The sequence below is a fragment of the Streptomyces sp. NPDC037389 genome (assembly GCF_040636475.1).
GTDB classification, from domain to species: Bacteria; Actinomycetota; Actinomycetes; order Streptomycetales; family Streptomycetaceae; genus Streptomyces; species Streptomyces hesseae.
Genome location: NZ_JBEZUS010000004.1, coordinates 360,010 through 414,808 on the forward strand (window position 1 = coordinate 360,010; position 54,799 = coordinate 414,808).

Genomic DNA, 54,799 nt, shown 5'->3' on the forward strand with positions numbered 1-54,799 from the left:
GCCGACGACGGGGACCACCACGTCACCGGCGTGCGGCTGGGCGGCCTTGGTCTGGGGGCGGCGCTTCTTGGCCATGGTGTGGGTGTCTCCCGATCGGTGCGTCCGGCCCGTCCGTCCCGCGGGGAAGTGTGGCGCGGGCCCGGGGCCGGTCGATTTCTCGATTTCCGAGGCAGGCCGTTTACCTGCGGGCGCGAGCCTAGCGCCCGGCTGTGACGGCACGGCCGGGCGCGCGGGAGAGGTCGCGCGGGCGGGCGCGTACGCGGGGGTGGCCGTGCCGCGTCCGTCGCGCGGCGGGAGGGCGGGCCGGGGCGGGAGGCGACACGTGGGGACAGCCGCCACCGCCCGCCGGCCCCTGTCGGCACAGGTGTCCGCGCGATATGTGTCTACGCGCGTCGACACGCCAAGCGCACGGCCGGGTCGACCAGGTGCGGTCCTAGGCCAGATCGTCGAAGTCGGCGAGGCCGGGGAAGCTCAGGACGCTCATGTCGGGATCGACGCGCGTAGCGAAACCGGCGCGCGCGGAGAGCGCCGCCCAGACCGTCACCTCACCGGTGGCGTCACGGACGCCCCAGTCCTGGGAGAGCGCGTTGATGATGTTCAGGCCGCGGCCGCCGCGCGCGGTGACCGAGGGAGTGGCCGGAAAGGGACGGGTCGGCCCGCCGCCGTCGGTCACCTCGACCGTGAGCCTGCCGCGCCCGTCGACCCGCCAGGCGGCCCGGACGAGGCCGGGGTCGTCCGGGCCCCGGTCGCCGTTCTCACGGCTCAGCGGGCGCCCATGGCGGTACGCGTTGCTGAGCAGCTCGGAAAGGATCAGTACCGCGTCGTCGATGACCGAATCCGGTACCCCGCCGGAGCGCAATTCCTTGCGCATCCGGTGTCTTGCCTCGCCCACACCGGCTGGACCATGGGGTACGGCCATGATCGACGACGTGGGCACCTCCTGTGCCACCACCAACGCCACCCCCGAGACCTCCTTTGCCCCACGTCAGGGGATGGATGCCCCAATGGACTGGACCGGAAACCGGCCAACCTCCGCCCGGTGGGGCACTCGCGACGGCCGAATACGTACCGAACGCGCCGGTGCACTCCTTGTAATGCCGCCGGAGCCTCCGGATCAGCCGAACGGCCGATCAAGGTCCGGCCGGCCGGCGACTACTTCCGGCTACTTCCGGCCGAGCTGGGTCAGGACGGCCTTGGGCCGGTTGGTGATGATGGCGTCCACGCCGAGGCGGACGCACAGCTCGACGTCCTCCGGTTCGTTCACCGTCCAGACGTGCACGGCGTTGCCCGCGCGGCGCAGTCGCGCCACGTAGTCCGGGTTGTTGCGGAGGATGCGGATGCTGGGCCCGGCGATCCGTACGCCCTGGGGCAGCCGGCCGTCGCGGTAGCGGGGGTTGATGAACTGCATCAGATAGACGGTGGGCAGCGCGGGCGCCACCGCCCGGACCCGGTGCAGGGAGCGGGCCGAGAAGCTCATCACCCGTACGGGCGAGGGCTCGCCCGGCGGCGGCCGGTCCAGGCCGAAGCGCTCCAGCAGGGCCAGCAGCCGTTCCTCCACCTGGCCCGCCCAGCGGGTGGGGTGCTTGGTCTCGATGGCCAGCTCGACCCGGCGCCCGGAGTCGGCGACCAGCTCCAGTAGTCGCTCCAGGGTGAGCACGGAGGTGCTCTCGCGGTCGGCGTCGAGGCCTCTCACCCGCGCCGGATCGGGGTCGGTGTCGCGGTCCGGCGCCTCGGGCTCGCCCGCCGCGGCCTTCCACGAGCCGAAGTCCAGGGCCGCGAGGTCGGCCAGCTCCAGGGTGGACACGGCACCCCGCCCGTTGGACGTGCGGTTGACCCGGCGGTCGTGGACGCAGACGAGATGCCCGTCGGCGGTCAGCCGCACATCGCACTCCAGGGCGTCCGCGCCGTCCTCGATCGCCTTGCGGTAGGCGGCCAGGGTGTGTTCCGGAGCGTCCTCGGAGGCTCCGCGGTGGGCGACGACGTCGAGGAGGTGGTGCTCTTGAGTCACCGCGTTATGGTGCCACCGGCTGGCACAATCGCGCATGGCGGACGATTTGTCGGTAGTAAGGACCGGTAGTGAGGACCGGTAGTGAGGACCGGCGGCGGCAGAGGCCACAGGCTCCGCTTACGGTGGCCTGACGTGCCATGGGAAAGGCTGGACTCGGACCCTGGTGATCGTGGCCGGGCATGAAGCATTTCTTGCAGAGGAGACAACAGTGAGCACCGAGAACGAGGGCGCCTCCGTTCCGTCCGCGGCGGAGCCGCGGCCGGGGTCTCCGACGCCACCGCCGGCCGAGGTCCCCGCCCCGGCCGACGCGCCGGCCGGGGCGCCGGCCGAGGAGCGGACGGCGCAGCTGCCTGCTGTCGACTCCGGTGCTCCGGTCGCTCCTGCTGCTCCGTTCACTCCTGCTGCTCCTGCCGCCCCTGTTGCTCCTGCCGCTCCTGTCGTGTTGGAGAAGGAGGCGCCGGCCTCCTCCGGCTCTGCCGCGCCCGCTGCTGAGCCCGTCGGATCCGCCGCGCCCGTCGGCCCCGCCCCGGTGGATCCCGCCACCGCGTACGGGCAGACGCCCCCGCCCCCGCCCGAGGCCCAGACCGCGCAGTTCCCGGCCGGTCCGCCGCAGCCCGCGTACAACGCCACCGGCGTCCCCATGCCCGGTGCCCCCGACGCCGGCCAGTGGTACGGCGGCGCGGCGGCGCCCCCGCCGTACGGTGCGGCGGCCGCGCCCTGGGGCGCCCCGACCCCGCCGCCGCGGCGCGGCCGGTCGGGCGGCCTGGTGGCGGCCGTGCTCGCCGCGGCCCTCGTCGCGGGCGGCGTCGGCGGCGGCATCGGCTTCTGGGCGGCGAAGGGGAGCGACGACAGCTCCACCACCGTCTCCTCCTCCGGCGACCCGAAGGTCGAGAGCCGTACGCCGGGCTCGGTCGCGGACATCGCGAGCAAGGCGCTGCCCAGCGTCGTGACCATCGAGGCGCAGAGCAGCAACGGCGAGGGCGGTACGGGCACGGGCTTCGTCTACGACACCCAGGGCCACATCCTCACCAACAACCACGTGGTCGCCTCGGCCGCCGACAGCGGCAAGCTCTCGGTGACGTTCTCCGACGGCAAGAGCTACGACGCGGAGGTGCTGGGCCGCGCCCAGGGCTACGACGTCGCCGTCATCAAGCTGAAGAACCCTTCCGGCGCCAAGCTCAACCCGCTTCCGCTCGGCGACTCCGACAAGGCGGCGGTCGGCGACGCGACGGTCGCCATCGGCGCGCCCTTCGGGCTGTCCGGCACGGTCACCACCGGCATCGTCAGCGCCAAGAAGCGCCCGGTCGCCTCCAGCGACGGCGGCAGCGGCGGCCAGGCCTCGTACATGAGCGCCCTCCAGACGGACGCCTCGATCAACCCGGGCAACTCCGGCGGCCCGCTGCTCAACGCCCAGGGCGCGGTCATCGGCATCAACTCCGCCATCCAGTCCGCGGGCAACGGCGGCGGAGGATTCGGCGGCGGTCAGGGCCAGTCCGGCAGCATCGGCCTGGGCTTCGCCATCCCGATCAACCAGGCGAAGAACGTCGCCCAGCAGCTGATGAAGGACCACACGCCGATCTACCCGGTCATCTCGGCGACGGTCAACATGAAGGACAACGTCAGCGGTGCCCGGATCGCTTCGGGCAACGACGGCGGCAGTCCGTCCATCACCCCGGGCGGCCCGGCCGACAGGGCCGGCCTCAAGCCGGGCGATGTGATCACCAAGCTCGACGACACCACGATCGACAGCGGCCCCACGCTCATCAGCGAGATCTGGACCCACAAGCCGGGCGACAAGGTCAACGTCACCTACGTCCGCGACGGCAAGCAGGCGACGACGGAGATCACGCTGGGCGAGCGCCGCGGCGACAAGGCGAGCTGACGCCCACCGGCCTGCTATATCCCGCTTTCCTGACAAAAGTCGCATACTGGCCATGTAGCACTCATTCAGAGCTCTCCCCTGTTCCCGGGGAGGGCTCGCCGACCTCCACCAGGAGGTGTGCTCATGGCCAGTGGCGATTTCTACACACACGACAGGCCGGAGAATCCACGACTGCCGGAGGACCGGCCGCGCGGAGGCGGACCGGGAAACGCCGCGCTGGCGCATCACCCCATGCGGATCGGGGTCGTCGTCCTCATCGCCTTCCTCGTGGTGCTGGCCTTCGGGGTCATGCTGTTCCCCTAGGAGTGACCTGCCGCCGTCTTGGTCCGAGGAACCGGATCAGGGGGCGGCCGGTCGGCCGAGGCCGTGGAGCAGGGTGTCGACGACGCGCGTGGCGAGAGCGTCCACGGCGGCGTCGGTGTCCGGCGCCTCGGCCGCGGCCTCGTGGATGAGTGCGTAGTAGACGCGGCGCGCCCAGTCCAGATCCGTGTCGGGCCGGAGCAGGCCGGCGTCGCGGGCGCGCGTGAACAGCCGCTCGCACCGGTCCAGTACATCGGCGTGCGCACGCGCGACCTCGGGGGCATCGGTGGGGAGGGCGCCCATGGCGAAGCCCCATCCGATCTTCACGCGGAGCACGTTCGCGGTGACCTGGTAGAGCGCGACGGCGGGCGGGGCGGTGTCGGGCCGGGCGGCTTCGACGGCCTCGTGGAACCGCTGGGTCGCCCATGCGGCCAGCGCCGTGATCAGCGCCTCCCGTGAGGCGAACCGCCGGTGGACGGTGGTCCGCGCGACCCCGGCGGCTTCGGCGATCTGCTCCATCGTCGCCGCCGGATTCACCGACAGCACCCGCTCGGCGGCTTCGAGGATCGCGCGTACCGTCCGCTCGGCGTCGGCGCGCAGCGGTTTCGTGGAGGCGGGCAGCGCCATGGGGATGCGGGTTCCTTCCGGTTCTACGGGCGACCCCTTAAGGGTACGCCGGTGTGGCGACTCCTCAATGACTTGCAACATCGATGATGCATATTCTAGTTTCCATGCATCACAAGCGATGCAGTTATGTGTGGAGGTAACACCATGGACCTGCGCTTGACCGGCAAGACCGCCCTTGTCACGGGTGCCGGCCGCGGCATCGGGCTGGCCGTCGTCAGGGCCCTGGCCGCCGAGGGCGTTCGCGTCGTCGGGGCCGCCCGTACGCCCACCCGGGAGATGGAGGTGGCCGGTGCGATACCCGTGGCCGTGGACCTGTCCGATCCCGCCGGTGCCGAGCGCCTCGTCACCGAGGCCGTGGCGGCACTGGGCGGCATCGACATCCTGGTCAACAACGTCGGTGGCGGTGACGGCGGTTTGAGCGGCGGTTTCCTCGATCTGACCGACGCGCAGTGGGCGGGGACGATGGACCTGAACTTCTTCGCCACCGTCCGTGTCACGCGCGCAGCCCTCCCCGCGCTGCTGACCGCCCGGGGCGCGATCGTCAACGTGTCCTCCATGGGCGCCCGCGTCCCGCACGGCGGACCTGTCGCCTATACGACGGCCAAGGCCGCGATCACCGCGTTCGGCAAGGCCCTCGCGCACGAGTTCGGCCCTCGGGGCGTCCGGGTGAACACCGTCTCGCCCGGACCGGTCCGCACCGCCATGTGGGAGAGCCCGACCGGCTACGGCGCGGAACTGGCCGCGTCCATGGGTGTCCCGCACGCCGACCTCCTGGCCGGTCTGCCGGCGGCGATGGGCATGCTCATCGACCGGCTCGTCGAACCGGACGAGGTCGCGGCGCTCGTCGCCTACCTCGCCTCGCCGCTCGCCGCCGCGACCACGGGCGCCGACCATCTCGTCGACGGCGGGGCGGTCAAGACCGCCTAGGCCCCGTATGGGTTCCGGCTTCGGCTTCGGCCGGACCGAGCCCCTACGGCCAGGGCCGTGAGCACCGCGGTGCAGCCGCCGAGCGCCATCACCATGGACGGAGAGGTGCGGTCCAGGACGGCTCCGCCGAGGAGCGCGCCGATCGAGATCGTCGCCTGGAAGGAGGCGGTGAACAGCACGGACGCCGCTTCCGGGGCGTCCGGCGCCGCCTTGGAGAACCAGGTCTGCGAGGCGACCGGCACGGCGCCGTAGGCGATGCCCCAGACGATCAGCAGGGCCGGCGCGTCGGCCGGCCGGTGACCCAGTACCGGAAGCAGGAGCGTCGCCGCGGCGATCAGACCGGCCGCGAACCCGAGGACGGCCTGCGGCCACCGGGCCACCCAGGAGCCGCCGAGGAACGTGCCGAGGATGCCGGCACCGCCGTAGACCAGCAGAAACGCGGTGATCGCACCGTCGCCGACATGGGTGACCCGCTGGAGGAACGGCGTCACGTATGTGTACGCGCCGAAGTGCGCCAGCACGACCAGGAACGTCAGCAGCAGCGCGAAGCGGGTACCCGCGCCACGGATCAGGCCGCGCAGGACGCTCAGCCGGGTGACCTCGATCGGCGGAAGCGGCGGTACGAGCAGGAGCAGCATGACCAGTACGCCGACGGTCAGTGCTCCCATGACGAGGAATGCCGTGCGCCATCCGGCGAGGTCGCCGATGAGGGTGCCGGCCGGTACACCCAGGACGGACCCCAGCGGGACGGCGGAGAAGACGACGGCGGTCGCCCTGCCGACGGAGGCGGGCGGTACGAGCCGCTGCACCAGCCCCGTCGCGATCGGCCAGAAGCCGCCGATCGTGATCCCGACCAGGACGCGGGACGTCAGGACGAGCCAGTAGGAGGGGGCCGCGGCGGCGAGGAGGTTCGCCAGGGCCAGCAGGGCCGTGAAGACGCACAGCATCAGGCGGCGGTCGACGCGTGCCGTGGCGGCGGTGACCAGGGGAGCGGAGACCGCCGCCAGGAGGCCCGGCATCGTCATCGTCAGACCGGCCGTGCCGTCCGAGACGGTGAAGCCGGCTCCGATCGAGGTCAGCAGGCCGATGGGCAGGATCTCGGTCGTGACGATCACGAAGATCCCCAGCATGACCGTGACCACGGCCGGCCAGCCGGTCGCGGGGGAGCGTATGGGCAAGGGCGTGGTGGCGGTGGTGGTCACGGGCATGGGCTTCCGTCCTCGGGAAGGCGATGGGTTCCGCGATCACTCCAACAGGCCCAGGAGGGTGGTGGCTGGCGGAGTTACGACAACACCCGTGCCCGCGCGCGGTGATGTCGCGGAACCGCTACCCGTGACCGTCACCGTGTCGCGCCGACGTCGCGCCGACATCGCACCGACCCGGATCAGGAGCGGCCGGGTGGCCGGATCTGCGCCTCGATGCCGTCGCAGAGCAGCCGCACGCTCTGTATGAACTTCTCGTCCAGGTCGTGGACCGAGGTCGACGCCGCGGCCACCGTCATCGGAAAGCGGTCGTGGATGTCGGCGACGGCCTGGGGCGTGACGGGCACGGCGGGCGGATCGCCCTGCTCCTGGAGTACGAATCCGGTGATGTGGCTGAGCAGCGCGTCGGCGGCGACGCCGCGCCGCTCCTCGGGCACTCCGGCGTCCACCAGGGTCTGCAACAGCCGTTCCATCAACGACAGTGCTCCGGTACTGAGGACCTTCGGGCTGTCGGCGAACAGGGCGGCACCACCCGGGTGTTGCCGGACGCTGTGGCGCAGCGCGATGGCCTGGGCCTCCAACTGGTCCTTCCAGTCGGCCTGTTCGGGGAGGGCGGTCAGCGCGTCCGTGCCGGCCTCGTAGGCCTGGCGGGCCAGCCGGTCCGCCATCAGCTGGAGCAGGGCGCTCTTGCTGGGTACGTGGTAGTAGAGGCTCCCGGCGTGTGCGCCGAGTCGCTCTGCCACCTTTCGCATGGACAGTCCGTGATAGCCCGATTCAGCGAACACGATCATGCCCGCGTCGATGATCCGGTCCGGGGTCAGCTTCATGGGGCAAGTCTATCCACAGTTTTCAAACACTGTTTGAATCTGGCGCCCGCTGCCGCTAAGGTCACTGTCATCGCAGGTCAAACAGGGGGATGGAGGCGGCGATGGGCGCGATCGTGTTCAACGTGACCACGGCGGGGCTGATGGTGCTGATGTTCAAGGCCGGTATGGCCCTGATCGGGCCGGACACCGTGGGCCGGCGCCGCCTGCCCTGGGCCACGGTCGGGCTGGCCGTGATCGCGATCGGCGCGGTGGTGACCCAGCTCTGCTGGTCGGGGGCGATGGACGCCTTCGACGACGATCCGAGCAAATCCGGCTGGTGGCGCGTGGTGACCGCGGTCTTCATGCAGAACGGCGGCCTCTTCGGTGGGGCGTGGAACATCGCCACCCTTGTGGTCGTCGCCGCGCTCGCGGAGTGGTTCTGGGGCGCCCCCTTGATGGCGGGCCTGTTCGCCGCGGGCATCCTCCTGCCGCAGCACATCGACGCCCTCTTCGGGGAGTCCGACCGGGCCACCGCCGATGCCCGGAATTTCGCCGGGAGCTCGGGCGCCACCTACTTCCTCGCCGCGACCCTGGCCGCCGCCCTCCTGCTGCGCGCCGGTGCTCGTGACGGCGCCCCGAAGGAGCGGCTGCTCGCGCTCGCCGTGCCCGTCGCCGGCCTGATCCTGTGGTTCGCCCAGTCCAACGGGCACGGACTGGTGGCGGCGTACGGCTTCGTCCTCGGCGCTCTGGTCCGGGTCCTGGCCCGCCCGTTCATCCGCCCCGACCGTGACCTCCGGCGTCCCCCGCGGACGACCATGGCCTCGCTGACGGCCCTCGTCGGCCGGCGGCCCCGGCAGGCCGGTTAGAGCCGGTTGGAGCCGGTTGGAGAAGCACGGCACCGCCTGCTCCACCATTCGTACCGCCAATCGCCCGATCGCCCGATCGCCCAATCGCCGAAGAGGATGTCATGTCGAAGCATGCGTACGGAGAGTTCTCGAAGCGTGTGGACGAGGAGGTCGCCAAGCTCGTGGACCGCGCCAACCGGGAAGCGGCCCAGGCCGTGGACCGGGCGCTGGGCAGGACCGCCGAGCCGGCGACGTTCGACCACGACCACTGGCAGACCCGGCTCGACGAGCTGATCACCGAGCACCGCATCCCCGGCGCGGTGCTGGCCGTTCTCGCCGACGGCGGGATCCATGAGATGGCGAGCGGCATCCTGCACACCCGGACGGGCGTCGAGACGACCACGGACTCGGTGTTCCAGATCGGCTCGGTCAGCAAGGGCTACACGGCCGCGCTGGTGATGTGCCTCGCCGACGCCGGAAAGCTGGACCTGGACGCGCCGGTCGTGGACGTCCTCCCCGGCTTCGCCGTCGCCGACGCCGAGGCCACCCGGACCGTCACCCCGCGCCAGCTGCTCAACCACACCAGCGGGATCGAGGGCGACTACGTCAACGACACGGGCCGCGGCGACGACTGCCTGGCCCGCTACGTCGAAGCCGCCAGGAACGTCGGCCTCACCAACCCGCCCGGCGCCACCATGTCGTACTCCGGCACCGCCTACAACGTCCTCGGCCGGATCGTCGAGGTGATCACCGGCCGGACCTGGGACGAGGCGCTCAAGGAGCTGATCTGTGACCCGCTCGGGCTCGAGCAGACGATGACGCTGCCCGAGGAAGTGCTGCGCTTCCGTGCCGCGATGGGACACATGGGCGACCCCGGCGAGGACCCGGTCCCCACCCCGCTGTGGAACATGCTGCCCCGCTCGGCCGGACCGTACGGCGGCATCAGCGCCACCGCCGCCGACGTGGTCCGCTTCGCCCGGCTCTTCATCGACGGAGGCAAGGCGCCGGACGGCACCCGGGTGCTCTCGGCCGAGGCCGTGGAGGACATGCTCGCTCCCGAGGTGGAGATGCCCGACCAGTGGTTCCTCGGCGCCCACTGGGGCCTGGGCTGGGGCCTGTTCGACTGGGACGGCGTACGCGGCTTCGGCCACGACGGCAGCACCTTCGGCCAGCTCGCCTACCTGCGCGCCATCCCGGAGAAGGGCCTCGCCATCGCCCTGCTCACCAACGGCGGGGGCGCCGCCCCCAAGGTCTACGAGGCGCTCTGCCGCGAGCTGACCGCCGAGTTCGCCGGAGTCACCATGCCCCGGTTCGAGCCCGCCGAGAACCACCCGGCCGTCGACACCGAGCCGTTCATCGGCACGTACAAGCGTGAGGGCTTCCTCATGACCATCGCCGGTGCCACGACCGGCGAAGGCGTGCTCCAGCTGCGATACGAGGGAGCCGACGGACTCGCGGGCACCTTCGAACCGCTCGTCTGGCACCTCACCCCGGTCTCGGACACCCCGTCCAAGACGGTCTTCGCCGGCCGCCGCAACGACAAGGACGCCTGGATACCCGTCGTCTTCTACGCCCTCCCGGACGGCAGCCGCTACGTCCATTTCGGCGTACGGGCCACAGCCAAGTCGGGGTGACCGGAGGGGGCGGCCCGGCGCCCCCGGGCGGGGCCGGTGATCACCAGCCCGCCCCGCGCCCCCTGCGGTGGACCCACGGCCGGCCCTCTCAACCGTGAGCCACCACCCGGTAGGCTGTCCCCCGTGTCGGTGCGGGTCGTACCGACACGGGGAGACTTGCCCGAGCGGCCTAAGGGAACGGTCTTGAAAACCGTCGTGGCAGCGATGTCACCGTGGGTTCAAATCCCACAGTCTCCGCCAGGTCTGCGCCAGCGCAGGACGGAAGGGGCGCCCGGGGAAATCCGGGCGCCCCTTCGCGCTGAGCTCGTCGGGCCGGCTCACGCCGTGAGCGAGGTCCGCATGCGGTCCAGCCCGCGCAGCACCTCGTCGCGGTTCTTCGCCTGCTTGATCCAGGCGGGGAGGCGGCCGAAGAGCCCCATCTTGCGCCAGGGCTCGTACCAGGGGTCGTGTTCGCGCAGAGTCGCCTGCACGTACTGCCGCAACAGGTTGAGGTGTTCGGGGTTGTACGCCCACAGGTGACCGTGCCGCGTGTTCTTCTGGAGCCAGAGCGGTTCGTGAAAGTAGGGATCGAGCATGTCCTGGCCGCCGCCCCGGAAGAATGCGATCGGATCGTCCTTCTTCCGTTGCCGCGACAGTCCGCAGTGATGGCACACGAGTCGCCGCGGCATGTCCAGACCCGATGAATCGTCCCGAGCGTCGCGGACGGCCGTGACCACCTCCGCCTGCCGCTCGCACTTGGGACAGCGCACGAGTATCCGGTCGGAGACGGCGAAGTGGTGCTTCCCGTACCCGGGGTCCCGGAAACGGGCGGGGGAGGGCGTGAGCATCGGCCCAGTATGCGTGCGCGGTGTGCCTCGCCGTGCGGCGGCTCAGGTGGTGGAGCGCATTGTCGCCTTGGCCTGTTCGTAGGCCGGGATCATCACCTTGGAGTCGTCGCTCTCCGCGCCCTCCAGGTGCAGGACGGTCAGGCCCTTCGTGGTCTTCACCGCGAGGCCTCGGCGCGTCTGCGGTTCGTCCAGGAGGAGGTCCTGCTGCGTGTAGACGACCTCCGCGGCGGGCAGGTCGCCGAGCTTGGTCTCGGTGTAGTGGGGCTCGCTTACGCGCTTCTCCTCGGCGACGAAGTTCTCCAGCGCCTGGCGGGGCGACTTGTCGGGTCCGTCGGTGGTGAACACCCGGATGAAGCCGATCACGCCGGTGGGGCGCGCGGAGAGTTCGCAGGCGCCGTTCACGGACGCGTGGCCGGACAACTTGCGGAGGAAATCGCGGTCTTCGGCCGTGAACTCGGTGAGCTTCCAGTCCTTCGGTGCCTCGAACGACACGGGGAGCGCACAGGCGGTTCCGGCGTCGCCGATCCTGCCGTCCTTCAGCCCCGCGCCGGACTTGGGCTTGGCTGTCCTGCCCGTCGCGCCCGTCGTGGGTTCGGCCGGCTTGAGGCTCTCCTTCATCGCCCCTGCGGAGGTCTCGGCCCCGCTCTTGTCGTCCGTGGACGAGCAGCCGGTGAGTACACCGACGGTGAGCAGAGCGGACACCGCACCCGAAGCAATCCTGCGCATCAGACTTCCCCAAACGAATATGACAAGTCGGGCAAAGTTATATCCGTGCGAGTGATGCCGGTAAATCGGTGAGTCTGTTGTGATCATCGGATGTAGTGTGACGGGAGCTTTTTATCCGTTCCTTATGGCAAGTAGGTGCGTACATGAAGTTGGTTCGTGCGTCGGTTCTCGTCGCGGCCATGGCGATCGCCCCGGCCGTGCTGCTCTCCTCCCCGGCGGTGGCCGCCGGCGGTGGGCAGCCCGCCGCCGTGTCGGTGGCGGACAAGGCCGGTGACGCGAAGCCGGGCGGGGGCTCGAAGGGGGTCGCTGCCTCGGACGAGGAGAACCAGGTCGCTATCGCCAGGATTCTGGGCGACAAGAACTCCGGTCCCGGCGTCCGCGAGGCCGCGGGGAAGGCGCTCGACGGTACGCCCGAGGACCGGGTGCGGTTCCTCAACGTCGGCCAGCACGAGCAGCGGCTGATCGACGACGAGGTGCGGGTCTCCCGGATCATCGGCGAGGGCGGCCCCACGGTGAAGGAGTACGGCAAGGCCGCGTTGCAGGCCAACACCGCCGAGGCCATCAAGCGCTTCCTTGAGGAGGAGCTGCCCTTCGCCCGTCTGACGGACGACCGGATCAAGGTCTCCCGGATCAGTGACGGCGCCGGTCCGGCCGTCCGCAAGGCGGCCCGCGAGGCGATGCTGGCCGGTACCGACGAGGCGCTCAAGCACTTCCTCGAGGTCGGCCAGCACGAGGCCCGCGCCAAGGACAAGGCCGCCGAGGACGCGGCCAAGGGCAAGGACGGCAAGGACGGCAAGGACCAGGGCACCTCCGGCACCGGCCACCAGGGCGGCAAGGACGACAAGGGCGCCAAGCCGACCCCCTCCGCCGGCACCGGCCAGACGAAGCAGGGCGGCAGCGGCACCGAGGCCGGCGCCAAGCCGTCCGCCTCCGCCTCCACCTCCGCCTCCGCGTCGGCCCAGGGCTCCGGGGCGTCCGCCAAGAGCGGTGGCTCCGAACTCGCCTTCACCGGCGCCGGTTCCGCCACCCCGTGGATCATCGGCGGCACCGTCGTCGCCCTCGGCGCTGGTGCGGGCCTGGTCATCGCCGCGCGCCGACGTGGCGCCGCCCAGCGCTGACGCTCGTACGGCGGAGTAGGGACTGAGGGGCGCTCCCGGCCGGGGGCGCCCCTTTCGTTTATCTGTGTGGTTGCCGAGTAATGCCTGAGTAATGGCTGTGCAAAAAGTCACGGCTTAGGTATGGAACGCCTGGGGCCACGCTCGCATCCCACAGGGCACATCCATTCGCCATGTGCCCTGTGCTGCTCGTCGGGCAGCCGACCCCAGCGGAGCGACGCCATGACGCATTCACCTTCCGGTATCCACGCGCCCCCGAGCCCCGTGCCACCGCCGCCGCGGCGCCGCTCATCGCGGGGCAAGCGGTGGGCCGTCGTGGTGGCCTGCCTGGTCGTTCTCGGGCTGATCGCCTGGCCGGTGATGGTCCACTACGAGATACCCCCCTTCACGGACAAGGGCGCACCCGTCAGCTACGGCAAGATCGAACAGCCGGAGCAGGGGAAAGGCAAAAGCGGTGGCGCTCCCGCGCGGCCGGTGGACTCCAAGGTGCTGATGCCGACCGGCCCGGCCGCCGACTTCAAGAACGCGCGGACCCTGGACGACGGCACCCACGTCAGCCTCGTGACCCTGGAGGGCAAGAAGTCCGGCTTCAAGGGCAAGGTGTGGGTCTGGGCGCCCAAGGAGTACACGGACGACCCGAAGTACGCGAAGAGCGGCTTCCCCGTGATGATCGCCCTGCCCGGCGGCCCCGGCTATGGCACCAACTACTGGTGGGCGGGCTTCAACTTCCAGGAGAACATGGCCAAGTGGTACAAGGAGGGCAAGGTCAAGCCCTTCCTGCTGGCCATGCCGGTGCTGAACCCCGGCCCGGACGACAAGGGCATCTACTGGGACGGCAGTGACATCCCGGGGCAGCCGAAGATGGGCACCTGGCTGACCGAGGACGTCCCGGACCTGATGCGCGCCAACTTCCGTACGCTCAAGTCGCGGGACGGCTGGGCGTTCATGGGCTCCTCGACCGGCGGATTCGCCGGCCTGAAGGCCGTGCTGAAGCACCCGGACAAGTTCAAGGCCGTCATAGCCAACGGACCGGACGTCGTGCCCGACTCGCCGCTGTGGAACGGCCACGAGAAGGAGAAGGCCGACAACAACCCCGAGGTGCTCGCCAAACGCCTGATCGACACCAAGGGCCCGGACGTCTACCTCTCCTTCCAGGTCGGCACACGGGAGAGCAACAAGCACACGCTGCCCGACGTCCGGAAGTTCATCGAGACCTACGGCAAGGGCCCCGTCCACACCGACCTCAAGGTGATCGAGGGCGGCCGGCACGACGGGGCCACGTACGCCCCGAACCTCGGCGACGGCCCGCTCCAGTGGATCAGCCAGCAGATCGAGGGGCCGACGCCCTCGTCCTGAGGCCGGGGGAACGTGAGGGTATGTGGTGGTACGTGGGGGTACGCGGTTGGCGCGTACCCCCACGGTCGCGTCAGCGCGCGCCCGGGCCGAAGATGATCGTGTCGACGATCGCCTCCGCCATCGCCCGCTCGCCGTTCGCGTTCGGGTGGAAGGCCGTCGCGGGGCGGCTCGGGCGGGTGTAGAGGCCCTCGACGTAACGCTCCTCGAACGGCCGGCAGGCGTCGTGGTCGGCCGTCGTGGCGTTGGTGTTGACGTAGAGGTCGCCCCGGTCGGTGGCCTGCTTGCGGAGCATGGCGTTGAGGTGGCGCAGGGTGCCGCGCAGGTAGGCGATGTCGCCGTCGGCGATGCGCACCGACTTCCGGCAGCCCTCGATGTCGTCGCCGAGCAGCGCCGGGTAGCCGACGACGGCCACGCGCGCGTGCGGTGCGCGTTCGTGGACGGCCTTGAGGACGGCCTCGACCTTGGGGGCCGTCTCGTTGATGCGCTTCTCGAGCTCGTCGGTGCCGTTCTGTGTGAAGTAGCGCTGGCAGGGGTTGTCGCGCGGGATGCTGTCCACGGGGCCCAGCGGGTGGATGCAGCGGCCGATGATGTCGCCGAAGCCGATGTCGTTGCCGCCGATGCCGATGGTCACCAGGGAGGTGTCCGGGCTGACGGCGTTCAGCTGCGGGTCGTTGCCGGTGGCGCCCTGCCGGTTCCACATGTGGTCGGTCGTGGCGCCGCCGCAGCTGGCGTCGGTGAAGCTCGTACGGTCCGATATGCCCAGCTCCTCGCGGACGATCGAGGGGTAGTTGGCGTCGGAGCGGCCGCACCGGAGGTTCACCTGACGGGGGATGGCCGGGCCGGACGTGAAGGAGTCGCCGAGGGCGACGTAGCGCGGGACGCGCGGGCGCGGTTCCGCCGCCGTGGCGGGTGTCGCGGCGGTGCCTGCCGCGACCGCCGCCGCGGCGCCCAGCGCGGTCAGTGCCAGGCGGAGTCTGCTGCGGGCCATGGGAGCCTCCTACGGGCGTACGGGCCTGTGTGTACGGCTGGTGCGTACGGCTCGTGCGTACGCATGGTGTGTACGACGGGTGTGTACGACTGGGGGGGCGGCGCCAGCCTCGGGGGTGGGACACGGGGGCGTCAATGGACCGGCCGGTATGCCGGACACCTCTGACCGGATACCGGAGATCCGGCGTCCGGACCGGCGGGCTTGACGGACGGGTTCGACGGACGGGCTTGGCGAACGGGCTTGGCGAACGGGCTTGGCGAACGGGTTTGACGGACGTTCCGCTTTCGTCACAGAGATCACCGGGCCGTCGCGGTCGTGCGTCAGGGGCGTCCGACGGCCGCCGACGGCTTCTGGCATGCGCAGATCAGTGCCTAATCTCCGTTCAGAGATCACTTCCAACGGGGAGAAAGCACGTGTTCAAGAAGTACGCGGCGAAAGCCGGCCTCGTGGCGGGTACGGCCGCTCTGGTCGCCGGCGGGCTCGCCGGTACGGCCAACGCGGCCGAGGGCGCTCGCTACGTCGGTTCCGGCTACACCACCAGCGGCTCCGCCGTCTGGTGCGTGCAGCACCAGGTCAACAGCATCGCCGCCAAGGTCGGCCGGGCGCAGATCGCCGAGGACGGCAAGTGGGGCCCGCGGACCAAGGACCAGGTCGTCTGGTACCAGAACTGGGTGGGAGCGGACGCCGACGGGATCGTCGGGCCGACGACCGGCAACTACCTGCTGCGCTACGGCGACCAGTACTACGGGGGCCAGAGCGGCTACTGTACCGGCCTGATCCCGAGCGACTCGCGCCTCGGCGGGATGTACGTCTCCACCCACCTCGACTGACGCTCGACTGACAGCGGCGGGCGGCGAGACGTTCCGGGCGTCGTACGGCCGTTGGGGCGGTCGTCATGACGCCTTCCGCCGCACCGGCGTGAGCAGCGTCAGGTGCGTACCGGGCCGCTGGGGGCGGCCCGGACGGCGGGCGGAAGCGGTGCGGTGGACCACAGGGGCGGCTCCGGCGGACCGCCAGTGGTCGCCGCACCGCTTCGCCGTGTACATGGCCTCGTCGGCGGCGCGCAGCAGGTCCGACAGCCCGCCGCCGGGCCGGTGGGCGGGGCGGCACAGCCCGATGGAGGCGCGCGGCGCCAGCGTCACCCGGCCCGTGTCGAGCGGGGCCGAGAGCCGGGCGGAGAGACGGGTCATCTCCGCGTCCGCGTCGGCCTCCGGCGCGAGCCGCACCAGCGCGGTGAACTCGTCGCCGCCCAGCCGCGCGGCGAACCCGCCGCGCTCCCGGCACCAGACGGCGAGCCGCCGTCCGACGGCCGCGATGACCTGATCCCCGGCCTCGTGCCCGTGGGTGTCGTTGATCTGCTTGAAGCCGTTGAGGTCGAGCAGCAGCACGGTCGTGTGCGGATGCCGGAAGGCCCGGGTGGCGCGGGCGGTGAACTCCTCGCGGCGCATCAGGCCGGTGAGCCGGTCCGTACGGGCGCTGCGGAGCCGGCGGGAGAGGAAGAGCGCGTGGGCGGCCCACCCGACGGTCGGGGCGGCGACGGGCAGGGCCTGGAGTATGAGGTTCATCGTGCACCTTCCTGTGAGACGGGTTGACGTGCGCGACTCGCGTTTCTGCTGCGGTCGTTGAGGGATCTGTGAGTCCTGTGCTTCGCGGTGCTTGGAGCGACTCGGACGATTCATGTGGTTTCTGTGTCTCGTGCGTCTTGTGTGTGGTGCGTGCTCCATGAGTGCTTTGAGTTGTAAGGGAGTTCACGAGACGTACCGGCCGGAGCCGGATGGCTTCACCCGGTGAAGACGCCTGTCACTGTGTCGACTTATGGGCAATTCGGGGGAGATTCGCAGTGACTTGACGAAACGGTTCGCCACATGGGGCACATGGGACTTAAGGGGATCGAGATGGTGTGGATGCGATGCTTTTCGCAATGATGTGGGTTTAAGTCGGGCTCGTCATGCTTGCGAGGGAATGCGGACAGACTGGGGGTTCGGTGGAGATTCGGTGGGCAATTCTGGCGGTGCGACGTCGAACAAGCGCCGAGGTGGTCGGCCAACCTCCCGGCAACATCGAGTAGTTCTGTTCCTTCAGGAGGAATCGAAATGGCAAGCACCCGCACTGCCGCCCGCATCTTCGCCGCCCTCACGGCCCTGCCGATGGCGGCCCTCCTCTTCGCCGGCGTGGCCACGGCCGACGACGGCGGCCAGCTCGCCAACAGGGGCTCCAACGTCGCCGCCGCGGGCATCGTGGGGAGCGGCGTCGGGGGAAGCAACCACGGCAACAGCACCACGACCCTGTCGCAGGCCACCGGAAACGGAGCCACGAATCAGACCAACACCGCGAGCATCCTCAGTCCCGGACAGCACGGGCACAACTTCATCCAGCAGGAGAACGTGAGGATCACCTTCACGGAGCTGTGGCGCCACTGAGCGCGCGCCTCCCACCCGGGTGACACGGGTGATGTGGTGAGAAGTGGGCTGGGTCGGTACGACACCGCGCGGCGGCACTCCGGTGCCGCCGCGCGGCTTTTGTCATGTGTCTTGACACCGGCACGCAGCTGACGGACAGTCAGAAACTATGACCGTGGCCGACCTGTCCGCGCAGCTCACGGCGTACGAGGGGCGCCCCGCCGTCCTGGGCGGACGGGGCAGGGATCCCGTCGGCGCCGCGATGATCAGGCACTGGTGCGAGGCCATGGGAGTCCCGGCGCCGGGTGCCGAGGAGGGCGTCGAGGAGGGTGTCGAGGAGGTGGCGCCACCCGCCATGCTCCAGGTCTGGATCATGGGTGGGCTCTCCGGCGCCGTCGGTCGTACCGCGGCGTACGAGGAGCTCGTCGCCCTGCTCGACCGCGCCGGCTGCACCGCCGTCGTCGCGACCGACTGCGAGCAGGAGTACCTACGGCCGCTCCGGACCGGCGAAGAGATCACCTTCGACGCGGTGATCGAGTCGGTCTCCCCCCGCAAGACCACAGCGCTCGGCACCGGTCACTTCATCACCACCCGCACCGAGATCCGCGCCAACGGCGAGCTCGCGGGAATCCACCGTTTCCGCGTCCTGCGGTACGCGCCGGTTCGCCCCAGGGCCGCTCCCGCCGATCGCCCCCGCCCCGTGGTCAACCGCGACAACGCCGGCTTCTGGGAGGGCGTCGCCGGGCACCGGCTGCTCATCCAGCGCTGCACGGCCTGTGGAAGGCAGCGTTTTCCCTGGCTGCCGGGGTGTGGCGAGTGCGGATCCCCGCTGTGGGAAGCCGTCGAGGCATCGGGGGAAGGGGTCGTCTTCTCGTACGTCGTCATGCATCACCCACCCGTGCCGGGCTTCGACGCGCCGTACGCCGTCGGTCTGATCGAACTCGTCGAAGGCGTACGGATGATCAGCAATGTGGTGGGCGTCGAACCGGACCGGATCCGGATCGGGATGCCGGTGACGCTGGAGTTCGTCCGGGACCCGGAGGCGTCCGGGGGCCAGGAGCTGCCCGTCTTCCGGGCGTACGAGGAGGGCCTGTGAAGCCCGGCGACGAACTCCCCGTCCTCAGCGTCCCCGTCACCCGTACCCTGATCATCGCCGGGGCCCTCGCCACCAGGGACTTCAAGGATGTGCACCACGACCCCGAGGCGGCCCGGGCCAAGGGCGCGCCGGACATCTTTATGAACATCCTCACCACCCAGGGCCTCGTCAGCCGTTTCCTCGCCGAGCGGCTCGGCCCCGGCGCCCGGCTCAGGAAGCTGTCCATCCGGCTCGGGGTGCCCAACTACCCCGGCGACACCCTCCACTTGACCGGATCGATCACGTCCGTAAGTGAAGGCGAACACGCTGTCGAAGTCGCCATCACGGGCATCAACAGCCTCGGCCGTCACGTTACGGGCACGGCATTTGTGAACATCCCGTCCGTGCCCTCCGAACCGCCCAAGGAGGCCGGTCCATGACGGCCCTCGCCGCGATCGCCGGCATCGGCGCCACCCCCTTCACCAAGGACTCCGGACGCAGCGAACTCGCCCTGGCAGCCGAGGCCGTACGGGCCGCCCTCGCGGACGCGGGCCTCGCGCCCGGCGACGTCGACGGCATGGTCACCTTCACCATGGACACCAGCCCCGAGATCGCGGTCGCCCGGGCCACCGGCATCGGTGAGCTGGCCTTCTTCTCCCGGGTCCACTACGGCGGCGGCGCGGCCTGCGCCACCGTCCAGCAAGCTGCCCTCGCGGTGACGGCGGGGGTCGCCGACGTCGTCGTCTGCTACCGGGCCTTCAACGAGCGCTCCGGACGGCGCTTCGGCGCCGGGGTGCGGGGCCGGGAGCCCTCCGCCGAGGGCGTGGCGCTGGGCTGGGGCCTGCCCTTCGGACTGATCACGCCCGCCTCCTGGGCGGCCGTGCACGCCCGTCGCTATCTCCATATGTACGGTCTGACGACGGAGGTTTTCGGCCATGTCGCCGTCACCGACCGGCGTTACGCGGCCCGCAACCCCGCCGCGTACTTCCACGGCCGTCCCCTCACGCTCGCCGAGCACGCCGCCTCGCGCTGGATCGCCGAGCCGCTGCGGCTGCTGGACTGCTGCCAGGAGACCGACGGCGGCCAGGCGCTCGTCGTGACCTCCCTGGAGCGGGCGAGGGCGCTGCGGCGGCCGCCCGTCGTCATCGCCGCCGCCGCGCAGGGCGCGGCGCGCGGCCAGGAGCAGATGACGGGCTTCTACGAGGGCGATCTGGGCGGGCTGCCGGAGACGGGCGTCGTGGCGCGCCGGCTGTGGCGGGACAGCGGGCTGGGCCCCGCGGACATCGACGTGGCCGTCCTCTACGACCACTTCACGCCCTACGTCCTCATGCAGCTGGAGGAGTTCGGCTTCTGCGGGCGCGGTGAGGGGGGCGGGCTCGTGGCCTCCGGAACGTTGCCGATCAACACCCACGGAGGGCAGTTGGGCGAGGCGTACCTCCACGGGATGAACGGGATCGCCGAGGCCGTGCGCCAGGTGCGCGGCACGTCCGTGAACCAGGTGCCGGGGGCCGGACGGGTGCTCGTCACCGCCGGGAGCGGTGTTCCCACGTCGGGGCTCATTCTTGCGGCATCCGGATGAACCGAGGGCGTGTCAGCGCGGGGCCGTCGCGTCCGGGCCCCTTGACTCGCGGTTATGCCACGACCGAGAAAGATCATCGGATATCTCGTCGCCCTGATGGCGGCGCTGGCCCAGGTGGCCGCCCAGGCCGTGCCGGTCACGGCCGCCCCGGGCGCCCGGCCCTCCGTCTACCGGGGCCGGGGCTTCGACAGCTGTCAGGCACCGTCGCTGACCACCCTCGGCGCCTGGGGGGCGGGCACCTCGTACGGGGCCGTCGGTGTCTACTACGCCGGTCGCGGCCGGGCCTGCCCCCACCAGCGCTACCTCAGCCACCGCTGGCTCACCGGCGCCCGCGACCTGGGCTGGCGGGTGCTGCCCGTGTACGTCGGCTCGCAGTCGCCCTGTGTGCGCGCGGCCTCCAAGCGGGGCAACCCGATCGGCTACTACCCCTGGGACCAGGGCGAGGAGGAGGGCCTGGACGCCGTGCGCAGCGCCGATGACCTGGGCATCGCGGTCGGCAGCCCGCTCTACCTGGACATGGAGGCGTACGACTACGGCGACGAGGAGTGCGGCGGCACCACCCTCGACTTCATCCGCTCCTGGAGCGGCACGGTCTCCCGCCACGGCTACATCCCCGGCTTCTACAGCAGCGCCGAGTCCGGGGTGCGTCACATGGAGCTGGCCCGGCGGGACGGGCTGGGCGATCTGCCGGAGGTGGTGTGGTTCGCCCGCTGGAAGGTTCCCGCCTCGACGGACAGCGAGCGCGTGCTGTCGTCGGGCTCCTGGCAGCCGCACCGGCGGATCCACCAGTACGCCGGGAATGTCACGGAAACACATGGTGGCCGGAAACTGACCATCGACCGCAATGCCATCGACGCCCCCGTGGCGATCATCCGATGATCTCCGGAGATCTTCGGGCGATCATCCGGTACAGATCCTCCGGGGAGCGACGAAGGCATTCCGCCTCTCCCCCTCCAGGAGGTGGGGACAGCCCCACGCATACGACCTGAGGGGGATCGGGCTTCGGCACCTCCGGCCGATCCGCCGGTGGTGCCCCCGCTCCTAGCGTTGAAGGCATGACAGTGACCTCGACGTCTGTGTGCACCAGCGCTTCCACCGCCGCCGTGTACCCGTCGTTCTCTTCGTACGTACGGGCCCGCGGGCAGGTACTCCAGCGCACCGCCCGCTCGCTCACCTCGAACCCGTGCGACGCCGAGGATCTGCTGCAGACGGCCCTCGCCAAGACCTATCTGGCCTGGGACCGCATCGAGGACCACCGGGCCCTCGACGGCTACGTCCGCCGGGCGCTGGTGAACACCCGCACCTCCCAGTGGCGCAAGCGCAAGGTCGACGAGTTCCCCTGCGAGGAGCTCCCCGAGCGCGATTCGGCGCCCGTCGCCGACCCCGCCGAGCAGCAGGCCCTGCGCGACGCGATGTGGCGCGCGGTCCACCGGCTGCCCGACCGCCAGCGGGCCATGGTCGTCCTCAGGTATTACGAGGACATGACCGAGGTCCAGACCGCCGAGCTCCTCGGGGTGTCCGTCGGCACGGTCAAGAGCGCGGTCTCCCGCGCGCTCGGGAAGCTCCGCGAGGACCCGGACCTGTCGCACGCGGCGTAGGCGGGCCGGGCCCGGCGCCCGGTGCCCGGCGCACGCCGGGTGCGGAGCGTTTCTGCGCCGCTGCGCGGCTTGGCGCGGGGAGGGCGGAGGGCTGCGCCCTCGCAGCCCGCCCGCTGCGCGGCCGGAAGCGCGGACTCGGCAGGCGTCAGGCGCCCGGAAGCCGCGCCGGCAGCGATCCTCACCGCTGCGCGGCTCGTAGCCTCGGCGGATCCTGCTGCCTGGACGTAAGGCAGCGCGATCCTTCACGAGAAGGGCCCCAAGAGCCCCTCCGGAGCGAGACTTCCGCTGCCACGCGCACCCCTGTGACCTACGGGACGGAAGAGGTACTCCCAGGCACCGCCGATGCGCGATCCCGCTGCACCCACCTCCGCTTCGCTCCGGCAGCGGAAGCCTCCACGGCCCCGAGCCGCGCAGCGGTGAGGCTCACTTCGTGCGGGCTTTCCGGGCCCCGGCCCTTGCCGCGCTCGCGCTTCCGGCCGCGCAGCGGGCGGCCTCCGAGGGCGCAGCCCGCTGTCCTTCCTCGTCCCAAGCCGCGCAGCGGCGCAGAAACGCTTCGCATCCGCCGCCCCACCGGGCCCGGGCGTTCTAGACGGCGCGCCACCCACCCGACCGGACGCCGGTGATCAGCGCGCGGAATCGGTGCGGGGTGGTGGTGACGACCTCGCTCGGTGCGTCGCTTTCGCGGATCGCGATCGTGTGGGTCTGGGCGGCGGCTATCTCGACGCACTGCTCGCCGCCCTCGGAGTAAGAGGACTTCTGCCACGTGATGTCTGATCTCATGATCACAGTTCCTGTGCGATGTCGTGAATGAACTTGCGCGATGCCGACGGACCGAGCGACAACAGCGTCGCAAAAGCGAGGAGCGCCTGGTACCGCTCGAGATCCGCTGCCGCATCCAGGTAGCGCCCGTTCCACGACGTGTCGATATGCACGGTGTCGAGCTGTGGCACGACACCCCCTGCGTACAACACGGTCTGAGTGACTTGGATGAAGTCGTCGTGCGCGAAGGGAATGACCCGCAAGGTCACACGCGATCGTTCGGACAACTCGATGAGGTGTACGAGCTGTTCTCGTGCCACCTTCCTGCCGCCGACACGCATGCGCAAGGCGGCTTCGTGGATTAGCGCTTCGAACTGCGGTGGCTTCTCCCGGTCCAGGATGGCCCCGCGCTTCAGCCGGTGCTCCACACGGGCTTCCAGCTCGTCCTCCGGTAGCTCCGGGATGACACTGCCGAACATGGCTCGTGCGTAGTCCTCGGTCTGGAAGACGCCGGGAAAGGTCACAGGCTGGAGGCAGCGGATGAACGACGCGTGGTGCTCCAGCTCGGCGATGTCCAGGAATCCGGGCGCGAGGATGCCCCGGTACGCGTCCCACCACCCCTTGCCCCGGTGCTCGCGCGCGATGACGCAGAGCGCTTCGATCAGCGCCTCGTCATGGCAGGAGTAGAAGGCCGCCAATCGGCGAATGCGCTCGACGCCGATGCCGACACGACCGGATTCGATGTTGCTGACCTTGGCTTGATCGGTTCCGATCAAGCCGGCTGCTTCGCGGGCTGTCTTGCCCGCTCGTTCGCGCAGCTTGCGCAGTTCGGTCCCCAGACGCACCTGCCGGGCACTCGGGTTGTCCCTCGGTGGCATGTCACTCTCCCCTGCCGGTGCGCGGTGTCTCGCGCAACCGTTCCATCGGTCCACCCAATGGGGCCACCTTTTGGGAACAGCCTTGCCCCGGGTTATGCATGGCCCCTACGGTCCAGAACGTACCGCGTGGCACGCCGCGAAGACCCGAAGTGCAGTCATTCGCACGCCTATTGGGTGAAGCGGGTGACCGAGCCACGGATGGCGAGCGCAGCGCGGAAACCCGGAAACGAGCGCACAGGGAGACGACCATGACGTCGGCAACGCTCAGCAGTCAACTCCGCACCGCCACCTACCACCTGTCCGCCCCGGCGGACCCCACCACCCCCAGAATGGCCCGGGAGTTCGTCACGGGCGCCCTGGAGGCGACCCGCCACCCCACCCTTGTCGAGAACGCCCGCGTGTGCGTGTCCGACGTCGTGACGAACGTCGTCCAGCACGCCCGCGTCAACGGCCTGTCCGTGGAGGTGGTCGCCTACGCCCGGCATGTCGTCGTCGCCGTATGCGACACCGATACCGCGAGGCGGCCCTACTGGCGCCGGGCCGCCCACGCCGACGACGAGCACGGGCGGGGGCTCATGCTCGTACGGGCCCTTTCCCACGCGTCCGGCGTGAGCCTTGTCTGGGACGCCTTGGAGGTGATCGGCAAAAGCGTCTGGTTCGAGCTTCGCGAGACCGGGTGAGCCGGCTCAAGGCAACGCGGCACTGAGGGGCGGTCGCCCCGGCCCACCGGCCGGGGCGCGCCCGCCCGCCGCCCGCCGCATGGCGGGCCGCCTCAGCCGAGCGTCGTGACGATCAGCTCGCCGTCCGCGTACTGCTTGCGCAGCACCTTCTTGTCGAACTTCCCCACCGACGTCTTCGGCACCGACTGGAGCAGCGCCCAGCGTTCGGGCAGCTGCCAGCGGGCGACCCGCTCGCCGAGGAAGGCGCGCAGCCCCTCGTAGTCGACTGCCGCGCCGTCCCGCAGGACGACGGCGGCCAGCGGACGCTCGCCCCACTTCTCGTCGGGGACGGCCACGACGGCCGCCTCCGCGATCTCGGGGTGGGCCATCAGGTGGTTCTCCAGCTCGACCGAGGAGATCCACTCGCCACCGGACTTGATGACGTCCTTGGCCCGGTCGGTGAGGTTGAGGAAGCCGTCCGGGGTGATCGTGCCGACGTCGCCCGTGCGCAGCCAGCCGTCGGGGCTGAACTTGTCCTCGGGGCGGTACGGTTCGCCGTCCGCGCCGCCGTGGTAGGCGCCCGCGATCCACGGGCCGCGCACCTCCAGCTCACCGGCCGACTCGCCGTCCCACGGCAGCTCCTGCCCGCCGGGGCCGATCAGCCGTGCCTCGACCGACGCGGGCATCCGGCCCTGGGTGACGCGGTACGGCCAGGCCTCCTCGGCGTCCAGCCCGGCGGGCGGGAAGGCGACGGAGCCCAGCGGGGAGGTCTCCGTCATGCCCCACGCCTGCACGAGCGTCAGGCCGTGCCGCTCCTCGAACGCCTTCATCAGCGCGGGCGGACAGGCGCTGCCGCCGCTGATCACGGTGCGCAGGGAGGACATGTCGCGGGGGCGCGCGTCGAGTTCGCCCAGCAGGCCCTGCCAGATCGTCGGGACGCCGGCCGACACGGTCGGGCGCTCCTTCTCGATCATCTCGGCGAGCGGCGCGGGCTGGAGGAAACGGTCGGGCATCAGCAGCGAGGTGCCGGCCATGAACGCGGCGTGCGGCAGGCCCCAGGCGTTGACGTGGAACATCGGTACGACGGGGAGGCAGGTCTCGGCCGGGGTCAGCCCGAAGGAGGCCGCGGCGTTGACCTCCATGGCGTGGAGATAGACCGAACGGTGGCTGTACACCACGCCCTTGGGGTCGCCGGTGGTGCCGGAGGTGTAGCAGAGGGCGGCGGCCTGGCGCTCGTCGATCTCGGGCCAGGGGTAGTGGTCGCCGGGCTGCCCGGCGATGAGCTCCTCGTAGAGGTGGACGCGGGGCTTCACGCCCTCCAGGGCGGAGCGGTCGCCGGGGCCGGAGACGATCACGTGCTCGACGCTGTCGAGGTACGGGAGGAGGGGGGCGAGCAGCGGCAGCAGGGAGCCGTTGACGATCACGACGCGGTCGGCGGCGTGCCGCACGATCCAGGCGAGCTGCTCGGGAGGCAGTCGCAGATTGAGGGTGTGGAGCACGGCGCCCATGGAGGGGATCGCGAGGTACGCCTCGACGTGGTCGGCGTTGTTCCACATCAGCGTCGCGACGGGATCCCCCTCGGCGACGCCCAGGGCGCGCAGGGCGTGCGCGAGCCGGGTGGCACGGGTCCCGATCTCGGCGAAGGTGCGCCGCTCGGGCTCGCCTTCTCCCGTCCACGTCGTGACGCGGGCGCTGCCGTGGATCCGCGCCCCGTGGGCCAGGATCCGAGTAACGGTCAGCGGTACGTCCTGCATCGTGCTCTGCACCGGGAGCCTCCCCATTCTGCGCGCGCGTCGTTACGCGAGGGTCGTTCCCGGCGATTCTGCTGGCGTACCCGTCGGTAAGTCACTACCCGGAGGAAACGAGTCCGCCACACTCGGGGGGCCGGGCGTCCTTCCGCGTCCGCCGGGTGCGGCCTCCGTGGCGTCTGTAGCATCGGTGGCACCCCTGGGGCGCGGTGCGCGCCGCCGGTCGCGCCCCCAGGACACGAGGTGAGAGGAGCGCAGCGTGAGTGCCGCCGAAGACTCCGTCGAAGGGGAGCTCATCCCCCGGCCGGAACGTACCCCCGACGCTCTGCGCATGGCGCTCGCCCGCCTCGCTCCGCACCGCCTGGCCGATATGGAGAAGCAGAAGAGCGAGGCGTTCCAGATCGCCGCCGAGACCAACAATCTCGGGCCGATCCGCGGTTGGCTGACGATCTGGGCGGGCGAGGTCGAGGTGGAACGCCGTCCCGGTCTTCTGGCGCGTCGCCGTGCGGCGGAGCGGGCGGTGCAGTCGCTCGACCGTGACGACCCCGCGTGGCGCGCCGCGATGGACGAGATCCTGGCCGTACTCGACGAGGCCCGAGGGGCCGTGGGGTGAGCTGGGCCTGGGAGTACGCCCCGGACGAGCGGCATGTCGCCGGGGGCGCTCCTCCCGTCCTGGTCGCCCAAGGTGGAGGAGCGGGCGGCCGAGCTGGTGCGGGCGGCGGAGGCCCTGTATATCGAGGGCAGGTCCTACGACGGTTTCTCCCCGCAGGGCGGGAACGCCCTGGTGACCCATGGGATGTTCGTCTACCAGGTCGTTCCGCGCCAGGAGCGCGTCTACGTTCTTCAGGTCACCGCCTGGTAGTTCCGTCGGACTACGCCCGCCCCTCCCGCGCGACCAGCGGCCCGCCCAGCCAGCCCGCCACGACCCACGCCGTCGCGATCGCGCAGACGCCCGTCCAGCCCCAGTGGTCGTGGGCCGGGCCCGCGAGGGCGGAGGCGGAGGCGCCGCCGATGAACGCGGCGACGACGTAGGTGGTGTTGGCGGCGGCTGGCCTGTCCGTGGCGGCCAGGGCGCGGGTCTGGTTGGCGACCATGCCCGCCACGAGGCCCGCGTGGATGAGCGCCGCGCCCGCGCACAGCGCCCACAGGGCGTGCCCGCCGAGCAGGAAGAGCGGGACGGAGACGGCCGTGAGCACATAGGCGGCCGTGACGACGCGCGGGGCGCCGAAGCGGTCGATGAGGGCGCCGGAGAACGGGCCGATGACGGTGGAGACGAGACCGAAGAGGCCGAACAGCCCGGCCTCGCCCAGGGACAGGCCGTACGGGCCGTCCGCGTCGGTCAGCAGCAGCGTCAGCGTGGTCCACAGCGCGCTCCACGCGCCGAACAGGCCCGCCTGGCGCAGGCACGCCGCCCGCAGCCCGGCGGAGGAGGCGAGGAGGCCCGGCAGCCCGGCGATCGTCTTGAAGGGGTTGGCCGCCTTGCGCGGCCGGGCCTCGGCCGGCAGCAGGACGGCGGTCAGCAGGCCGACGGCCACGGTCAGGGCCGCCGCGCCGAAGAACACCGCGCGCCAGCCGAACGCCTGCCCGGCGAGCCCGCCGAGCACCCGCGCCGCGACGATGCCGGTGAACAGCCCCGCCCCTACCGCCGCCACGTGCCGCGCGCGCCGCTCGGCGGGCGCGCGCTCGGCGACGAGCGGGACGAGCAGCTGCGGTACGACCGTGGCGGCGCAGGCCACCAGGACGGCCGCGGCCAGCGCGGGCAGCCCCGGGGCCAGCCCGGCGGCGATCAGCGCGACACCGGTCACGGCCGCCAGGGTGCCGACGAGCCGGCGCCGGTCGGCCGTGTCGCCGAGCGGGGCGAAGAACAGCAGGCCGATCGCGTAGCCGAGCTGGGCTATGGAGGCGATCCAGCCGGCCCCGGAGGGGGAGGCGCCGAAGTCCTTGGCGATGAGGCCGAGGAGCGGGGCGGCGAGATAGATGTTCGCGGCGGTGACCGCCGTGCAGAGCGCGATGACGGCGAGCAGCGGGCCGCCGCCGGTTTCGCGGCGCTCGCGTATGGGGGGTGGGGTGTGGGTGTGGGTGTGGGTGATGGGTGACTGCGACTGGGTGGCGGTCATCGGTGTGGTTGCTCCCCCGGGGCCGGCTGGTAACCAACTGGTTGGTTGTCTTGCGGACGCACTGTCTCAAGTGACTACGGAGGCTGTCAACCAAATAGTTGGTTACTCTGTTCCCCATGGCAGGAGTCAGGGATCCCGAGGCCACCAAGGCCCGCATCTTCGAGGCGGCCACCGCCGAGTTCGCCGCGCACGGCATCGCCGGTGCCCGCATCGACCGCATCGCCCGCGAGGCGCGGGCGAACAAGCAGCTGATCTACGCCTACTTCGGCAACAAGGCCGAGCTCTTCTCCCAGGTGCTGGAGCGCCGGCTGATCGAGCTCGCCGCCGCCAACCCCGTCGACACCGACGACCTCGACGGCTGGATCGACCGGCAGATGGCGTACCACGCGGAACACCCCGAGCTGATCAGGCTCGTCTTCTGGGAGGGGCTGGAGTACGGCACCGGCGGCATCCCCCATGAGGAGGAGCGCGCCGACCATTACACCCGCAAGGCAGCCGCCTTCGCGGAGGCCCAGGCCCGGGGCGAGATCGACGCGACGATCCCCGCGCCCGACCTGTTCTTCATGCTGATCGCCCTCGTCTCGTGGCCGACCGTGCAGCCGCAGATGCGGCGGATCCTGATCGGCGACACGGACGAGGACCGGGAGCGGCTGCGCGCGTCCGTCCGCACGGCCGTGCGCCGCCTCATCGGCCGGGAGGCCCCGCCTGCCGGCTAGTTCGTCCCGATCTTCGCCAGCAGGTCCACGATGCGGCCCTGCACCTCCGCGCTCGTCGAGCGCTCGGCGAGGAAGAGGACCGTCTCGCCCGAGGCGAGGCGCGGCAGCTGGGCCGGGTCGATGTCCGCCGAGGTGTAGACGACCAACGGCGTGCGGTTGAGCGCGCCGTTGCCGCGCAGCCAGTCGACGATGCCGGCGCGGCGGCGCCGCACCTGCATCAGGTCCATCACGACCAGGTTCGGCCGGGTCTGCGCGGCGAGCGTCACCGCCTCCGAGTCCGTCGCCCCGCACACCACGTGCATGCCGCGCCGCTCCAGCGTCGCGGTCAGCGCGTTGGCGATGGGCTCGTGCTCCTCGATCAGCAGCACCCGCGGCGGGTGCATCTCGCTGTCGCGCGGCGCGAGCGCCTTGAGCAGCACGGCGGGGTCGGCCCCGTAGGCGGCCTCCCGCGTCGCGTGCCCCAGCCCCGCCGTCACCAGCACCGGCACCTCGGCCGCGACCGCCGCCTCGCGCAGCGACTGGAGCGCGGTACGGGTGATCGGGCCGGTCAGCGGGTCGACGAACAGCGCCGCCGGGTACGCGCTTATCTGCGCGTCCACCTCCTCGCGCGAGTGCACGATGACGGGGCGGTAGCCGCGCTCGGTCAGCGCCGCCTCCGTGGACTCGTCCGGGGCGGGCCACACCAGCAGCCGGCGCGGATTGTCCAGCGGCTCCGGCGGCAGCTCGTCGTCCATCGGCGGCCGCACGGCCTCCACGACCTGCACGACCTCGACCGCGCCATTGGGACCGTCGAGCGGCTCGGGGCCCTCGGCGCCGTCGTCCGGCGCCCCTATGGCGAACGCGCGGCCTTCGGGCAGCCCCAGCGACTGCGGGCGGGCGGCGCCCTTCGGTGCGGGTGCGGGTGCCTGTGCGGGTGTCTGCGCGGGTACGGGTGCGGGTGCTTGTGCCTGTGCGGCCTGCACCTGCGCCTCGCGCTCGCCCTCGGCCGGGTTCGCCAGCTTGCGGCGGCGCCCGGAGCCGACGGAGGGCGTCCCGGCGGCCGGGGTGTCTCCCGCGCCCGGGCCCTGCCCCAGCGTCCGCACGCTGATCGGCCGCGAGCCGGGCGCCCCGCCCGGCTCGCGCCCTGCCGCGCCGTGCTCCTCCGCGAGCGCGCGCCGCGCCCGGCGGCGCCCGGTGGGCGCCGGGGCCTCGCCACCCTGCTCGGCGTCGGGCGCCGCGTCGTGCGTTTCGCGCGGCGCGGGCGCGCCCGCGAGGGCGAAGGGGCCGGAACCCGGGCCGGCCGGTGCCGCCGGTCCGCCGGGCACGCCATCGCCGGGAGCCTGCCGGCCCTGTCCCGTGCCGGACGCGTCCTGCGCCCGCTCGCCCGCCGGACCGGTCCGGACCCCGTCCGGCTCGTCGGCCCCCGGGGCCCCGTGCCGGGCGCGGCCGCCGCCGGGCGCACCGCCCTGGCCGACGGGACCCGGGCCGTGCGGAGCGCGGTCGTCGCCCTGACCGTCGTACGGGCCGGGGGCACCGGGTGGTACGCCGTCGGTCACGCCGCCGCCGTCCTGCCGGGCACCGCCGGGCCCACCGGTCTGACCGGGCCGGGCGTCGTGACCGTACGGACCACTGCCGTGGCCGTCCTGGGGCGCGCCGTCCTGGCCGGAGCCGTGGCCGGGCCGCGCGCCCGGAGTCGGGTCGTTGCCGCCGCCGTACGGGCCGGGGGCCTCGGGGGCGGTGCGCCGTCCCCCGTCACCGGGTGCGGTCTGTCGGCCGGGGGTGCCGGGTGCGCTGTGGCGCGCGGCGTTGTCGGGCGTGCCGGGGACGCCGTGCTGCGCGTCGCCCTGGCGGGCGCCGTTCGGGCCGCTGCCCTGTCCGTCGGGGAACCCGGGTGCGGTCCGCGTGCCCGCCGTCCCGGGGCCGCTGTGACGTGCGGCCCCGTCGGGCGTGCCGCCCTGTCCGATGGGGAAGCCGGGTGCGGTCTGTCGGCCGGGGGCCCCCGGGCCGCTGTGGCGTGCGGGGCCGTCCGGTGCGCCTGCCTGCCCGGCGAGGAACCCGGCTACGGCCTGCGTGCCCGCCGCCCCCGGGCCGCCGGGGCGTGCGGTGCCCTGTCCGCCGGGGAACCCGGGGCCGTCGCGTCGGTCGCCGTCGACGGGCGGCGGTCCGTCCTCGCCGTACGGCTCGGCGCCCTGTCGGGCGAAGCCGGCGGGGGCGTCCGTCGGGTCGGGGCGGTCTTCGGGGGCCGGGGGCTTGCGGTCGGCGTCGGCTGGGGGGAGGGCGAAGGCCGTGCGGGGGACGGACGGCTCGGTGGTGGTCTGGACGGGGATCTGGCCCTCCGGCGTCGCCTCCGCCACGGCGCGGCGGGCGCGGCGGCCCGTGGGCGCGGCGGCGGGGGCGCGGTCGGCCTCCGCCGGCGGCAGCGCGAACGCCGCGCGCGGCGCCTCGCCCGGCTCCGCCGGCACGGCGGCCGCCTCGCGGCGCGCCCGGCGGCCGGTCGGCGTGCCCGTGGCCTGCGGCGGGACGAGCGCGGTGCCGGACCGTTCCGCCGACTCCTCCTCCGCGCGCGCCGGCCCCCGGCGGCGTCCCGTCGGAGCGGGCGCGGGCGCGGGAACGGGAACGGGAACCGGAACGGGCCCGGCGGCCGCGCCGCCATTGCCGGGCGCCCTCTTGGCCGTGGCCTCGGCGGTACCCGGACCGGTACCCGGACCGCCCTCGGCCGCCCCGGCCTCCGGCTCCGCCCCGCCCCGCCGCGCGCGCCTGCCGCTGCCGCCCTGTGGCCCAGCCTCATCGGCGGGCTCGGGCTCAGGCGGAGAAGACGGCGCCGCAGGGGCCTCGTCCGGGCTCGTGCCCCGGCCCCGCTGCGTCGGCATCGGCATGACCGTCGTCAGATTCTCCGTGTCCGGCCCGCGCCGCTCCGCGCCCGGCGGGACCGGGCCCGCGTCGGCCGCGACCGGCACCTCCAGGACGTACGCCTTGCCGCCCGACGAACCCGGCACGTCGTGCGTCTGGAGCACTCCGCCGTGGCGCCGGACGATGCCCCGCACCAGGGGGCCGTGGACCGGGTCGCCGCCCGGGAAGGGGCCGCGCACCTCGATGCGGACGACCTCCCCGCGCTGTGCCGCCGCGACGACGATCGTCGAGTCGCCGGAGCCCGTGCCGGAGGCCGTCGTGGCGCCCGTGGAGTCCACGCCCGCCACGTCCGCGATCAGATGGGCCAGCGCCTGTGCGAACCGTTCCGCGTCCACCTCGGCCTCGATGGCCGGCGCGTGCACGGCGAACTGCGCGCGGCCCGGGCCGATCAGCTCGATCGCGCCGTCGACGCCCGCCGTGACGACCTCGTCGAGCGCGACCTTCTCCCGGACGAGCCTGTCCGTGCCCGAGTCGAGCCGCTGGTAGGCGAGGACGTTGTCGACGAGGGTCCGCATCCGGGCGTATCCGGCGGCGAGATGGTGGAGGATCTGGTTGGCCTCGGGCCACAGCTGGCCCGCCGGGTCGTCGGCCAGGGTGCCGAGTTCGGCACGGAGCCGGTCGAGCGGGCCGCGCAGCGAGCCGTCGACCAGGTCGAGCAGCTGGGCGTGGCGCGCGGCCAGCGCGTCGTAGGGGCGGCGGTCGGTGAAGGTCATCACCGCGCCCACGAGTTGATCGCCGTCGCGCACCGGCGCGGTGGTGAGGTCGACGGGCACCGCGCGCCCGTCCTTCGCCCACAGCACCTGCCCGCGCACCCGGTGCTTGCGCCCGGAGCGCAGGGTGTCGGCGATCGGCGACTCCTCGTACGGGAAGGGGGTGCCGTCCGCGCGCGAGTGGTGGATCAGGGAGTGGAGCTCACGGCCGCCGAGGTCGCTCGCGCGGTAGCCGAGGATCTGCGCGGCGGAGGGATTGACGAGGACGACCTTGCCGGCGGTGTCGACGCCGACGACGCCCTCCGACGCCGCGCGCAGGATCATCTCGGTCTGGCGCTGCGAACGGGCCAGCTCGGCCTCGGTGTCCATGGTGCCGGTCAGGTCGCGGACGACCAGCATGAGGAGCTCGTCCTCATAGGAGGCGGAGGCGCTCGGCTCGGCGTACGGGGTGCGGCCGTCGAGGTTGGCGCTCGTCACCTCGACGGGGAACTGGGTGCCGTCGGTGCGCCGGGCGATCATGCGGGTGGGCCTGGTGCGGCCGCCGTCCGGTTCGTTCCGGGGGGCCCGCAGACCGCCGGGGATGCGCCGGGAGTCGAACTCCGGGAGAAGGTCGAGCAGACCGCGCCCGACGAGCCCGGTGCCGGGCACCTCGAAGGTCTCCAGCGCGATGTGGTTGGCGTTGACGACCGTGCCGTTGCAGTTGACGAGCAACAGCGCGTCGGGGAGGGCGTCGAGTATGGCTGCGAGGCGAGCAGCGCCTCGGGATGGCCTGCTGCTCACGACGACGCTTCCTCCCTGGTTACCGCACCTTGCCGACCGCTCCGGGCGGTTTTGCACCGCCTGGGGGGCCTGTCATCGAGGGGAAGTCTACGGGCTGCCGTGGTGGGCGCTACTGCGGATGACGGGTGTGCCGGGAGGTTCCGGTAAGCCTCTCCGGGGCGTCTCGGGCAGGCCGGACATGCCCCTCGTGTCCCCCTTCGTGGGGACGTTCCGGTCAGGCCGGAGAACTCCTCACGGGCGACTTCTTCGGCGAGCCCTTCGACTCCCCGAACACAGTGGAGAACCGGTTCCAGCGGGCCATCTCACAGCCGTTCGCCTTGCTGAAGTCCGCGTTCACCGGCCGTCCGGCCCACGTTCCGCTTACGTGCGCGCGGTCCGGTCCGCCGTAGACCATCGTGCAGTCCGAGCCCTTGGGCACGGGCGCGAAGAGGTCCTTCCCCCAGGTCGTCTGCCCGTCCAGCTGGTCGCAGGCCTCCTTGGCGCGCGGATGGGTGCCGCCGGCCGGGTGGCAGTAGAGCTCGTACCTGCCGTCGTGGCCGCCGGTGTCGGTCACGGTGACCGTGAGGTGGTCGGCGGACCGGTCCAGCCCGTCCAGCGGGATCGGGGCGGCCGAGGCGGCCGGCGCGAGCAGCGCGGGCGCCAGGGCGGCGGCGAGGGCGAGGCGGCGGAGCGGCATTCGGGGGACTCCCGGGGTGTGAGCGAACGCGGGGCCGGGCAGCCGGATCGCCCGGCCGGACCCCTCACCCGCACTAACGCTCCGGAGCGCCCCGCGTTGCGCGCCGCGAACGCCTTTGCTCCAGACACCTGTCGCCCGGTACCGTAGGGGTGCGATTGGTGACCGGCCGCAAGGTTGTGTCATCATCTGCAAGCACCCCTGGCGCACGCGCGAGGGGGGAGGAGGCGTCGCCTAGTCCGGTCTATGGCGCCGCACTGCTAATGCGGTTTGGGACTTCAATCCCATCGAGGGTTCAAATCCCTCCGCCTCCGCAGTAACCGTGAGCCCCGGTCGTCCCAGGACGGCCGGGGCTTTCGCGTATCCGCCGTGAATCGGCCGCGTATCCGCCGGTCGATCTTTCCGGGCCCTCGCCCGAGACCTTGAAAAACATCGTTTCCGCAGGTCAGAGGGGTCGCGGGCAATGGATTTCGTCTGACGGCGAGGTTCATGTAATGTTGTCCACGCAACGCCGACCGGCAAGAAAACGCCGGGAAGCCGAGCGCTCGTAGCTTAACGGATAGAGCACTTGACTACGGATCAAGAGGTTGCAGGTTCGAATCCTGCCGAGCGCACTGTCGGAAGATTCGTCTTCCGTCCGTCGCGGGGTGGAGCAGCTCGGTAGCTCGCTGGGCTCATAACCCAGAGGTCGCAGGTTCAAATCCTGTCCCCGCTACTAAGTCCGAAGGCCCGGTACGTTCTCGTACCGGGCCTTCGGCGTTTCCTCAGCCCTTCAGCGGCAGGGCCTCGGCCAGCGTGCGCCACTCCGCGAGCGCCAGGGTGTCGCGCCGGGGGTCCCGCTCCGCGTCGAGGACGACCTGGACGGCCAGGTGGTCCGCGCCCGACGCCAGGAACTCGTCGACCCGGGCCCTGATCGCCTCCGCGTCGCCGAGGGCGAAGAGCGCGTCGACGAGCCGGTCGCTGCCGCCTCCTCCGAAGTCCTCCTCCGTGAAGCCGAGCCGCAGCAGATTGTTGGCGTAGTTGGGCATCGGCAGATAGAAGGACAGATACGCGCGGGCGGTCTCCCGGGCCCGGGCCACGTCCGGATCGAGGACGACCTTCAGCTCGGGCGCCAGGACCGCGCCCTCGCCCAGCCGCTCCCGGGCCCGGGCGGTGTGCTCGGCGGTGACGAGATAGGGGATGGCGCCCGACGCGCGCTCCGCGGCCAGCGCCACCATCTTCGGGCCGAGCGCGGCCAGCAGCCGCTGCTCGGCGGGGACCGGCACGGGTGCGGTGTCGAGGGCGGTCAGATACTCCTTCATCGCGGAGTACGGGCGGGCGTAGGCATCGGACTTGTGGGCGTGGCTGGCGCCCAGGCCCAGCCGGAAGCGCTCGCGCCGGCCCGGCTCCAGCGCGGCGTACGCGGCGGCGACCTCGGTGGCGGTGTGGTCCCAGATGCTGAGGATGCTGGTGCCGACGGCGACGCGCTCGGTCGCGGCCAGCAGATGCCCGGCCTGGGCGACGGACGGGTTGCCGCCGATCCAGAGCGTGCCGTAGCCCAGTTCGTCCAATTCGGCCGCCGCCTCCTGGACTTCGCCGAGCCGGGCGGGATCGTCCACGCGAAGGCCGACGCTCCAGACGCCGATCGTGCCGAGCGACTCGGCCGCGCCATTGGTGCAATGATCATGAAGAGGTGCCATGGCGACGGCAACCGGAGGCGCCTTCCGGATATTCCCCGGCCAATTCTCAGACGATTCACAGGGTGCCGAAAGAGCGCTCTCACGCGCCCGTTCCACCATCGGCGGCATGACCATCGCCTCGCCCTACGGGCGTACTCAGCAGCGGCACGACGACGCGAGCGCCGTACGCGTCCTGGTCGTCGACGCCGAGTCCTCGCTCGCCGACCTCCTCTCCCTCGCGCTGCGCTACGAGGGCTGGGAGGTCCGGGCCGCCGCCGACGGCGCCGAAGCGGTCCGTCGCGCCCGGGAGTTCCGGCCGGACGCCGTGGTCCTGGACATGACGCTCCCCGACATGGACGCGCTGACGGCGCTGGGCCTGCTGCGGCGCGAACGGCCCGGTGTGCCGGTGCTGTTCCTCACCGGCAGGGACACCGCCGAGGACCGCGTCGCGGGGCTCACCGCCGGCGGTGACGACCATGTGGCCAAGCCGTTCGGCCTGGAGGACGCCGTCGCCCGGCTGCGCGGCCTGCTGCGCCGCTCGCGCGCCGCCGTGCCGCGCGGGGAGTCCGTGCTGATCGTGGGGGACCTGGTCCTCGACGAGGACAGCCGCGAGGTGTCCCGGGGCGGTACGGAGATCCACCTCACCGCCACCGAGTTCGAGCTGCTGCGCTTCCTGATGCGCAACCCCCGGCGGGTGCTCAGCAAGCCGCAGATCCTCGACCGCGTCTGGTCGTACGACTTCGGCGGGCGGGCCAACGTCGTCGAGCTCTACATCTCCTATCTGCGCCGCAAGATCGACGCCGGCCGGCCTCCGATGATCCACACCCGGCGGGGCGCGGGCTACCTCATCAAGCCGGCGGAGGCGGCGGCCGCGTAGGGCTCTCCGAGGACCCCCGAAAAAATCGCCTTGTACGGCGTATAGCGACTCCTGTACGGTGTACGACGCAAGCCAGTCGTACACCGTACAAGGGGGAGCCCATATGACCGCGACCGCGGCGGAAACGCCATCGTCCAGCACCGGAGCCGACGGGAAGCCGCAGCGCCATCCCACACGCTGGCTGGTGCTCGGCGTCATCTGTCTCGCCCAGCTCACCGTGCTCCTGGACAACACCGTCCTCACGGTCGCGATCCCCTCCCTCACCGAGGAGATGGGCGCCTCGACGGCCGACATCCAGTGGATGATCAACGCCTATTCGCTGGTCCAGGCGGGCCTGCTGCTCACCGCGGGCAGCGCCGCCGACCGCTACGGGCGCAAGAAGCTCCTCGCCGCCGGACTCGCCCTCTTCGGCCTCGGCTCGCTCGCCGCGTCGCTGTCCGAGACCACAGGCCAGTTGATCGCCGCCCGCGCGGGCATGGGCATAGGCGGCGCGCTGCTGATGACGACCACCCTGGCCGTCGTCGTGCAGGTCTTCGCCGAGGACGAGCGCCCCAAGGCCATCGGCCTGTGGGGAGCGGTGGGTTCGCTGGGCTTCGCCGGCGGGCCGATCGTCGGCGGTGCCCTGCTCAACCACTTCTGGTGGGGCTCGATCTTCCTGATCAACCTGCCGGTCGCCGCGCTCGGCCTGGTGGCCGTGCTCAAATGGGTGCCCGAGTCCAAGAACCCGTCGGGCGAACGGCCCGACCTGCTCGGCGCGCTGCTGTCCACGATCGGCATGACCGGCGTCGTCTTCGCCATCATCTCCGGTCCCGCCCACGGCTGGACCTCCGCCCGGGTGCTCGTCGCGGCCTTCGTCGGCCTGGTCACGCTGGCCTTCTTCGCCGTGTGGGAGCGCCGCTGCCCGTACCCGATGCTCGACATGCACTTCTTCCGCAACAGCCGCTTCGTCGGCGCGGTCTCGGGCGGCATCCTCGTCGCCTTCGGCATGGGCGGCTCGTTCTTCCTGCTCGGCCAGCACCTGCAACTGGTCCTCCACTACGACCCGCTGGAGACCGGTCTGCGGATGACGCCACTGGCCCTGGTCATCGTCGTCCTCAACTTCTCCGGCGTCGGCGCCCGGCTGCTGCCGAGGATCGGCACCCCGGCCGCCATCGGCGGCGGCATGGGCCTGCTGGCCGCCGGTCTGGCCTCCATCGCGATCCTGGGCGCGCACGGCTACGGCGGGATGCTGCTGGGCCTGATCCTCATGGGCATCGGCATCGCGGTCTCCATGCCCGCGATGGCCAACGCCATCATGTCCGCCATCCCGCCGGAGAAGGCGGGCATCGGCGCCGGCGTCAACGGCACGCTCCAGGAGACGGGCAACGGCCTCGGCGTCGCCGTGCTCGGCGCGGTCCTCAACTCCCGCTTCGCCGCACTCGTCCCGGCCGTGGCCGCCGGCGCGGGCTCCCTGCCCGAGGCGCTCGGCCACGCCCGTACGGCGGCGGACCGCACCGCCATCGAGGACGCCTTCGCCTCCGGTGTGCAGGCCAGCCAGCTCGTCGGCGCGGCCGCCGTGCTCGCGGGCGGCATCGTGGCGGCGGTCCTCCTCCGCCGGGCGGAGCGGCAGCAGGCGTAGCCGGAACCGGAACGACGTGGACGTAGCATGCGAGGTGTACTGACCAGTGGAAAGAGGGGGAGCCGGGATGGCTAGCGGAGGCCGCGCGAACGAATCCCGGCTCAGTGTGTGGCTGACCGACAAGCCCCGTCGCAAGGCCGACGGCCAGACCGGCGAGGGCACGCTCGACCTGGAGCGGATCGTCACCACGACCGTGCGGATGCTCGACACCGACGGGATGGCGAAGTTCTCGATGCGCCGCCTCGCCGCGGAGCTGGGCGTGACCGCCATGTCGGTCTACTGGTACGTCGACACCAAGGACGGACTGCTGGAGCTCGCCGTCGACCACGTCAGCGGCGAGCTGGACCTGCCCGACCTGTCCGACGGGACGGCCGACTGGCGCGACCAGCTCCGCGACCTGGCCGTCCAGTACCGGCGCGTCCTCGTCGCCCACCCCTGGATGCCGCGGCTCCTCGGCCAGTACCTCAACGTGGGGCCGCGCGCGCTGGCCTTCTCCGAGGCCACGCTGACCGTCATGCGCCGCAGCGGGGTGCCGCCCCACGCGATGACCGGCGCGATCTCGGCGCTCTTCCAGTTCGTCTACGGCTTCGCGGCCGTCGAGGGCATGTACAAGGAGCGCTGCCGCGAGCAGGGGCTCACCGAGGACGAGTACTACCGGCGGGTCGTCGAGGCGTTCGCGCGGCGTACGGACACCACGGAGCCGTACGAGGAGGTGACGGAGATCGTGGAGAAGCGGACGACCCAGCACGAGGGGAGTACCGCGGGGATGTGGGAGCAGGATTTCTCGTTCGCGCTCGACACGGTCATCGCCGGGATCGAGGTCATGCGGGACCGCTCGCGCGGGGCGACCCAGTCCTGAGGGGGTGCGCCCCCCGGCGGATTCGGCTGCCCGCCGGTGGGGGTTTTCCGCGCCTGACGGCGCGGGGTTTCGCCCACCCTCCCCCAGCTACCGCTGGGAGGTGCCCCCAGCCCGATTGCCCGGAAGCGCAGCCACGAGGTACTGACGTAAGGGCCCGTCCACCCCACCCCGCACCCGATCCGCTCACGAACGGATAGGGCCCCGCCAGGGCCGCGTGCTCAGGCCGTCCCCTGCCTGTGTGAGCACGCGCCCCCGCCGGGGCCGTGTGCCCGGGGACCGTTCATGCCGTTCCGGTCCGTCCGGGCGACCGGCCTCCGGGGGCGGCGCGCTCCGCTCATGGCGCGCGCCCCCGTCGGCCGGGGTTCGTCAGCCGGCCTTCCCGGCCGGCTCGGAGGCGGTGGTCGCCGCCCCCGGGGTGCCCTTCAGCGCGACCTCCTTGATGAAGAGCGTCACGATGAAGGCGATCAGCGCACACGGCGCCGCGTAGAGGAAGACATCCGCGATGCCGTGCCCGTACGCGCTCTCCATGACCGTGCGGAGCGGCGCCGGCAGGGACTTGAGGTCCGGGATGCCACCGCCGCCCGTACCGCCGTGGCCCATGGCCGCCGCGGCCTTCGGGCCGAGCGCGGTGAGGCCGTCCTTCACATAGTCCGGCACCCGGCTGGCGAGCACCGCGCCCAGCGCGGAGACACCGACCGCACCGCCCAGGGAGCGGAAGAAGGTGACGACGGAGCTGGCGGCGCCGAGGTCCTTCGGCTCGACCTGGTTCTGCGAGGCGAGCACGAGGTTCTGCATCATCATGCCGATGCCGAGGCCCATGAGCACCATGTAGATGGCGAGGTGCCAGTACGCGGTGTCGTAGCGCATCGTGCCGAGCAGACCCAGACCCGCGGTCAGCAGCACACCACCGGTGAGCAGCCAGGCCTTCCAGCGACCGGTCTTGGTGATGATCTGACCGGAAACCGTCGACGACACGAACAGGCCGCCGATCATCGGGATCGTCAGCACACCGGACATCGTCGGCGACTCGCCGCGCGCCAGCTGGAAGTACTGCGAGAAGAAGACCGTGCCGGCGAACATCGCCACACCCACGAAGAGGCTCGCGAGCGAGGACAGGGCGATGGTCTTGTTGCGGAAGAGCCGCAGCGGAATGATCGGTTCGGCGGCCTTCGACTCCGTCAGGAGGAAGAGCGCGGCGAGCACGATCGAGCCGCCGACCATCACGGCGGTCTGCCAGGAGATCCAGTCGTAGTCCTTGCCCTTGCCGGCCCGGGTGACCCAGATCAGCAGCAGGGTGACGGAGGCGGTGATGAAGAGGGCGCCCAGCCAGTCGACCTTGACGTCACGCTTGACGACCGGCAGCTTCAGCGTCTTCTGAAGGACGATCAGCGCGATGACCGCGAACGGTACGCCGACGTAGAAGCACCAGCGCCAGCCGAGCCAGCTGGTGTCGGTGATGACACCGCCGAGCAGCGGGCCGCCGACGGTCGCCACGGCGAAGGTCGCGCCGAGGTAGCCGCTGTAACGGCCGCGCTCACGCGGGGAGATCATCGCGGCCATGACGATCTGGGCCAGGGCGGACAGACCGCCCACGCCTATGCCCTGGACGACACGGCAGGCGATGAGCATGCCGGTGTTCTGCGACAGACCGGCCACGACCGAGCCGGCCACATAGACGACCAGCGCCAGCTGGACCAGCAGCTTCTTGCTGAAGAGGTCGGAGAGCTTGCCCCAGAGCGGGGTGGACGCGGTCATCGCCAGGAGCGAGGCCGTGACGACCCAGGTGTAGGAGGACTGGCTGCCGTGGAGGTCGTGGATGATCTCGGGCAGGGCGTTGGAGACGATCGTCGAGGAGAGGATCGCGACGAACATGCCGAGCAGCAGCCCGGAGAGCGCCTCCATGATCTGGCGGTGCGTCATGGGCGCCGCGTCGGTGGGGGCTCCGGCGGTCGCCGGGGCTCCAGAGGCGTCCCGCACACCTGCCGGTGAGGACTTGGCCATGGACTTCCTTTCTCGCTTGGTGGTCAGACGGGTGTACGGGTGGTGGATTCGGCGCCGGACGGGGCACCGGAGTGGTGGTACGGCCGCGACCGGCAGTCGCCGAAGCTGTCGCGGAGTCGCGTCATCAGGCCGATGAGGTGGCCGACGTCGTCGTCGGACCAGTCCTGGAGGGCGTGGGCGAGCGCGTCCGTGTACCGCGCGGAGACCTCGTCCAGCAGCTCCTGGCCGCTGGCGGTGAGGCTCAGCAGCCGGGACCGCTTGTCGAGCGGGTCCGGCTGCCGTTCGAGCCAGCCGCGCTCGGCGGCGTAGGCGACGTGCCGGCTGGTCACCGAGGCGTCGATGGACAGCAGCTCGCCGAGGCGGCTCATCCGCATCTCCCCGTGCTGCTTCAGCAGGGTGAGCATGATGGCCGTGGCCGGGGAGCAGTCCGGTGGCAGGGCGCGGCTCAGACCGCGCTTGACCGCGCCGATGGCGCTCAGCTGGCGCGCCAGCTCCTCGTACTGCTCCTGTGCGGCCATGGGCCTCGGCTCCCGGGTGCCACTCGCTCGACGGTTAGGTTGCTCTGGGCAACCATAGGGAAGATTGGTTGCTGAAGGCAAATGAAAAATGGGATTATCGGGTAAAAGGAGACCCAAGGGTTCTTCGGGTGGGCGCAAAGGGGCGGCCCGGCGGGCGCGGCGGCGCGGGCTTTCGCTAGGGTCCCGCCCATGGCCAACCCTCAGCAGAACCCCGGTGGCGAGTACGACCCCGCGGGTAGCACGCAGATGTTCCGAGCGTTTGTGGCCGAGGAGGGTGCCGACGTGGCGCCCGTAGCCGCCCCCGGCGGGGGGCGCGCGGCGGCGCGGCGGGCGAAGTCCTCATCAGGGCCGAGCGCCGGGCTGATCATTGGCGTGATCGTCGCGATCGTGCTGGTCGCCGGGGCCGCCTGGCTCGCGCTGGGCTGAGTTCTCGTTTCCGGGGGCTCCGCCCCCGGGCCCCCGCTCCTCGAACGCCGGAGGGGCTGATCACGTCCACGTCGCCCTGACCTCGCGGGTCTCGATCCGCATCCCCGGCGGGACCCGCCGTTCGTCGACGCACACCTTCCAGGTGTCCTCCGCCCTGCCGCCCGGGGCTATCGGGGACGGGAGGGCGTGGGTGGAGGGGATCGTCGCCCGGTCGGTGCCGGTTTTCCCCAGGATGTGGACGGTCAGGGTGACCGTGCCGGAGACGATCGCCGTGCCGCCGGTGTTGGCGAAGGCGAGGGTGACGCGCTCGCACCAGCGCTCGTCGGCCGGTTTGCGGCGCGGCTCGCTCATGATGAGTGCGGGCGTCGAAGGGGTGGTCGAGGGCTTACGGCTCGGGCTGCCGCTCGGGGCGGGGAGCGGGATGAGCTCGGGGAGCGGGATGAGCTCGGGGAGCGGGATGAGCTCCACGCCGCCCTTGGGCGGTACGGCGTGACCGGCCGCTCCTGTGGTGCCGGGTCCGGCGGCCCCCGTGGCGACACGGCCCTCGCGGTCGCCGCCGCCGCAGCCCGCCGTGGCGAGCGTGCCCACCGCAACCAGGCAGACGAGCGTCTTCCGTCGCATCGGCCCAGTTTCGCTGACGATTCGTCAGCCTGTATACGCCCGGGGCATCAGTCGGCGATGAGGCCTTCCCGTAGCTGGGCCAGCGTGCGGGTCAGCAGCCGGGAGACGTGCATCTGGGAGATGCCGACCTCCTCGCCGATCTGCGACTGCGTCATATTGGCGAAGAACCGCAGCATGATGATCTGCCGTTCGCGCTGGGGCAGCTTCGCCAGCAGGGGCTTGAGTGACTCGCGGTACTCCACGCCCTCAAGCGCCGTGTCCTCGTAGCCCAGCCGGTCGGCCAGGGAGCCCTCGCCGCCGTCGTCCTCGGGGGAGGGGGAGTCCAGCGAGCTCGCCGTGTAGGCGTTGCCCACGGCCAGGCCGTCGACGACGTCCTCCTCGGAGACGCCGAGGCACACCGCCAACTCCGGGACGGTGGGCGAGCGGTCGAGCTTCTGGGCGAGCTCGTCGCTGGCCTTGGTGAGGGCGAGGCGCAGCTCCTGGAGGCGGCGCGGGACGCGCACGGACCAGCTGGTGTCGCGGAAGAAGCGTTTGATCTCGCCGACGACCGTGGGCATCGCGAACGTCGGGAATTCGACACCCCGTTCGCAGTCGAAGCGGTCGATCGCCTTGATCAGCCCGATGGTGCCGACCTGGACGATGTCCTCCATGGGTTCGTTGCGGCTGCGGAAGCGGGCCGCGGCGTACCGCACGAGGGGGAGGTTGAGCTCGATGAGGGTGTCGCGGACGTAGGTGCGCTCGGCGCTGTCCCGGTCGAGCGCGGCCAGCCGCAGGAAGAGGGAGCGGGAGAGGGTGCGGGTGTCGATGGCTTCACAGTCGTCGAGCACGGCGTGCGGTGCGTCGTTGGCGAGCACCTTCGCGCTGCCCAGGTCTACGGACATGCCACCCCCTTGAGGTCGCGGACGGATCACAGCGGCACCCTCGCGCGAGGGGCCTTCAGCCTCCACCTGAATACCGGAGGCTGCGCTGTGGCAAACGCAGTTCCAGCAGAATGTCACATGTCGGCAACACGCTGTAGCGTCAAGTCGATATATCTTCCCCATGACATCGGGGGAGGGGTCACCCGCGAGGGTTAGGCGTCGATTCGATTTGCGGAACGCAGCCTGGCGAAGCTTCGTGAGAGTAGCCGGGACACATGCATCTGTGACACCCCCAGCTCCGCGCTGATCTGCGACTGCGTCAAATTGCTGTAGTAGCGCAGCAGGAGGATCCGCTGTTCCCGCTCAGGAAGCTGTACGAGCAGATGGCGTACGAGATCACGGTGTTCGACCCCGGCGAGGGCGGGGTCCTCGTAGCCGAGGCGATCCAGCAGGCCGGGCAGGCCGTCGCCCTCCTGGGCGGCCTCCAGGGACGTGGCGTGATACGAACGGCCGGCCTCGATACAGGCCAGCACCTCCTCCTCGGCGATCTTCAGCCGGTCGGCGATCTCGGCGGTGGTGGGCGACCGGCCGTGGAGCACCGTCAGGTCCTCGGTGGCGCCGTTGACCTGCACCCACAGCTCGTGGAGGCGGCGCGGGACGTGCACCGTGCGGACGTTGTCGCGGAAGTACCGCTTGATCTCGCCGACGACGGTCGGCATCGCGAAGGTGGGGAACTGGACACCGCGGTCGGGGTCGAAGCGGTCGATGGCGTTGATGAGACCGATGGTGCCGACCTGGACCACGTCCTCCATGGGCTCGTTGCGGCTGCGAAAACGCGCCGCGGCGTACCGCACGAGGGGGAGGTTGGCTTCGATCAGGGCGGCGCGCACGCGGGCGTGCTCGGGGGTGCCGGGTTCCAGGGTGACGAACTCCTTGAAGAGCACCTGGGTCAGGGCCCGGGCGTCGGCTCCCCGGCCCTCCCGGGTGCGGGGGCCGCGTACGGCGCCGGGCTCGCCGGGGCGGCCGTCCTCGTCGGCGTCGTGGTCCCCGGCGGGCTCCCCGGCCGGCTCCACGTCGTGGCCGACGGGCCCGAGGTCGCCGGGGAGGCTGTCGGGGATGTCGCGGACGTCGGTGACGGCGTCGGCGACGGCGTCCGCGACGGCGTCGGTGACGCGGTCGGTTTCGTCGGTGGACTTGTCGCGTCGGAGGGGGGCTTCGGGCGCTGTACGGGCCGGCATGGTCACCACCCCTTCGCGGTCAAAATCGATCAACTCATCCGGCAAAAGCGGTCATAGCATCACAAGACATGTCCGTAGTGTGCAAGCACCGCATAGCGCCGTGTTGGCGACAAAAAACACCCCTCGCCCGGGAGGCGAGGGGTGTCGGAGGGGGTGTCAGAACGAGTAGTCGGCGATCACCCAGGTCGCGAATTCGCGCCACTGGGCGACGCCCGCCTGGTGGGCGGGGTGCTCCAGATACCGCTGGAGCGCGTCCATGTCCTCGACCGAGCAGTTGATGGCGTAGTCGTAGGCGATCGGCCGGTCGGAGATGTTCCAGGCGCACTCCCAGGAGCGCAGCTCGGGAATGGCGCCGTCCAGCTCCTCGAACGCCTGCGCGCCGGCGGCGACGCGCGGGTCGTCGCGCTCGACGCCCTCGTTGAGCTTGAACAGGACGAGATGACGGATCACTGGTGCCTTCTTCGCCGGTCGGGTCGGTAGCGGGTCAGCTGACGAGCTGGGTCATGAACTCGCCGATGTTCATGGCGGCGTCCGAGATCCCCTGGAACCCTATCTGGACCAGCTCGGCCGACCGGGCGGGGGAATGGATGATCGTGTACGCCACGAAGATGCCGAGGCCCCAGAGCACGACCTTCTTTGTCTGCACGATGACGCCCTGCCTCCCCTGTGGTCCCGCCTTGATCGCGAGAGTCTATCCGCGCAAACGTGCGAGGGAATGAATGGCCGAAAAACATGGCGCGGTGTGGACCGTTTCACAGCCCTCACACGGACTTTAAGGACTTTGGACCCTGCAAGCCGGGCCCTTCGGCCGACTCCGGCGCCCGCACCGGGGCGGAGGATGGAGGGGCGGTTCACGGATCTGGCAGGAATCTCGTGGACCAGGGATACGGACCTCACTGCGGGGTCCGGGCCGTGCGAATCCCCCCGACCGCGGCCCGTACTTGGAGGCCGTGTCCTCGTCGGGGGAAGCGGCTGTCCCCCCGATGCCGCTTCCCCCGTCCCGCTTTGCCGGAAGCCCCGGCTCCGGACCATCGCGCACACAACGGTCCGGGGCCGGGGCTTCCGTGCTCTCGCCCTGGGAAACGCCGGATCACGGCTGGGCCTCAGAGGTGAAATCGGCCCACTGCCGGGGCACCAGAAAGGCACACGATGTGCCCGATGAGGGAGGGCGGTGAGGTTCGCCATGGGCGTGTACGAGCTCGCCTTCACCATGCGGGAACGCGTGGCGGGGGGAGCGGTCGTCATGGAACTGACCGGTGAGATCGACATCCTGGCCGAACAGACGCTGGGACAGCGGATGGAGGCCGTCTCGGCGCGCTGCCGCGGTGAGCTGGTCCTCGATCTGCGCGGGGTGACCTTTCTGGACGCCAGCGGGGTACGGCTGTTGTTGCGGGTCCGCGCTCGTGCGGCGCGGTGCGGGGCGGGGCTGCGGGTTGTGCGGGGCGGGGCGATGGTGTCGAAGGTGATCCGGATCGCCGGGGTCGAGCCGGCGTTCGTGTGGCTGGAGGAGTTCCCGCCGTCGGCGGTGGACAGCGTTCCCGCCTGACGGCTGGGTTCCGCCGGATTTCCGGGCCCGCCGCCGTGGGGGTTTCCCGCGCCTTCGGCGCGGGATTTCGCCCGCCCTCCCCCAGCTACCGCTGGGAGGTGCCCCCGGCCCGATTACCCGGAACCGCAGCCCACGAGGTACTGATGTGAGGGCCCGTCCGCCCCGCCCCGCCCCCGACTCACCCCCGCTGCCCCGGGAACTCCTCGTCCAGCAGCGAAGCGACCTCCGTCGCCTCCGCCGCGCCGCCCCGCGCCAGCACCTCGTACGCCTCCCGCAGCGCGCCCAGCGCGAGCCGGGGTTCGCCGAGCGCGAGCTGGGCCCGGCCGCGGGCGGCCAGGGCCAGGCCCCGGACGCGGTCGTCGCCGGGACCTGACTCCAGCGCCAGCGCGCGGTCCGCGGCCGCGATGGCCTCGCGGTGCCGGAGCTGCGCGAGCCGGCAGCGCGCCAGCCACGCCCACACCAGGGCCTCCCGGCGCGGTGCGGTCCCCTCCGGTTCGACGGCCAGGGCCTCCCGCAGCCGGTCGGCGGCCGCCGACGTCCGGTCGGCCCGCAGATGGGCGCGGCCCGTCTGGAGGAGCACCAGCGCGAGGGTCCGGCCGTGGCCGAGCTCCCGGGCGCGCCCGGCCGCCGCGTCGGCGGCGGCGAGGGACTCCTCGGACCGGCCCAGCGCGATGTACGCGCGCGCCGCGTGGGCCAGCGCCTCGGCGGCGGCACCCGTCGCGCCCTCCCGGCCGAGGCCCTCCTCGGCCCGTACGAGCAGGGGCAGCGCCTCGTCGGCGCGGTCCAGCTCCAGCAGGACGACGCCGAGTTCGTACCCGGCGAGGAGGGGCGTGAGCGGATCGTGGGCCCCCTCGGCCAGGCGCAGGGCCTCCCGCAGGTCGTGCACGGCGCGCGCATGGGCGTCCGGGCCGGGGCGGGGCGCGGCGAGCAGGCGCAGCGTACGGGCGGCGGCGGTGTCGTCGCCCTGTTCCCGGGCCCGGTCCAGGGCCTGCCGGGCGGGCGGCTCCAGGTCCTGGCGGCGGGCGGTGTCCGCGGTCAGGTCGGCCCAGACGGTCAGCAGGTCGACGGCGGGGCGCAGGGCGCCGGGGACGTCCTGCGCCAGGACCTGCCGCACGGTGGCGAGCACGTGCGGGTGGGCGTCGTGCGTCCAGGCGCGGGCGGTGCCGGCGTCGGCCGGGGGGTGGCCCGCGGTGGCGAGGTGGTGGAGGAGGTGGCGCGGCAGGGGGCTGTCGGGGGTCAGGCGCAGGAGTGCGGTGGCGGCGGTGGCCAGTTGGTGGTCGAGGAGGCGCAGCAGCGCCGCGTCGCGGACGGGCGGGCTGTCGGTGCGTTCGCTCTGCTGCCGGGCGAACCGCCGCACCAGGGCGTGGTGGCCGTACCGGCCCGGGGCGGGGGACTCCAGCAGCCCGGCGCCGGTGAGCCCGCCGGTGACGGCTTCGGCGCGCGCGGCCTCCGGGAGGTCGAGGACGGCGGCGGCCGAGTCGGCGTCGAGCGGCCCGGCGTCGGGAAGGGCCAGCAACCGGAAGGCGCGGGCCGCCTCGGGCTCCAGCGCGTCGTGCGCGACCCGGCAGACGGTCTCCAGGGCGAGGGCATGGGCGTCGGCGTCCGCGTGCAGCGCGTCGAGGCGTTGCCGTTCCTCGGCGAGCCGGGCGGCGAGGTCGGACGGGGGCCAGGCGGGAGGCGTGGCGAGGAGCGCGCCCGCGATCCGCAGGGCCAGCGGCAGCCGCGCGCAGGCGTCGGCGACGGAGCGGGCGGCGTCGCCCCCGGCGACGGCCGAGGCGGCGGCGCGGCCGCCGCCGACCGCCGTCAGCAGGGCCAGCGCCTCCTTCTCCTCCATCGCGTCCACCTCGACCGTCCGGACGCCCGGCATGCCGAGGCCGAGGCCGACGTCGCGGGAGCGGGTGGTGACGATCGCCGCGCAGCCGGGTGTGCCGGGCAGCAGGGGGAGCACCTGCGAGGGGTCGTGGGCGTCGTCGAGGACGACGAGCACGCGGCGGTCGGCGAGCAGGGAGCGGTAGAGCGCGGTCCGGCGCTCCACGCCGTCCGGTAGGGCGGCGTCGGTGACGCCGAGCGCGTACAGCAGGTCCACCAGGGCCGTGTCCGTGCCGCGCAGGCCCGCGTAGAGCAGGCCGTCGGGGTACGCGGCGCGGACGGCACGGGCGGTGTGCACGGCCAGTGCGGTCTTTCCGGTGCCACCGGGGCCGGTGAGGACGACGACGTCCCCGGCGGCGAGGGCCTCGCGCACCTCGGCGGTGAGGGTCTCGCGGCCGGTGAAGCCGGCGGGTTCCGGCGGCAGACGGTCCGATACGGCCTGCGGGCGCGCGGGTACGGGCGCGGCGGCAGAGGCACGCCGTACGTCGGCGGCCGGCGCCGCGCCGGGGGCCGCGAGGGCGGGGTCGCCCGCGAGGATCCGTTCGCGCAGCCGGACGAGTTCGGGGCCGGGCCCCTCGGGCAGCAGGCGCCCGGTCTCGCTGAACACCGCGAGGGCCTCGGACTGCCGCCCGGCGCGGTGGAGGGCCAGCATCAGCAGGGCGCGCGGCTTCTCGCGCAGGGGCTGTTCGGCGGTCAGGGCGCGCAGCCCGGCGACCGATTCGGAGTGCCGGCCCAGCGCGAGGGCGCAGTCGAAGTGGTCCTCGCGGGCGGTGGCGCGCAGTTCGGTGAGCCGCTCGCGCTCCCGCTCGGCGTACGGGCCGGTCAGCCCGGCCAGCGCGGTGCCCTCCCACAGGGCCAGGGCGGTGGACAGCCGCGCGTACGCCCCGGCGGGGTCGCCGCTCGCGCGGGCGGTGGCGGCGGCCGCGAGGTGCTCCTCGAACACGGTCGCGTCCAGGCTTCCGGGCGGCACCCGCACGGCGTAGCCGCCTCCGGTGGAGACGAGCACCTTCGCGCGGCCCCGGAAGGGCCGGGCGGGCTCCAGGACGGCGCGCAGCCGGGTGACGTAGGCGCGCAGGGTGTCCATGGCGCGGTGGGGCGGGTCGTCGCCCCAGAGGGCGTCGACGAGTTCGGAGGCGGTGAGGGAGCGGCCGTCGCGCAGCAGCAGGATCGCGAGGGCGGCGCGCTCCTGCGGGGAGCCGAGCGGCAGCGGCTGGCCGTCACGGTCGGCCCGTACGGGGCCGAGCACATGGAAGCGGAGGCGGTGCTGTTCCGGCTGGGGCTCCTCGTCACCGGGCACGGGCGGTCTGCTCCTCGCTGAGATCGGTCATCCCTGATCGAATCATATGAATTGGTGCGTAAAAGACAGTACTCTCGGGGGCTCAGCGGCGCAGGGCCGTCTCCCGCCCCATGCGCGACAGCTTCTCGGGGTTGCGCACGGCGTAGAACCCGGTGATGAGGCCGTCCTCGACGCGCACCGTCAGGACGGTGTCGAGCTCGCCGTCGAGCCGGATGAGCAGCGCCGGGTGGCCGTTGACGAGGGTCGGCCGCAGCGATCCCGTGGCGGCGATCCTGCCCAGCCCGGCGGCCAGCAGCCGGCCCACCTTGCCGGCTCCCACGATCGGCCGCAGGACGGCCTGCTTGACTCCGCCGCCGTCGCCCAGGAGCACGACGTCCGGCGCGAGGATGTCGAGGAGGCCCTGGATGTCGCCCGTCTCGGCCGCCCGCCGGAACGCGTCGAGCGCTTCCTGGGTCTCGGCCGGGGTGACGGCCCCGCGCGGGCGGCGCGCCGCGACGTGCGCCCGTGCCCGGTGCGCGATCTGGCGGACCGCGGCCGGGCTCTTGCCGACGGCTTCGGCGATCTCGTCGTACCCGAGGTCGAACACCTCGCGCAGCACGAACACCGCCCGCTCGGTCGGCGCGAGCGTCTCCAGCACCAGCAGCATCGCCGTCGAGACGCTGTCGGCCAGTTCGACGTCCTCGGCCACGTCCGGGGCGGTGAGCAGCGGCTCGGGCAGCCAGGTGCCGACGTAGGACTCCTTGCGGCGGCCGAGCGTCCGCAGTCGGCCCAGGGCCTGACGGGTGGTGATCCGGACCAGGTAGGCGCGCCGGTCCCGCACCACGCCGAGGTCGACGCCGGACCAGCGCAGCCAGGTCTCCTGGAGGACGTCCTCCGCGTCGGCGGCCGAGCCGAGCATCTCGTAGGCGACGGTGAACAGCAGGTTGCGATGGGCGACGAACGCCTCGGTGGCGGGATTCTCCGTATTCACGCGCACAAGACGCCGCCGACCACGGCTCTGTGACATCCGTGAGCGATGGCGCACGTCACACGGCCGCCCCGTCACAGGAGGCGGGGCGCCGGCATCTCGTGTTCGTCAAAGCCACACCACGAGTGAGGACGAAGCCATGAACGCCGCCCGGTTCAACATGCTCGAGAACGAGATCGCCCTGAAGTTCGCCAAGCGGTTCGCCAACGCCGGCATGGCGATCCACCAGTCGTCGCTGCCGCGGGCCACGCAGGAGCTGGTGGCGCTGCGCGTCAGCCAGATCAACGGCTGCGGCTGGTGCGTCGACATGCACGTCAAGGAGGCCGCGGCCGCCGGTGAGACCGCGGTGCGGCTCGCGCTGGTCGCCGTCTGGCGCGAGTCCACCGTGTTCACCGAGGCCGAGCGGGCGGCGCTGGCGCTCGCCGAGGAGGGCACCCGGCTCGCCGACGCCCATGAGGGCGTGTCCGACGGGACCTGGGAGCGGGTGCGCGAGCACTTCGACGACGACCGGACCGCCGCGCTGGTCTCCTTGGTCGCCCTCGTCAACGCGGCCAACAGGCTCGCCGTGATCGCGCACCAGCGGGGAGGCTCCTACGAGCCCGGCATGTTCGCCGCCGTGCTCGGCTGATCCCCGGGACGGCCCGGGCCCGTACCCCCCACGTCGAGCGGGGGTACGGGCCCGGGGCTGTCAGCCTCCGGTCGTCAGCCGCAGCAGGGACGCGACCAGCCGGTCGACGTCCTCCCGTGTGTTGTAGAGCGCCAGCGAGGCCCGCGCCGCGCTCTCCACGCCGTAGTGGCGCAGCGAGGGCTGGGCGCAGTGGTGCCCCGCGCGGACGGCGATGCCGTCCTGGTCGAGCGAGCGGGCGATGTCGACCGGGTCGTGCCCAGCCAGGGTGAACGTCAGCGTCGCGATCTTCTCGGGCGCCGAGCCGAGGATGGCGATCCCCGGTACCTGGGACATGGCCTGCTCGGCGTAGGCCAGCAGCCCGTGCTCGTAGGCGGCGACGGCCTCACGGTCGAAGCCGGTCAGCCAGTTGATCGCCGCCAGCAGCCCGGCGACCCCGGAGATGTGCCCGGTGCCGGCCTCGAAGCGGTGCGGCACCGGCGCGTAGGTGCTGCCCGTGAAGTCGACCTGGTCGATCATGTTGCCGCCGCCCTGCCAGGGCGGCATGGCGGCGAGCAGTTCCGGCTTGCCGTAGAGCGCGCCGATGCCCGTCGGGGCGAACAGCTTGTGCCCGGAGAAGACGTAGAAGTCCGCGTCCAGGTCCTGGACGTCGACGGGGAAGTGCGCCACCGCCTGGGCGCCGTCGACCAGCACCTTCGCCCCGTAGCGGTGCGCCAGCGCGGTCATCTCCTTCACCGGCGGCACGGTGCCCAGCACGTTCGACGCCTGGCTGACGGCGACGAGCTGGGTGCGGAAGGAGAGCAGGTCCGCGAAGGCGGCCTGGTCGATGCTGCCGTCCGGCAGGAGCGGGATCGGCACGAGCCGGGCCCGCTTCTCCTTGGCGAGCAACTGCCAGGGCACGATGTTGGAGTGGTGCTCCAGCGTGGCGACGAGGATCTCGTCGCCGGGGCCGATGTTCGCCCGTCCCCATGTCTGGGCCACGAGGTTGATGGCCTCGGTGGTGCCCCGGGTGAAGACGATGTCGTCCGGGGAACCGGCGCCCAGCAGATCGGCGACGGCGGTCCGGCCCGCCTCGTACGTCTCCGTGGCCTCGCGGGCCATGGTGTGCGCGCCGCGGTGGATGTTGGAGTTGGCGGCGCCGTAGTAGGCGGAGAGCGCCTCGATGACCTGGCGCGGCTTCTGGGTGGTCGCGCCGTTGTCCAGCCAGACGAGCGGATGGCCGTTGACGGTGCGGTGGAGGACGGGGACGTCCGCCCGGGCCACCATGGGGTCGAAGCCGCGCGCGGTGCGCGGCGGGGTGGACTGCGGGGCCGTCGAGGGCACCGGTGGAGCAGCGGCCGTCGCCGGCACCGGCGGAGCAGCGGCCGCCGTCGGCTGTTCGTACGGGAACGGCTGCCCGTACGTCCGAACGTCAGGAATAGTCATGGTACTTGGACACCTCGACGTTCTGGAGGACGGCGAGGGCGTCCTCCACGAGCACCGCGGCGTTGAAGTACGCCGACAGCAGGTACGAGGTGATGGCCTTCTGGTCCGTGCCCATGTTCCGCATCGACAGGCCCGGCTCGACCTCGTCCGGCACCCCGGCCGGGCGCAGACCGATGACGCCCTGCTCGGCCTCGCCCACCCGCATCAGCAGGATCTCGGTGGTCGCGGCGCCGCCGGCGCCCTGGAAGCGCACCTTGTCGGAGGGGAGCAGCGGCACCCCGCGCCAGGTGATCAGCGGGCTGCCGAAGCGGGTGTCGATCACCGGCGGGACGCCCCGGCGGGTGCACTCGCGGCCGAAGGCGGCGATGGCCTTGGGGTGGGCGAGGAAGAAGCTGGGCTGCTTCCACACCTTCGAGAGCAGCTCGTCGAGGTCGTCGGGGGTCGGCGCGCCGGTGCGCGGCTGGACGCGCTGGCCGGGGGCGACATTGTTGAACAGGCCGAACTCGGGGTGGTTGAGGATCATCGCCTCCTGGCGCTCGCGGAGCGCCTGGATGGTGAGGTCGGCCTGGACCCGGGTCTGGTCCATGGGCGCGTTGTAGAGGTCGGAGACGCGGGTGTGGACGCGCAGCACGGTCTGGGCGAGGGTCATGTGGTACTCGCGGGGCGTGTCCTCGTACTCCACGTACGTGCCCGGCAGTTCGGGCTCGCCGGTGTGGCCGGAGGCGAGGTCGACGGGCACCTCGGAGCCGGGCAGGGGGGCCTCGCCCGCGATGTGGGCGTCGAGCGCGGCCCGCAGGCCCGCGTCGCGGTCGGCCAGCGCGTTGAGCGTGTCGAGCCCGACGGTCAGGGCGACACCGGAGGTGACCGCCTTGACCCGGAACGGCAAGGGCTGACATCGGGTCCAGGAGTCCAGGCAGAAGAACTGGCCGTCGCCTATGACCTCCAGGAGCGCGTCCTCGCCGTACCGGCCGGTGACCCGCTTCTCGGCGCGACCGCTGACGATCACGGTCAGCTTGTCGCAGGTCTCGCCCTCGGCGCCGATGATCTGCCCGGGCTCGAAGGTCACCTGCTCGAAGGAGCCCGCGAGTTCGGCCAGCAGTGCCCCGTCGGCCTCGCGCAGGAAGGGAAGTTCGCGCAGGTCCTCGGGGACGACGCGGTGCGCGCCGCTCTCGGAGTAGCAGCTGATGCGGTCGTCGCCGAGGATGAACGTCCGGCGGCGGTTGACCCGGTAGACGCCGGACTCGACGTCGACCCAGGGCAGCGCGCGCAGCAGGTAGCGGGGCGTGATCCCGCGCATCTGCGGGGTGGTCTTGGTGGTCGTGGCCAACTGCCGTGCGGCATCGGGCGCGAGACTGAGTCGATCGTTCATGCGGTCCTCCTCGAAGAGCCCGCGCGGGTGCCCGCGCGGGAACGCAGACCGATCGTCCGGTTGGTGGGTTCACGCCACAAGACGGGAGATTCCGACACGGTCCGGAATTGATCGACCGACGGAGCGTGATGCCGCGGCCACCGATCGGGGGCAAGGGTTCCGCCGTCGGCCGCCCTCTTGGTCCGGACCGCGAGATGACCGGATCTGTTCCGTGCGGGCCGTCCTCCCGGGCGCGTCGCGTCGGCGCGGCAGCGCAAAACCGCCGTCGGGCGCCCTCATCAGGCACTCAGGGCACTCAGGGCGCAGGTCCGCCGGCCGGGGAGCTCGGCCTCGACGAGGTCGGCGGCCCGCCGGGTGCCGCCCTCGGCCGCCATCCGCCGCCGGATCGCGGCACCGCGCGCGGCGGCGTCCGGGTCCCCGGCGAGCGCCAGCACCGCCCCGCGCAGGGCCTCCGGCGTGGCCTCCTCCTTCGCCACCCGGCGGGCGACCCCCAGCTCCACCAGCATCTCGGCGTTGCCGAACTGGTCGGCCGCCTGCGGCACGGCCACCATCGGCACCCCGTGGGCGAGCCCCTCGTGCGCGCTGCCCGCGCCCGCGTGGGTGATAAAGACATCGGCCTGTTCGAGGATCGCCTGCTGGGGCACCCAGTCGCGGACCTCGACATTGCCGGGCGCCTCGCCCAGTTCGGCACGGTCCACGCCCTTGCCGGTCCGCAGCACCACGTGCCAGCCCGGCAACCCGCCGAAGGCCTCGACGCAGGCGCGGTAGAACTCGGGGGCCCGGGTGAAGAGCGTGCCCAGGGAGATCAGCAGCACTCGCTCGGCACCCGCCGGGCGTTGCCAATCGCCCCCGCTCCCGTCACCGGTCGCGTGCTCGGGACGGCAGGGGCCGGTGAAGGTGTACACGGCGGGGTCGACCCGGTGGGCGTTCGGCTGGAGGACCTCCGAGATCAGCGCGATGCAGCGCTCGGGACGCCGCGCGACCCCGCCCGGTCCGATCGATATCCCGTTGTTGGCGAGCCAGGCGTGGGAGCGGCTGTAGCGCGGAGCACCGCACGGGTCCTCCCGCAGCGCCCCGGACATCTCGGCCGCCACCTTCTCCTCGTAGCCCTCCCAGGCGACGGCGTGCGGGGAGAGCTGCACGGCGGGCACGCCCCAGCGCTGGGCGAGGACCCGGGCCGCGTAGGCCATCGGGTCGTAGAG

At 72.1% G+C, this 54,799-nt stretch carries 52 protein-coding genes, 4 tRNA genes and 1 pseudogene (2 of these 57 running past the window's edge); 28 read left to right on the forward strand and 29 right to left on the reverse strand.

The window, feature by feature from the left end; genetic code table 11:
* From AB0E98_RS11255 to AB0E98_RS11265, 3 genes and pseudogenes are all read right to left on the reverse strand, one after another.
* Positions 1 to 75, reverse strand: the start of a protein-coding gene (locus AB0E98_RS11255) for a DUF5926 family protein (protein ID WP_361701226.1). 894 nt of this gene lie to the left of the window's left edge; the window shows 75 of its 969 coding nt (coding positions 1-75); its start codon is at positions 73 to 75; its stop codon lies off the left edge, out of view.
* A gap of 358 nt (positions 76 to 433) precedes the next feature.
* Positions 434 to 1,048 (reverse strand): annotated as a pseudogene (locus AB0E98_RS11260) (ATP-binding protein).
* A 114-nt stretch (positions 1,049 to 1,162) separates the two neighbouring features.
* A complete protein-coding gene (locus AB0E98_RS11265) occupies positions 1,163 to 2,008 on the reverse strand; it encodes a glycerophosphodiester phosphodiesterase (protein ID WP_361701228.1) in 846 nt (281 codons plus the stop codon).
* Between the two features lie 208 nt (positions 2,009 to 2,216).
* On the opposite strand from AB0E98_RS11265, the gene AB0E98_RS11270 reads away from it, so the two are divergent.
* A complete protein-coding gene (locus AB0E98_RS11270; protein ID WP_361701230.1) occupies positions 2,217 to 3,890 on the forward strand; it encodes a trypsin-like peptidase domain-containing protein in 1,674 nt (557 codons plus the stop codon).
* Between the two features lie 123 nt (positions 3,891 to 4,013).
* Positions 4,014 to 4,193, forward strand: coding sequence for a hypothetical protein (locus tag AB0E98_RS11275; RefSeq protein WP_361701233.1), 180 nt, complete (start codon positions 4,014 to 4,016; stop codon positions 4,191 to 4,193).
* A 36-nt stretch (positions 4,194 to 4,229) separates the two neighbouring features.
* Here AB0E98_RS11275 and AB0E98_RS11280 read toward each other — a convergent pair whose 3' ends face one another.
* Positions 4,230 to 4,817 (reverse strand): helix-turn-helix domain-containing protein, encoded by a 588-nt coding sequence (locus AB0E98_RS11280; protein WP_361701234.1) that lies wholly within the window; start codon positions 4,815 to 4,817, stop codon positions 4,230 to 4,232.
* A 144-nt stretch (positions 4,818 to 4,961) separates the two neighbouring features.
* On the opposite strand from AB0E98_RS11280, the gene AB0E98_RS11285 reads away from it, so the two are divergent.
* A complete protein-coding gene (locus AB0E98_RS11285; RefSeq protein WP_361701235.1) occupies positions 4,962 to 5,744 on the forward strand; it encodes an SDR family oxidoreductase in 783 nt (260 codons plus the stop codon).
* On the opposite strand, the gene AB0E98_RS11290 is transcribed toward AB0E98_RS11285, so the two are convergent.
* Together AB0E98_RS11290 and AB0E98_RS11295 are read right to left on the reverse strand one after the other, a co-directional pair.
* Positions 5,741 to 6,952 carry an MFS transporter gene (locus tag AB0E98_RS11290; protein WP_361701237.1) on the reverse strand — a complete coding sequence of 404 codons (1,212 nt, stop codon included), beginning with the start codon at positions 6,950 to 6,952 and terminating at the stop codon, positions 5,741 to 5,743. The two genes, AB0E98_RS11285 and AB0E98_RS11290, sit on opposite strands and share 4 nt — an antisense overlap.
* 176 nt (positions 6,953 to 7,128) lie before the next feature.
* Entirely contained in the window at positions 7,129 to 7,773 is a 645-nt protein-coding gene (locus AB0E98_RS11295) for a TetR/AcrR family transcriptional regulator C-terminal domain-containing protein (protein ID WP_361701239.1), read from the reverse strand.
* A 101-nt stretch (positions 7,774 to 7,874) separates the two neighbouring features.
* On the opposite strand from AB0E98_RS11295, the gene AB0E98_RS11300 reads away from it, so the two are divergent.
* The 3 genes from AB0E98_RS11300 to AB0E98_RS11310 all read left to right on the forward strand — a co-directional run bounded on the left by AB0E98_RS11300 (position 7,875) and on the right by AB0E98_RS11310 (position 10,471).
* The gene (locus tag AB0E98_RS11300; RefSeq protein WP_361701240.1) at positions 7,875 to 8,618 is read left to right on the forward strand and encodes a hypothetical protein; all 744 of its coding nucleotides are present in this window, start codon (positions 7,875 to 7,877) and stop codon (positions 8,616 to 8,618) included.
* A 101-nt stretch (positions 8,619 to 8,719) separates the two neighbouring features.
* Positions 8,720 to 10,231, forward strand: a complete 1,512-nt coding sequence (locus tag AB0E98_RS11305) for a serine hydrolase domain-containing protein (RefSeq protein ID WP_361701241.1) — start codon at positions 8,720 to 8,722, stop codon at positions 10,229 to 10,231.
* Between the two features lie 150 nt (positions 10,232 to 10,381).
* Positions 10,382 to 10,471, forward strand: a tRNA-Ser gene (locus AB0E98_RS11310).
* A gap of 77 nt (positions 10,472 to 10,548) precedes the next feature.
* On the opposite strand, the gene AB0E98_RS11315 is transcribed toward AB0E98_RS11310, so the two are convergent.
* Together AB0E98_RS11315 and AB0E98_RS11320 are read right to left on the reverse strand one after the other, a co-directional pair.
* Positions 10,549 to 11,058, reverse strand: coding sequence for a hypothetical protein (locus AB0E98_RS11315; RefSeq protein ID WP_361701243.1), 510 nt, complete (start codon positions 11,056 to 11,058; stop codon positions 10,549 to 10,551).
* Positions 11,059 to 11,100: 42 nt separating this feature from the next.
* Positions 11,101 to 11,784, reverse strand: coding sequence for a lipoprotein (locus tag AB0E98_RS11320; protein ID WP_361701245.1), 684 nt, complete (start codon positions 11,782 to 11,784; stop codon positions 11,101 to 11,103).
* Positions 11,785 to 11,927: 143 nt separating this feature from the next.
* Here AB0E98_RS11320 and AB0E98_RS11325 point away from each other — a divergent pair, with 143 nt between their 5' ends.
* Together AB0E98_RS11325 and AB0E98_RS11330 are read left to right on the forward strand one after the other, a co-directional pair.
* Positions 11,928 to 12,902 (forward strand): ALF repeat-containing protein, encoded by a 975-nt coding sequence (locus AB0E98_RS11325; protein ID WP_361701246.1) that lies wholly within the window; start codon positions 11,928 to 11,930, stop codon positions 12,900 to 12,902.
* Positions 12,903 to 13,121: 219 nt separating this feature from the next.
* Positions 13,122 to 14,255, forward strand: a complete 1,134-nt coding sequence (locus AB0E98_RS11330; protein WP_361701247.1) for an alpha/beta fold hydrolase — start codon at positions 13,122 to 13,124, stop codon at positions 14,253 to 14,255.
* A 70-nt stretch (positions 14,256 to 14,325) separates the two neighbouring features.
* On the opposite strand, the gene AB0E98_RS11335 is transcribed toward AB0E98_RS11330, so the two are convergent.
* Complete coding sequence (locus tag AB0E98_RS11335) at positions 14,326 to 15,243, reverse strand: SGNH/GDSL hydrolase family protein (protein WP_361701248.1); 918 nt, start codon at positions 15,241 to 15,243, stop codon at positions 14,326 to 14,328.
* A gap of 413 nt (positions 15,244 to 15,656) precedes the next feature.
* Here AB0E98_RS11335 and AB0E98_RS11340 point away from each other — a divergent pair, with 413 nt between their 5' ends.
* On the forward strand, positions 15,657 to 16,073 hold the full coding sequence (locus AB0E98_RS11340; RefSeq protein WP_361701250.1) for a peptidoglycan-binding domain-containing protein: 417 nt from the start codon (positions 15,657 to 15,659) through the stop codon (positions 16,071 to 16,073).
* 63 nt (positions 16,074 to 16,136) lie between these two features.
* Here the strand turns inward: AB0E98_RS11340 and AB0E98_RS11345 are convergent, their stop codons facing one another.
* Positions 16,137 to 16,808 (reverse strand): GGDEF domain-containing protein, encoded by a 672-nt coding sequence (locus tag AB0E98_RS11345; protein WP_361701252.1) that lies wholly within the window; start codon positions 16,806 to 16,808, stop codon positions 16,137 to 16,139.
* 528 nt (positions 16,809 to 17,336) lie between these two features.
* Here AB0E98_RS11345 and AB0E98_RS11350 point away from each other — a divergent pair.
* The 6 genes from AB0E98_RS11350 to AB0E98_RS11375 all read left to right on the forward strand — a co-directional run bounded on the left by AB0E98_RS11350 (position 17,337) and on the right by AB0E98_RS11375 (position 21,894).
* Positions 17,337 to 17,663 (forward strand): hypothetical protein, encoded by a 327-nt coding sequence (locus tag AB0E98_RS11350; RefSeq protein ID WP_311613454.1) that lies wholly within the window; start codon positions 17,337 to 17,339, stop codon positions 17,661 to 17,663.
* A gap of 148 nt (positions 17,664 to 17,811) precedes the next feature.
* Entirely contained in the window at positions 17,812 to 18,738 is a 927-nt protein-coding gene (locus tag AB0E98_RS11355; protein WP_361701254.1) for a bifunctional MaoC family dehydratase N-terminal/OB-fold nucleic acid binding domain-containing protein, read from the forward strand.
* The gene (locus tag AB0E98_RS11360; protein WP_361701256.1) at positions 18,735 to 19,157 is read left to right on the forward strand and encodes a MaoC family dehydratase; all 423 of its coding nucleotides are present in this window, start codon (positions 18,735 to 18,737) and stop codon (positions 19,155 to 19,157) included. The genes AB0E98_RS11355 and AB0E98_RS11360 overlap by 4 nt, the downstream gene beginning before the upstream one ends.
* Positions 19,154 to 20,296, forward strand: a complete 1,143-nt coding sequence (locus tag AB0E98_RS11365; protein ID WP_361701258.1) for a lipid-transfer protein — start codon at positions 19,154 to 19,156, stop codon at positions 20,294 to 20,296. Before AB0E98_RS11360 ends, AB0E98_RS11365 begins: the two co-directional genes overlap by 4 nt.
* A gap of 54 nt (positions 20,297 to 20,350) precedes the next feature.
* Positions 20,351 to 21,175, forward strand: a complete 825-nt coding sequence (locus AB0E98_RS11370; protein WP_361701259.1) for a DUF1906 domain-containing protein — start codon at positions 20,351 to 20,353, stop codon at positions 21,173 to 21,175.
* 176 nt (positions 21,176 to 21,351) lie between these two features.
* Positions 21,352 to 21,894, forward strand: a complete 543-nt coding sequence (locus AB0E98_RS11375) for a SigE family RNA polymerase sigma factor (protein ID WP_361701261.1) — start codon at positions 21,352 to 21,354, stop codon at positions 21,892 to 21,894.
* A gap of 585 nt (positions 21,895 to 22,479) precedes the next feature.
* On the opposite strand, the gene AB0E98_RS11380 is transcribed toward AB0E98_RS11375, so the two are convergent.
* Positions 22,480 to 22,674, reverse strand: coding sequence for a DUF397 domain-containing protein (locus AB0E98_RS11380; RefSeq protein ID WP_361701263.1), 195 nt, complete (start codon positions 22,672 to 22,674; stop codon positions 22,480 to 22,482).
* 2 nt (positions 22,675 to 22,676) lie between these two features.
* A complete protein-coding gene (locus tag AB0E98_RS11385; protein WP_361701264.1) occupies positions 22,677 to 23,531 on the reverse strand; it encodes a helix-turn-helix transcriptional regulator in 855 nt (284 codons plus the stop codon).
* A 248-nt stretch (positions 23,532 to 23,779) separates the two neighbouring features.
* Here AB0E98_RS11385 and AB0E98_RS11390 point away from each other — a divergent pair, with 248 nt between their 5' ends.
* On the forward strand, positions 23,780 to 24,211 hold the full coding sequence (locus AB0E98_RS11390; RefSeq protein WP_361701265.1) for an ATP-binding protein: 432 nt from the start codon (positions 23,780 to 23,782) through the stop codon (positions 24,209 to 24,211).
* Positions 24,212 to 24,303: 92 nt separating this feature from the next.
* Here AB0E98_RS11390 and AB0E98_RS11395 read toward each other — a convergent pair whose 3' ends face one another.
* The gene (locus tag AB0E98_RS11395; protein ID WP_361701267.1) at positions 24,304 to 25,956 is read right to left on the reverse strand and encodes a long-chain fatty acid--CoA ligase; all 1,653 of its coding nucleotides are present in this window, start codon (positions 25,954 to 25,956) and stop codon (positions 24,304 to 24,306) included.
* Between the two features lie 241 nt (positions 25,957 to 26,197).
* On the opposite strand from AB0E98_RS11395, the gene AB0E98_RS11400 reads away from it, so the two are divergent.
* Together AB0E98_RS11400 and AB0E98_RS11405 are read left to right on the forward strand one after the other, a co-directional pair.
* The gene (locus tag AB0E98_RS11400) at positions 26,198 to 26,551 is read left to right on the forward strand and encodes a hypothetical protein (protein WP_361701269.1); all 354 of its coding nucleotides are present in this window, start codon (positions 26,198 to 26,200) and stop codon (positions 26,549 to 26,551) included.
* Between the two features lie 33 nt (positions 26,552 to 26,584).
* Positions 26,585 to 26,800 carry a hypothetical protein gene (locus AB0E98_RS11405; RefSeq protein WP_361701271.1) on the forward strand — a complete coding sequence of 72 codons (216 nt, stop codon included), beginning with the start codon at positions 26,585 to 26,587 and terminating at the stop codon, positions 26,798 to 26,800.
* Positions 26,801 to 26,810: 10 nt separating this feature from the next.
* Here the strand turns inward: AB0E98_RS11405 and AB0E98_RS11410 are convergent, their stop codons facing one another.
* Positions 26,811 to 28,055 (reverse strand): MFS transporter, encoded by a 1,245-nt coding sequence (locus AB0E98_RS11410; protein WP_361701273.1) that lies wholly within the window; start codon positions 28,053 to 28,055, stop codon positions 26,811 to 26,813.
* Positions 28,056 to 28,171: 116 nt separating this feature from the next.
* On the opposite strand from AB0E98_RS11410, the gene AB0E98_RS11415 reads away from it, so the two are divergent.
* On the forward strand, positions 28,172 to 28,771 hold the full coding sequence (locus AB0E98_RS11415) for a TetR family transcriptional regulator (RefSeq protein ID WP_361701275.1): 600 nt from the start codon (positions 28,172 to 28,174) through the stop codon (positions 28,769 to 28,771).
* Here the strand turns inward: AB0E98_RS11415 and AB0E98_RS11420 are convergent.
* Together AB0E98_RS11420 and AB0E98_RS11425 are read right to left on the reverse strand one after the other, a co-directional pair.
* Complete coding sequence (locus AB0E98_RS11420; RefSeq protein WP_361701277.1) at positions 28,768 to 33,150, reverse strand: PAS domain-containing protein; 4,383 nt, start codon at positions 33,148 to 33,150, stop codon at positions 28,768 to 28,770. The two genes, AB0E98_RS11415 and AB0E98_RS11420, sit on opposite strands and share 4 nt — an antisense overlap.
* Positions 33,151 to 33,364: 214 nt before the next feature.
* A complete protein-coding gene (locus tag AB0E98_RS11425; RefSeq protein ID WP_361701278.1) occupies positions 33,365 to 33,826 on the reverse strand; it encodes an SSI family serine proteinase inhibitor in 462 nt (153 codons plus the stop codon).
* A 220-nt stretch (positions 33,827 to 34,046) separates the two neighbouring features.
* Between AB0E98_RS11425 and AB0E98_RS11430 the strand changes: the two genes are divergently transcribed.
* From AB0E98_RS11430 to AB0E98_RS11440, 3 genes are all read left to right on the forward strand, one after another.
* A tRNA-Ser gene (locus AB0E98_RS11430) sits at positions 34,047 to 34,137 on the forward strand.
* Positions 34,138 to 34,364: 227 nt separating this feature from the next.
* Positions 34,365 to 34,437 (forward strand) — tRNA-Arg (locus tag AB0E98_RS11435).
* A gap of 27 nt (positions 34,438 to 34,464) precedes the next feature.
* A tRNA-Met gene (locus AB0E98_RS11440) sits at positions 34,465 to 34,538 on the forward strand.
* Between the two features lie 49 nt (positions 34,539 to 34,587).
* On the opposite strand, the gene AB0E98_RS11445 is transcribed toward AB0E98_RS11440, so the two are convergent.
* Positions 34,588 to 35,502, reverse strand: a complete 915-nt coding sequence (locus AB0E98_RS11445) for a TIGR03620 family F420-dependent LLM class oxidoreductase (protein WP_361701280.1) — start codon at positions 35,500 to 35,502, stop codon at positions 34,588 to 34,590.
* Between the two features lie 106 nt (positions 35,503 to 35,608).
* Here AB0E98_RS11445 and AB0E98_RS11450 point away from each other — a divergent pair, with 106 nt between their 5' ends.
* From AB0E98_RS11450 to AB0E98_RS11460, 3 genes are all read left to right on the forward strand, one after another.
* Positions 35,609 to 36,358, forward strand: a complete 750-nt coding sequence (locus AB0E98_RS11450; protein ID WP_361701282.1) for a response regulator transcription factor — start codon at positions 35,609 to 35,611, stop codon at positions 36,356 to 36,358.
* A 103-nt stretch (positions 36,359 to 36,461) separates the two neighbouring features.
* Entirely contained in the window at positions 36,462 to 37,976 is a 1,515-nt protein-coding gene (locus tag AB0E98_RS11455; protein ID WP_361701284.1) for an MFS transporter, read from the forward strand.
* 67 nt (positions 37,977 to 38,043) lie between these two features.
* Positions 38,044 to 38,835, forward strand: coding sequence for a TetR/AcrR family transcriptional regulator (locus AB0E98_RS11460; RefSeq protein WP_361701285.1), 792 nt, complete (start codon positions 38,044 to 38,046; stop codon positions 38,833 to 38,835).
* 366 nt (positions 38,836 to 39,201) lie between these two features.
* Here the strand turns inward: AB0E98_RS11460 and AB0E98_RS11465 are convergent, their stop codons facing one another.
* Both AB0E98_RS11465 and AB0E98_RS11470 read right to left on the reverse strand, forming a co-directional pair.
* Positions 39,202 to 40,836, reverse strand: a complete 1,635-nt coding sequence (locus tag AB0E98_RS11465; RefSeq protein ID WP_361701287.1) for an MDR family MFS transporter — start codon at positions 40,834 to 40,836, stop codon at positions 39,202 to 39,204.
* 23 nt (positions 40,837 to 40,859) lie between these two features.
* The gene (locus tag AB0E98_RS11470) at positions 40,860 to 41,354 is read right to left on the reverse strand and encodes a MarR family transcriptional regulator (RefSeq protein ID WP_361701288.1); all 495 of its coding nucleotides are present in this window, start codon (positions 41,352 to 41,354) and stop codon (positions 40,860 to 40,862) included.
* A gap of 189 nt (positions 41,355 to 41,543) precedes the next feature.
* Here AB0E98_RS11470 and AB0E98_RS11475 point away from each other — a divergent pair, with 189 nt between their 5' ends.
* Positions 41,544 to 41,780, forward strand: a complete 237-nt coding sequence (locus AB0E98_RS11475) for a hypothetical protein (protein WP_361701289.1) — start codon at positions 41,544 to 41,546, stop codon at positions 41,778 to 41,780.
* Positions 41,781 to 41,840: 60 nt separating this feature from the next.
* Here the strand turns inward: AB0E98_RS11475 and AB0E98_RS11480 are convergent, their stop codons facing one another.
* The 5 genes from AB0E98_RS11480 to AB0E98_RS11500 form a co-directional block, all read right to left on the reverse strand.
* Positions 41,841 to 42,401 (reverse strand): hypothetical protein, encoded by a 561-nt coding sequence (locus tag AB0E98_RS11480; RefSeq protein ID WP_361701290.1) that lies wholly within the window; start codon positions 42,399 to 42,401, stop codon positions 41,841 to 41,843.
* A 47-nt stretch (positions 42,402 to 42,448) separates the two neighbouring features.
* Positions 42,449 to 43,282 carry an RNA polymerase sigma factor SigF gene (locus AB0E98_RS11485; RefSeq protein WP_229358258.1) on the reverse strand — a complete coding sequence of 278 codons (834 nt, stop codon included), beginning with the start codon at positions 43,280 to 43,282 and terminating at the stop codon, positions 42,449 to 42,451.
* Between the two features lie 191 nt (positions 43,283 to 43,473).
* Positions 43,474 to 44,379, reverse strand: coding sequence for an RNA polymerase sigma factor SigF (locus AB0E98_RS11490; RefSeq protein WP_361701531.1), 906 nt, complete (start codon positions 44,377 to 44,379; stop codon positions 43,474 to 43,476).
* A gap of 276 nt (positions 44,380 to 44,655) precedes the next feature.
* On the reverse strand, positions 44,656 to 44,949 hold the full coding sequence (locus tag AB0E98_RS11495; protein ID WP_361701292.1) for a Dabb family protein: 294 nt from the start codon (positions 44,947 to 44,949) through the stop codon (positions 44,656 to 44,658).
* A 34-nt stretch (positions 44,950 to 44,983) separates the two neighbouring features.
* Positions 44,984 to 45,145 (reverse strand): hypothetical protein, encoded by a 162-nt coding sequence (locus tag AB0E98_RS11500; RefSeq protein ID WP_164737664.1) that lies wholly within the window; start codon positions 45,143 to 45,145, stop codon positions 44,984 to 44,986.
* A 525-nt stretch (positions 45,146 to 45,670) separates the two neighbouring features.
* On the opposite strand from AB0E98_RS11500, the gene AB0E98_RS11505 reads away from it, so the two are divergent.
* Positions 45,671 to 46,045 (forward strand): STAS domain-containing protein, encoded by a 375-nt coding sequence (locus AB0E98_RS11505; protein ID WP_361701294.1) that lies wholly within the window; start codon positions 45,671 to 45,673, stop codon positions 46,043 to 46,045.
* A gap of 178 nt (positions 46,046 to 46,223) precedes the next feature.
* Here the strand turns inward: AB0E98_RS11505 and AB0E98_RS11510 are convergent, their stop codons facing one another.
* Both AB0E98_RS11510 and AB0E98_RS11515 read right to left on the reverse strand, forming a co-directional pair.
* On the reverse strand, positions 46,224 to 49,211 hold the full coding sequence (locus AB0E98_RS11510) for a BTAD domain-containing putative transcriptional regulator (RefSeq protein WP_361701296.1): 2,988 nt from the start codon (positions 49,209 to 49,211) through the stop codon (positions 46,224 to 46,226).
* An 82-nt stretch (positions 49,212 to 49,293) separates the two neighbouring features.
* On the reverse strand, positions 49,294 to 50,181 hold the full coding sequence (locus AB0E98_RS11515; RefSeq protein WP_361701298.1) for an RNA polymerase sigma-70 factor: 888 nt from the start codon (positions 50,179 to 50,181) through the stop codon (positions 49,294 to 49,296).
* Positions 50,182 to 50,317: 136 nt separating this feature from the next.
* Between AB0E98_RS11515 and AB0E98_RS11520 the strand changes: the two genes are divergently transcribed.
* Complete coding sequence (locus AB0E98_RS11520; protein ID WP_361701300.1) at positions 50,318 to 50,806, forward strand: carboxymuconolactone decarboxylase family protein; 489 nt, start codon at positions 50,318 to 50,320, stop codon at positions 50,804 to 50,806.
* A gap of 60 nt (positions 50,807 to 50,866) precedes the next feature.
* On the opposite strand, the gene AB0E98_RS11525 is transcribed toward AB0E98_RS11520, so the two are convergent.
* The 3 genes from AB0E98_RS11525 to AB0E98_RS11535 all read right to left on the reverse strand — a co-directional run.
* On the reverse strand, positions 50,867 to 52,228 hold the full coding sequence (locus AB0E98_RS11525) for a cysteine desulfurase (protein WP_361701302.1): 1,362 nt from the start codon (positions 52,226 to 52,228) through the stop codon (positions 50,867 to 50,869).
* The gene (locus AB0E98_RS11530) at positions 52,215 to 53,597 is read right to left on the reverse strand and encodes a family 2B encapsulin nanocompartment shell protein (RefSeq protein WP_361701304.1); all 1,383 of its coding nucleotides are present in this window, start codon (positions 53,595 to 53,597) and stop codon (positions 52,215 to 52,217) included. The genes AB0E98_RS11525 and AB0E98_RS11530 overlap by 14 nt, the downstream gene beginning before the upstream one ends.
* Positions 53,598 to 53,875: 278 nt before the next feature.
* A protein-coding gene (locus AB0E98_RS11535) for a macrolide family glycosyltransferase (protein ID WP_361701532.1) crosses the window boundary here: on the reverse strand, positions 53,876 to 54,799 show its 3' portion. Its footprint extends 288 nt past the window's final position; only the last 924 of its 1,212 coding nucleotides appear in the window; its start codon lies beyond the right edge, outside the window; its stop codon occupies positions 53,876 to 53,878.

Coding starts and splice junctions, on each gene's coding strand:
- AB0E98_RS11275 (WP_361701233.1), top strand. CDS start 4,014: ATGGCCAGTGGCGATTTCTACACACACGACAGGCCGGAGAATCCACGA.
- AB0E98_RS11280 (WP_361701234.1), bottom strand. CDS start 4,817: ATGGCGCTGCCCGCCTCCACGAAACCGCTGCGCGCCGACGCCGAGCGG.
- AB0E98_RS11285 (WP_361701235.1), top strand. CDS start 4,962: ATGGACCTGCGCTTGACCGGCAAGACCGCCCTTGTCACGGGTGCCGGC.
- AB0E98_RS11290 (WP_361701237.1), bottom strand. CDS start 6,952: ATGCCCGTGACCACCACCGCCACCACGCCCTTGCCCATACGCTCCCCC.
- AB0E98_RS11295 (WP_361701239.1), bottom strand. CDS start 7,773: ATGAAGCTGACCCCGGACCGGATCATCGACGCGGGCATGATCGTGTTC.
- AB0E98_RS11300 (WP_361701240.1), top strand. CDS start 7,875: ATGGGCGCGATCGTGTTCAACGTGACCACGGCGGGGCTGATGGTGCTG.
- AB0E98_RS11305 (WP_361701241.1), top strand. CDS start 8,720: ATGTCGAAGCATGCGTACGGAGAGTTCTCGAAGCGTGTGGACGAGGAG.
- AB0E98_RS11315 (WP_361701243.1), bottom strand. CDS start 11,058: ATGCTCACGCCCTCCCCCGCCCGTTTCCGGGACCCCGGGTACGGGAAG.
- AB0E98_RS11320 (WP_361701245.1), bottom strand. CDS start 11,784: ATGCGCAGGATTGCTTCGGGTGCGGTGTCCGCTCTGCTCACCGTCGGT.
- AB0E98_RS11325 (WP_361701246.1), top strand. CDS start 11,928: ATGAAGTTGGTTCGTGCGTCGGTTCTCGTCGCGGCCATGGCGATCGCC.
- AB0E98_RS11330 (WP_361701247.1), top strand. CDS start 13,122: ATGACGCATTCACCTTCCGGTATCCACGCGCCCCCGAGCCCCGTGCCA.
- AB0E98_RS11335 (WP_361701248.1), bottom strand. CDS start 15,243: ATGGCCCGCAGCAGACTCCGCCTGGCACTGACCGCGCTGGGCGCCGCG.
- AB0E98_RS11345 (WP_361701252.1), bottom strand. CDS start 16,808: ATGAACCTCATACTCCAGGCCCTGCCCGTCGCCGCCCCGACCGTCGGG.
- AB0E98_RS11350 (WP_311613454.1), top strand. CDS start 17,337: ATGGCAAGCACCCGCACTGCCGCCCGCATCTTCGCCGCCCTCACGGCC.
- AB0E98_RS11355 (WP_361701254.1), top strand. CDS start 17,812: ATGACCGTGGCCGACCTGTCCGCGCAGCTCACGGCGTACGAGGGGCGC.
- AB0E98_RS11365 (WP_361701258.1), top strand. CDS start 19,154: ATGACGGCCCTCGCCGCGATCGCCGGCATCGGCGCCACCCCCTTCACC.
- AB0E98_RS11370 (WP_361701259.1), top strand. CDS start 20,351: ATGCCACGACCGAGAAAGATCATCGGATATCTCGTCGCCCTGATGGCG.
- AB0E98_RS11375 (WP_361701261.1), top strand. CDS start 21,352: ATGACAGTGACCTCGACGTCTGTGTGCACCAGCGCTTCCACCGCCGCC.
- AB0E98_RS11380 (WP_361701263.1), bottom strand. CDS start 22,674: ATGAGATCAGACATCACGTGGCAGAAGTCCTCTTACTCCGAGGGCGGC.
- AB0E98_RS11385 (WP_361701264.1), bottom strand. CDS start 23,531: ATGCCACCGAGGGACAACCCGAGTGCCCGGCAGGTGCGTCTGGGGACC.
- AB0E98_RS11390 (WP_361701265.1), top strand. CDS start 23,780: ATGACGTCGGCAACGCTCAGCAGTCAACTCCGCACCGCCACCTACCAC.
- AB0E98_RS11405 (WP_361701271.1), top strand. CDS start 26,585: ATGTCGCCGGGGGCGCTCCTCCCGTCCTGGTCGCCCAAGGTGGAGGAG.
- AB0E98_RS11410 (WP_361701273.1), bottom strand. CDS start 28,055: ATGACCGCCACCCAGTCGCAGTCACCCATCACCCACACCCACACCCAC.
- AB0E98_RS11415 (WP_361701275.1), top strand. CDS start 28,172: ATGGCAGGAGTCAGGGATCCCGAGGCCACCAAGGCCCGCATCTTCGAG.
- AB0E98_RS11425 (WP_361701278.1), bottom strand. CDS start 33,826: ATGCCGCTCCGCCGCCTCGCCCTCGCCGCCGCCCTGGCGCCCGCGCTG.
- AB0E98_RS11445 (WP_361701280.1), bottom strand. CDS start 35,502: ATGGCACCTCTTCATGATCATTGCACCAATGGCGCGGCCGAGTCGCTC.
- AB0E98_RS11450 (WP_361701282.1), top strand. CDS start 35,609: ATGACCATCGCCTCGCCCTACGGGCGTACTCAGCAGCGGCACGACGAC.
- AB0E98_RS11455 (WP_361701284.1), top strand. CDS start 36,462: ATGACCGCGACCGCGGCGGAAACGCCATCGTCCAGCACCGGAGCCGAC.
- AB0E98_RS11460 (WP_361701285.1), top strand. CDS start 38,044: ATGGCTAGCGGAGGCCGCGCGAACGAATCCCGGCTCAGTGTGTGGCTG.
- AB0E98_RS11465 (WP_361701287.1), bottom strand. CDS start 40,836: ATGGCCAAGTCCTCACCGGCAGGTGTGCGGGACGCCTCTGGAGCCCCG.
- AB0E98_RS11470 (WP_361701288.1), bottom strand. CDS start 41,354: ATGGCCGCACAGGAGCAGTACGAGGAGCTGGCGCGCCAGCTGAGCGCC.
- AB0E98_RS11475 (WP_361701289.1), top strand. CDS start 41,544: ATGGCCAACCCTCAGCAGAACCCCGGTGGCGAGTACGACCCCGCGGGT.
- AB0E98_RS11480 (WP_361701290.1), bottom strand. CDS start 42,401: ATGCGACGGAAGACGCTCGTCTGCCTGGTTGCGGTGGGCACGCTCGCC.
- AB0E98_RS11485 (WP_229358258.1), bottom strand. CDS start 43,282: ATGTCCGTAGACCTGGGCAGCGCGAAGGTGCTCGCCAACGACGCACCG.
- AB0E98_RS11520 (WP_361701300.1), top strand. CDS start 50,318: ATGAACGCCGCCCGGTTCAACATGCTCGAGAACGAGATCGCCCTGAAG.
- AB0E98_RS11525 (WP_361701302.1), bottom strand. CDS start 52,228: ATGACTATTCCTGACGTTCGGACGTACGGGCAGCCGTTCCCGTACGAA.
- AB0E98_RS11530 (WP_361701304.1), bottom strand. CDS start 53,597: ATGAACGATCGACTCAGTCTCGCGCCCGATGCCGCACGGCAGTTGGCC.